This window comes from Sphingopyxis sp. J-6 (assembly GCF_046603995.1).
In the GTDB taxonomy this organism is placed as follows: Bacteria; Pseudomonadota; Alphaproteobacteria; order Sphingomonadales; family Sphingomonadaceae; genus Sphingopyxis.
On record NZ_CP145810.1, the window covers coordinates 1,354,145 to 1,409,487 of the forward strand.

Genomic DNA, 55,343 nt, shown 5'->3' on the forward strand with positions numbered 1-55,343 from the left:
TCGTAAGGGCAGTCGTCGGCTTTCGCGGCATAGAGCAGCGCCGCCATATTGGTCCCGGCGCCCGAGATCAGGACGGCGACGCGCGCCTTAGCCATTATGCGTGGCCGACCACGCTGCCATCGCACTCCATGTTTCCGACCCGCCCGATACGGTGCAGCCCTTCGCCCCTTCGGCGATGTGGCCGATCCGGAATACCGTTTCGTCAGCGGCTTCGAGCGCCGCAGTGACGTCCGCAGCGTCAGATTCGGCGACGACGACCGCCATGCCGATCCCGCAATTGAAGGTGCGCGCCATTTCCTCGGGCTCGATATTGCCCTGGGCCTGCAGGAAGGCCATCAGCCGCGGCTGCGCCCACGCATCGGCGTCGACATGCGCGTGCAAGGTTTTCGGCAGGATGCGCGGGATATTTTCGAGCAGCCCGCCGCCGGTGATATGCGCGAGCGCATGAATCTTGCCGGTCTTCACCAGCGGCAACAGGCTCTTCACATAGATGCGCGTCGGCGCCATCAGCGCGTCGATCAGCAGGATGTTCTGGTCGAACAGCGCGGGGCGGTCGAGTTTCCAGCCCTTGTCCGCGGCCAGCCGCCGCACGAGCGAAAAGCCGTTCGAATGGACGCCCGACGAAGCGAGGCCGAGGATCACGTCGCCTGCGGCAACCTTATCGGCGGTCAGCACCTGATCGCGCTCGACCGCGCCGACGCAGAAACCGGCAAGGTCGTAATCGCCGTCCGAATACATGCCCGGCATTTCGGCAGTTTCGCCGCCGATCAGCGCGCAGCCGGCCTGCTTGCAGCCCTCGGCGATGCTGGCGACAACTTCGGTCGCGACGTCGTTGTCGAGCTTGCCCGTCGCATAATAGTCGAGAAAGAAGAGCGGTTCGGCGCCCTGCACGATCAGGTCGTTGGCGCACATCGCGACGAGATCGATGCCGACGCCCTCGTGCTTGCCCGATTCGATGGCGAGTTTCAGCTTGGTGCCGACGCCGTCGTTCGCCGCGACGAGCAGCGGATCGTTGAACCCCGCCGCCTTAAGGTCGAAAAAGCCGCCGAAACCGCCGAGGTCGGCGTCGGCACCGGGACGGCGCGTCGCACGGGCGAGCGGAGCAATGGCACGGACCAGCGCGTTGCCGGTCTCGATCGATACGCCGGCCTCGGCATAAGTGTAGGAGGCGGGTTGGTTGTGCTTGGAATCCATGGCCAGCGCGACTAACGACTCTGGCCACGAAATGCCATGATTTCCTTGTCCGGCGTCGAGCTTTTGGGCAAAGCATAGAGAAGATATGATTTCGGTCGCTTTCCCCCGCTTCGCGCCCCGTTTCTCCTTCGACGCCGTGCGCCCGCGCGACTGGCGCTGGGCGGCGCTGTTCGGGCTGCTCTTTGCGATTCTGGTCGTCGGGGCGGTCGAAGGACAGATCAGCCGCGGCGATCGCGGCATTACCCCGATCAACAGCAGCGGCGACTTCCTCGCCAGCGGCATCCTTGTCGACGTCACCGGCGACAATGCCGAGGATGCGCGCGAAAAGGGCTGGCGCGAGGCGCAGCGCAAGGGCTGGGCGCAGCTCTATCGCAAATTGAACGGCAGCGATGGTCCGGCGCTCGGCGATTCGGTGCTCGACGGCATCGTCACCGCGATCGTCGTCGAGGACGAACAGATCGGTCCGCGCCGGTACGTCGCGCGGCTCGGTGTCCAGTTCGACCGCGTCCGCGCCGGACAGATTTTGGGCGTCAGCGGCCGGACGTTGCGCTCGCCGCCTTTGCTGGTCATCCCCGTCTATTCGGTCGACGGCATTCCGCAGGTGTTCGAACAGCGCAGCGCCTGGCAGCGCGCTTGGGCCGAATATAACACCGGACAAAGCGCGATCGACTATGTCCGCACGGCGGGCACCGGTGCCGATACGCTGCTGATCAACGCCGGCCAGACGGGACGCCGCGGCCGCGTCTGGTGGCGCGTCATTCTTGACCAATATGGCGCCGCCGACGTCCTCGTGCCGATGGCGCGGGTCGAATACAGCTATCCCGGCGGGCCGATAAAGGGCTATTTCACGGCGCGTTTCGGTCCCGACAACAAGCTGATTTCCAGCTTCACCATGACCGGACCCAATCCCACCGCGCTGCCCGACATGATGGAAAAGGCGGTCGCGCGCATGGACCGCATCTATATCGATGCGCTGGCGGCGGGCGTGCTCAAGACCGATACCTATCTCGTTCTCGAAAAGCCGGTCGAGAAGGAAGACTTGCCCGAAGAGGTGGCGACCGATGCCGACGTCCTGCCGACCGAAACCGATGCCAGCGTTCCGGCGACGGCGGCGGTCGGCGTGTCGAGCTTTACCGTCCAGTACAGCTCGCCCGACGTCGAATCGGTATCGGCGACCGAGCGCGCGATCGCGGGCATCGCGGGCGTCCAGTCGGCCTCGACCACCAGCCTTGCGCTGGGCGGCACGTCGGTGATGCGGGTCAGCTTCCGCGGCGACATCGCGGCGCTCAAGGCCGCACTCGCCGCACGCGGGTACAAGGTACAGGAAGGCGGCAACACGCTCAGGATCAGTCGCTGATGGCGCGCGCATCGGGACAGATTGCGCTCCCGCTCGACTGGAGTGCCGGCGGAGCGAACGACGGTCCGTTGATCGTCGGCACCAGCAACGCCGATGCCGTCCGCTACCTGCGCCATGTATCGACCTGGCCGGTACGGACCGCGGTTCTCGTCGGCCCTCGGGGATCGGGTCGCAGCCTGATCGGCCGACTGTTCGCGCGCGATACCGGCGGGCGCGTGATCGACGGGCACGACAGCGTTTCGGAAGAGGAGCTTTTCCACGCGTGGAATGCCGCGCAGGCTTCGGGGACGCCGCTGTTGGTCATCGCCGATGCGCCGCCCGCAGAATGGCAGATCGCCTTGCCCGATCTCGCTTCGCGCCTCGCGGCGGTGCCGGTACTGACGATCGGCGATCCCGACGATTGCCTCGCGCGCGACTTGATCGAGGCGCTGTTTGCGCAGCGCGGCATTGCCATCGCGCCCGAGGCGGCATCCTATATCGTGCCGCGCATGGAGCGCAGCTATGCGATGATCCATCGCATCGTTGCGGCGCTCGACGCCGCCTCGCTCGAACAGGGGCGGCGGGTCGGCGTTCGTCTTATTCGTGAAACATTACTGTCACAGGGGCTGATCGATCCCGATCTCCTCGAAAGGCAGGACAGCGATATATGTCGATAGCAAATGGCTCCCTTCGCGCCGACAATGACGCCCTGACGGAACCGCCGAGTTTCGGTCCCGAGCGCTTCTTCAATCGCGAACTGAGTTGGCTCGCCTTCAACCGCCGGGTGATGGAAGAAGCCCGCAATCCCGCGCATCCGCTGCTCGAACGCTTACGCTTCCTGTCGATTTCGGGCAGCAACCTCGACGAATTCTTCATGGTCCGCGTCGCCGGCCTCAAGGGCCAGCAACTGCAGGGCATCGACGACCCATCGGCCGACGGCCGCTCGCCGGGGCAGCAACTGGCCGAGATCGAGGCGGAGGTGAACCGCCTCGTCGACGAGCAGCAGAGCGAATGGCAATTGCTCCACCGCCTGCTCGCCGAACAGGGAATCGTCGTCCACGGCACCGGATCGGATGCCGATGCGCTACGCGCGCGTCTCCGCCAATATTTCCTCGACCAGATTTTCCCGATCCTGACGCCGCAGGTCCTCGACCCGGCGCATCCCTTTCCCTTCATTCCGAACCGCGGCCTCGGCATCATCTTCGACCTGCAGCGCAAGGCGACCGGCGATACGGTGCGCGAACTGGTTATGATCCCGGCTTCGCTGCCGCGCTTCGTTCCCGTTCCCGGCGAAACGACCGCGTTCGTGCCGATCGAATATCTGATCGAGATTTTCGGCGGCCTGCTGTTTCCGGGCTTCACCATCCGCTCGCTCGGCGTTTTCCGGATCATCCGCGACAGCGACATCGAACTGGAGGAAGAAGCGGAGGATCTCGTCCGCCTGTTCCGTACCGCGATCCGCCGCCGCCGCCGCGGCCGTGTCATCCTGCTCGAACTCGAAGCCGACATGCCGGGCGAGATTGCGGCGGTGCTCAATGCCGATATCCAGGGGCATGAAGCGATCGTCGCCAAGATCGGCGGTTTCATCGGGCTTGCCGCACTGTCCGCGCTGGTCGACGTCGATCGTCCCGACCTCAAGTTTCCGGCCTATTCGGCGCGCTTCCCCGAACGCATTCGCGAACATGGCGGCGACTGCTTCGCAGCGATCCGCAGCAAGGACATCCTTGTCCATCACCCGTACGAAAGCTTCGATGTCGTCCTGTCCTTCCTGCGACAGGCGGCGGCGGACCCCGATGTCGTCGCGATCAAGCAGACGCTCTACCGCGCCGGCAACCAGTCGCCGGTGATCCGCGCGCTGATCGAGGCGGCCGAGGCGGGCAAATCGGTCACCGCGGTCGTCGAACTCAAGGCGCGCTTCGACGAGGAGCAGAATCTGCTCTGGGCAAACCAGCTCGAACGCGCCGGCGTGCAGGTCGTCTATGGCTTCATCGAGTGGAAGACGCATGCGAAGATTTCGATGGTCGTGCGCCGCGAAGGGCAGGGCTATCGGACCTACTGCCACTTCGGGACCGGCAACTATCATCCGGTGACCGCGCGCATCTATACCGATTTGAGCTTCTTCACCGCCGACCCGCGCGCCGGGCGCGATGCCGCGCAGCTGTTCAATTACATCACCGGCTATGTCGAGCCCGAACGGCTCGAACTGATCACCATGTCGCCGCTCAACATGCGCGCGCATCTGTGCGATCTGATCGATGCCGAAATCGCGGCAGCGAAGGCCGGGCAGCCGTCGGGCGTCTGGGCGAAGATGAACAGCCTTGTCGATCCCGACATCATCGATCGCCTCTATGCCGCAAGCGCCGCCGGGGTGCCGATCGAACTGATCGTACGCGGTATCTGCTGTCTGCGGCCAGGGGTCGCGGGTTTGTCGGAAACGATCCGCGTCAAATCGGTGGTCGGCCGCTTCCTCGAACACAGCCGCGTGTGGGCTTTCGCGAATGGTGCGCCGCTGCCCCATCAGCGCGCCAAGCTCTATATTTCCAGTGCCGACTGGATGCCGCGCAACTTCGATCGCCGGGTCGAATATATGATCCCGATCGAAAACCCGACCGTCCACGACCAGATCCTCGACCAGGTGCTCGTCGCCAACCTCATCGACAATGAACAGAGCTGGGTGCTCCAGCCGGACGGTACCTATGCGCGGGTAAGTCCGGGCGATAAGCCCTTTAACCTCCACCATTATTTCATGACGAACCCTTCGCTGTCGGGTCGCGGCACCGCGCTGCACAAGCGCCACGACGTGCCGACGCTCGCCATCGATATGCGCGAAGATTGAGACGATAGATTTGGGTTTGCTGCGCTCCTCGAAACTGGCGGTCCACCGCTCGGCGGTCATCGATATCGGTTCCAACTCGGTCCGCCTCGTCGTGTATGAAGGGCCGCGCCGCGCGCCGGCGGTGATCTTCAACGAAAAGGTTGCGGCAGGGCTGGGCCGTGGTCTGTCGATCGACGGACGCATCGCCGACGAGGATGCCGCGCGCGGACTGACCGCCTTGCACCGCTACGCACTGCTCGCGCGTCATATGGAGGTCAAGGACCTGCAATGCGTCGCGACCGCGGCGGTGCGCGATGCGGCCAACGGCCCGGACTTCATCGCGAGGGCGGCCGAGGCGGGTCTCAAGATCCGCCTTCTGTCGGGTGAGGAAGAAGCCGAAGCCGCGGGGCACGGCGTGATTGCGGCGATCCCCGACGCCCATGGCATCGCGGTGGACCTTGGCGGCGGCAGCCTCGAACTGGCGGAGGTCGCGGGCGGCGAGGTCGGCCGACGGGCATCTTTCCCGCTTGGCGTGCTGCGTTTGCCCGCGCTGCGCAAGGATGGCGAACAGGCGTTCGAGCGCGCGGTGCGCAAGATGCTGAAAAGTGCCGGATGGCCGGCGCTGCTCACCGGTCTGCCGCTCTACCTCGTCGGCGGGTCATGGCGTGCGCTGGCGCGTCTCGACCTCGAACTGACGCACGATCCGCTTGCCGTGCTCGACCAGCACACGCTGCCGCGCGCGGCGCTCCGCCGGCTGGTGCGCGCGACGAGGCGGCTGAGTTTCGAGGAAATACGCGCAATCCCGGGCATGGCGTCGACCCGTGCGTCGACGCTGCCCGACGCCGCCGCGCTGCTGGCGGCGCTCGCCAATATCATCGACGTCCCCGAAATGACCGTTTCGTCGTCGGGGCTGCGCGAGGGCCTGCTCTACCAGACGCTTGACGCGGCGACGCAGGCGCAGGATCCGCTGATCGTCGCCGCGGAATTCGAAGGCCGTCGCCTCGCGCGCTTCGCCCCGCATGGCCCGGCGATCGCCGACTGGATCGCGCCGCTGTTCGCGAGCGAGGCGGTGGCAGACAGCCGTATCCGGCTCGCCGCCAGCCTGCTCAGCGACGTCGCCTGGTCGGCAAACCCCGATTTTCGTGCCGAACGCGGTACCGAGATCGGCCTGCACGGCAACTGGCGCGGCATCGACATACCGGGCCGGATCCTGCTGGCGCGGGCGCTCCACGCCGGGTTCGGCGGCGCCGATGGCGATTTCCCGGCGATGGGGGCGCTCGTCGAGGCAGAGCGCCTCGCGCGGGCGCGGCAATGGGGGCTTGCGATCCGCCTTGCCCAGCGGTTGACCGGCGGAGTCGAGGCGCCGCTGAAAGCCAGCGCGATCGCCCATATCGACGGGAAATTGCGGCTCAGCCTCGATCCGGGCTGGCATCACCTAGCCGGCGAGTCGGTCGAACGCCGGCTGCGCTCGCTTGCGCAGGCGCTCGATGCCAAGCCCGAACTGATATTGCGCTAAGCCGGTTTGCCTTCGCCTGCGTCGTCGATCGGGGCGGCAGCGGCGGCGTCGATTTCGCTCATCACCAGCTTGCCGTTCTTGACCGCAAAGCCCATCCGGCCTTCGACAAGGTCGAGCGCGGCGTGGCCGAAGACGTCGTAGCGCCAGCCCTGCATCATCGGGATATCGTCGCGGCGCCCGGCCGCAAGCGCCTCGAGGTCGTCGCTGCGCGCGATCAGCCGCGACGCGACATTGAGTTCGCGGGCGCGAATCTTGAGGAGCAGTTTGAGGAGGTCGGCGACGAGCACGCCTTCCTTGCCGAGCCCGGGGCCACGCGGCGCGCGATCGGGCATGTCGTCCTTGGGCAGCGGCTTGGCATTGTCGAGCGCGTCCATCAGCCGCGCCCCGATATCGTTCGACTTCCACGTCGCCGACAGCCCGCGCACGCGGCCGAGCCCGTCCTGATCCTTGGGCGGATGCGCGGCAAGATCGCCGAGCGTCTCGTCCTTGACGATGCGGCCGCGCGGCAGGTTCTTGGTCCGCGCCTCGCGCTCGCGCCACGCGGCGAGCGCTTTCAGGCGGCCGAGCACGTCGGGCTTGCGCGACGGCACCTTGATCCGCAGCCACGCTTTTTCGGGATCGACATTGTAATTGGCGGGGTCGGCGAGCTTTTCCATCTCTTCGTCGAGCCAGTGGCCGCGCGCGGTCTTGACCAGCTTTTTCAGCATCATCGGGAAAATCTCGGCAAGGTGCGTCACATCGCCGATCGCATAGTCGATCTGCCGTTTGTCGAGCGGGCGGCGGCTCCAGTCGGTGAAGCGCGCGCCCTTGTCGAGCACGATACCGAGCCACGCCTCGACGAGGTTCGAATAGCCGACCTGTTCGGCCTGCCCGAGCGCCATCTGCCCGATCTGCGTGTCGAAGATCGGGTGCGGCGTCTTGCCGGTCAGGTTGAAGATGATTTCGACATCCTGCCCGCCGGCGTGGAAGACCTTCAACACCTCCTCATTGTCGACGAGCAGGTCGAGCAGAGGTTTGAGGTCGATGCCGTTCGCCATCGGATCGATCGCCGCGGCATGTTCGCTGTTTGCGACCTGAATCAGGCAGAGTTCGGGCCAGAAGGTATTCTCGCGCATGAATTCGGTATCGACCGCGATGAAATCGCTGTCCTTGATGAGGCCGACGAATTCGGCGAGCGCGGTACTGGTTTCGATGAGCGGATGGACTTGCATGATGGGCCTATACAGCTAGTTGGGAAGGACGGGCAGGAAAAATTGCCCGCACTCTTCGGGTCGCGGATCCGCAACAGCGGACAGGGGAAAACGCGAAGGGGTCTTGGCGATGATGTGGATCGGTTGGGGGCTGGCGGCGCTCGGTTTTGCGCTGCTTTTCGGGCAATATATGGCGGGACAGGCCGATATTTTCGTATCGATCGCCAACCCGCGCCCGCTCGACGAGGAGCGGATGGTGGTGACGCTGAAGGGCTGGGGTTTTGCCAGCGCGGCGGCGCAGCCCTTCATCGCGTCCGAATCCGACCATGGTCTTTGCGATGCGCGCGTCTTTGCGACGCGGCGCCAGATGCTCGTCGCGCTCGCCAGTTTCGGTTTCTTTCGGCCGGTCACCGTCGCGTGGCGGGCGCACGCCGGCATCCAGCCGCTGGGAGACGCCTGATGCCGATCGTCCAGCTTGGCGATGAAGGTCGCTGGACCAACTATCATGGCACCGGCACCTGCGAGGCGGCGACGCGTTTCGGCTTGCGCAGCGGCGATGCCGTGCGCGGCCGCGACGAACTCGCGCTTACGGCGAAGGCGGTGCAGGATTGGCTGACGGCTGCGCAGGCGGCGGGGCGCCGCGTCCGTCCGCTCGGCGCCGGGTGGTCGCCGTCGAACGTCAATATCTGCTCGCAAAGCTGGCTGCTCCACACGCGGCGTTTCAATCGCTGCTTCCGGATCGGCGTCGGCGACGTCCGTCCCGGCGTCGATGCGGACGCGCTGATGCTCGTCGAGGCGGGTGCGCTGGTCGACGAGGTCTCCGACAAGCTTGAGGAACAGGGCCGCTCGCTCTGGACGAGCGGCGCCGGCAACGGGCAGACCTTTGCCGGCGCCTGCGCCACGGGAACGCACGGATCGATGATCGCGCGCGGCGGCATCCAGGACCATATCCGTGCGGTGCAGGTGGTGACGCCGGGCGGCGTCCATTGGGTCGAGCCAGCCGCAGGCGTGATGAGCGATGCCTTCATCGCCGCGACGGGTTCGACGCCGCTCCACGACGATGATCTGTTCGCCGCGCTCCAGCTTCCGGTCGGGGCGCTCGGCATCGTCACCGCGCTGGTCGTGGACAGCGTGCCGAAATTCCTCGTTCGCCCGATCCAGAACCTGCGCACCGTCGACCGCGCGGCGCTCGATTGGCTGGCGGCGGGCGACTTCCGACGCTTTTCGGCCGCCTATGCACTCGATCAGGACCCCGATTTCGTCCAGATGATCGTCAATCCGTACAAGCCGTTCAAACGCCCCGCGATGCTGCGGTTCCTCTACCGCGAGCCATGGCGCGACGATTATCCGCACGCAACGCCGGGCGAACTGGGGGCGGGCTATGACGCGCTCAGCCTGCTCGGGCGCTTGCTCGACGACTATCCCTGGGCGCGCGGCGCGCTGCTGCAATATGCGATGAAGCTGGGCTATGCGAGCGGCCCCGACGTCGACGACCCGCCGGTTTACGGGAACTGGGGCGAGGGGCTCGACACGCACCGGCCGCTCGCCGACCTGTTCAACGCGTCGGTCACCATCGACCGCGCCGATCTGGCGCGGGCGTTCGAGATGATATGCACCGTCTATGCGCGCCATGGCGGCTCGACCGTCGTGACGCTGCGCTTCATGGCGCGCGCCGAAGGACTGCTTGCGCCGGCGCGCTATTCGCACAATGCCGTGATCGATTTCGACGGGCCGCGCAGCGAACGCACGGCCGCGGCTTATGCGCGCGTCGTCGAGGTGCTCGATGCACAGGGGATCGGTTTCACGCGCCACTGGGCAAAAAGCTGCCGTCTCGATGCGGCGCGGGTCGCCGCCGACTATGGCGAGGATTTCCGCCGCTGGCGCGCCGCGCGCGACCGGTTGATGCCCGATCCCGGGCACCGCGCGCTGTTCGGCAGCGAGGTGCTCGACGGGCTCGGCCTGACCTGCTGAATCGACCGTCCACCCTTGACAAATGGCGCGCCGACCTGCCTTAGGCGCGGCCATATCGGTGCGTAGTTCCGCGCGCCTTCCCGGACATTGAAAGACAGAAGAATGCACGCCTATCGCACCCACACATGCGCAGACCTTCGCGCCGCCAACGTCGGTGAGGAAGTCCGTCTTTCGGGCTGGGTGCACCGGACGCGCGAACATGCGAATGTGCTCTTCGTCGATCTTCGCGACCATTATGGCATCACCCAGATCGTCGTAGAGACCGGTTCGGACCTCTATCCCACGGTCAACGCGTTGGGTCCCGAGTCCGTCCTGACCTTCACCGGCAAGGTTGCGGCGCGCTCGCCCGAGACGCTCAACCCGAAGCTGGCGACCGGCGAGATCGAAATCTATCCGACCGCGGTGACCGTGCAGTCGGCGGCCGAACGCCTGCCGCTGCCGGTGTTCGGCGAGACCGAATATCCCGAGGAAATCCGCCTCACCAACCGCTTCCTCGATCTCCGCCGCGAGCGCTTGCACAAGAATATCGTGCTGCGCTCGAACGTCATTTCGTCGCTGCGCCGCCGGATGATCGATCAGGGCTTCACCGAATTCCAGACCCCGATCCTGACCGCGAGCAGCCCCGAAGGCGCGCGCGACTATCTGGTGCCCAGCCGCGTCCACCCGGGCAAATTCTATGCGCTGCCGCAGGCGCCGCAGATGTTCAAGCAGCTACTGATGGTCGCGGGCTTCGACCGCTATTTCCAGATCGCGCCCTGCTTTCGCGACGAGGATGCGCGCGCCGACCGTTCGCCGGGCGAATTCTATCAACTCGATTTCGAGATGAGCTTCGTCACGCAGGACGATGTTTTCAACGCGATCGAACCCGTGCTGCACGGCGTGTTCGAGGAGTTTGCCGATTTCGACGGCAAGGGCCGCAGCGTGTCGCCGCTGCCGTTCCAGCGCATTCCGTACCGCGAATCGATGCTGAAATATGGCAGCGACAAGCCGGATCTCCGCAACCCGCTGCTCGTCCATGACGTCGGCACCTTCTTCAAGGGTTCGGGCTTCGGCCGCTTCGCGACGATGGTCGAAGAAGGGCAGGTCGTTCGTGCCGTGGCCGCGCCCGAAACGCACGAGAAGAGCCGCAAATTCTTCGACGAGATGAACAGCTGGGCGCAGTCGGAAGGCTTCCCGGGCCTCGGCTATGCGACGCAGAAGGACGGCGTGTTCGGCGGCCCGATCGCCAACAACCATGGCCAGGAGGGCATGAAGGCGATCGCCGACGCGATGGGTCTGGGCCCGAACGATGGCATCTTCTTCGCCGCGGGCGTCGAGGCAAAGGCTGCGAAGCTCGCCGGTCTTGCGCGGACGCGCGTTGCCGATCAACTCGACCTCATCGACAAGAGCCGCTTCGAATTCTGCTGGATCGTCGACTTCCCGATGTTCGAGGCCGATGAGGACACCGGCAAGATCGATTTCAGCCACAATCCCTTCTCGATGCCGCAGGGCGAGATGGACGCGCTGGTCAACAAGGATCCGCTCGATATCCTCGCCTACCAGTATGACATCGTCTGCAACGGCGTCGAACTGTCGTCGGGTGCGATTCGGAACCATCGTCCCGACATCATGTACAAGGCGTTCGAAATCGCCGGCTACAGCCAGCAGGACGTCGACACCAACTTTGCGGGCATGATCAACGCCTTCAAGTTCGGCGCCCCGCCGCACGGCGGTTCGGCACCGGGGGTCGACCGCATCGTGATGCTGCTCGCCGACGAGCCGAATATCCGTGAGGTGATCGTCTTCCCGATGACCCAGAAGGCCGAAGACCTGATGATGGGCGCCCCCGCCCCGGTCAGCGAAAAGCAGCTCAAGGAACTCAGCATCCGCCTCGTCGACGGCCCCAAGAGCTAGGGCGTGGACGGCGGGCCCCGCGAACACCGGCTGGATACGCCGGAAGGCGAAATCTGCTGGTTCGAGTGGGGCGAACCGTCGCCCGGCCGGGCGTCGCTGCTGCTCCTCCACGCGACCGGTTTTCACGCGCGGTTGTGGGATCGGGTCGTCGCGGCGCTGCCCGCCGGAACGCACGTTGTCGTACCCGACCATCTGGGGCACGGCCGCAGTGCCAAGCCCGCCTCGCTGTCCGACTGGGCGGTGACCTCGGACGCGCTGTTGCCGCTGGTTGATCTGTTTGCCGGAAGCCCGCTGGTGGGCTGTGGCCACAGCATGGGCGGCTATGTCCTGACCCGCCTCGCCGCGGGACGCCCGGCGGCATTCCGCCATCTCGTGCTCGTCGATCCGGTCATCATGGAGCCGGCGCTGTACGACGAGGCGGCGGGGCAGCCCATGCCCGATCCGGCCGGGCATCCCGTCGCGCGGCGCCGCGCCCGCTGGGACGGGTGGGAAGCGATGAACGCCCATTTTTCGCAGCGGCCGCCCTATACCCATTGGCAGCCTGAGGTGCTCGCCGATTATTGCCGCTTCGGCCTGTTGCCCGCCGCGGACGGCGAAGGCTTCGACCTGGCCTGCCCGCCAGCGCTCGAAGCGTCGGTCTATCTGAATGCGCTGCGGACCAGCCCCTATCGCTGGCTCGAAGACATGGCGGCACCGGTCAGCGTGATCCGCGCCCGGACGGGCGAACGGACAAGCGCGCTCGATTTCTCGGTCAGCCCGACCTGGCCCGGCCTTGGCGATGCCTTGGGCGCGGTGCGCGACGAACAATGGAGCGAGCATAGCCATTTCATCCCGATGGAGGCGCCCGGGCGCCTCGCTGCCTTGCTTGCCGACCTGCTCTGAAGACGGGGCCGCGCTTTGACAGCCGTACCGGGCTGCGATAGCCCGTCGCGGGGTTGATCGGGGGAAGGGGTATCATGGTCGATGCGCGCGCAGCCTTGGCGGCTGTTTGCCTGTGTCTCGCAGCGCCGGCGGGCGCCGAGGTGTTGACGATCGCGGCCGCCGAACCGGCGAATGCGGAGGCGAACGACCTCTATCGCCTTGCGGTCGAGCGGTTCGAAGGGCGCGACGGCGCTATGTTCGCGCAGGCGCTGGAGGCGGAGCTTGGCGCCGCCGAGTTCGACGGGCGTCCCTATTTCCGGATCGTTGCGCCCGAATCGGGGGCGCCGATCGATGCGCTGGTGACCGGCACGGTGCGCAGCAACGTCGAGGAGGTGCCCGTCACCGAAAAGCGCGACCGCTGCACCGAATATGACCCCGCCGACAAGAAGAAGTGCCTGAAAGAGGTGGAGGTCGAAATCCGCTGCCGCCGCCGTATCGCGACCGCCGCGACGACGGTACGGCTGGTCGCGATCGCCGACGGGTCGGTGCGCTATTCGCGGCCGCTGAACGCGCGCGACGAAATCACCTATTGCCCCGACCGCAGCGCATCGCGGACGGTCGAACAATTCGTCAATGCGACGCGCAAAAAGCAGGTCGAGGCGATCCGCGACGACCTTGCGCCGCGCCGCTATGTCCTCGACGTGCGTGTGGACGAGAATCGCAAGGGGCTGGCCAAGCCCGCAGCCGAAGCGTTCAAGGACGCGATCCGCCAGACCAAGAGCGACCAGGCCGGAGCCTGCGCGGCATGGACCGCGCTGACCCGCGAAGCGGTGCCGACCGCGGCGCTCGCCTTCAACCTTGGCCTTTGTTCCGAAATGCAGGGCGATTTCGATGCCGCAATCGACTGGTACGGCGAGGCACAGCGGCAGGGATTGCGCGGCGAGGCCATTCCGGCGGCGTTGACGCGGATCGAACGCCATCGGAAGGCGATCGCCGACTGGCAGGCGCGAAAGCAGCTTATGGGTTACAAGTAAGGAAATAGCGGGCCGTTGTACCAGAACACGACAATGGCGTTCGCCCCCTTGGTAAGCGCCGCATCTGTGGTCTAGGAAAGCCGCATGACCATTTCGCTTTCGGACCATGAATCGGGCGCCAAATATGACGGCGACTATGGCGACGACCTCAAGGCGCTGCAGGAACGTCTGGAACGTGTCCAGTCGGCGCATATCACCCATGGCCAGCGCAGCATCATCATGTTCGAGGGCTGGGATGCCGGCGGCAAGGGCGGCATCATCAAGCGGCTGACCGCGCTGCTCGATCCGCGCTATTTCGAGGTATGGCCGATTTCCGCGCCGACCGAAGAGGAAAAATCACGTCATTTCCTGTGGCGCTTCTGGAAACGGCTGCCCGGCAATCGCGAAATATCAATCTTCGACCGGAGCTGGTATGGGCGGGTTCTCGTCGAACGTGTCGAGGGCTTTGCGAGCGAAGCCGAGTGGCGCAAGGGCTATGACGAGATCAACGAGTTCGAGGCACAGCTCACCGGCAGCCGCACAAATCTCGTCAAGCTGTTCATCCACATCACGCAGGAAGAACAGGACAAGCGTTTCGCCGACCGGCTCGACGATCCGTGGAAGCGGTGGAAAACCGGCGCCGAAGATTATCGCAACCGGGCCAAGCGCAAGGATTATCTTGCCGCGATGGACGAGATGTTCGCGCAGACCGACACGCGCTGGGCGCCGTGGAAGGTGATCGACGGCAACAACAAGAAGGCGGCACGGATCGCGGCGCTGACCCATGTCGTCGAGGCGCTGGAAGCCGCGGTGCCGATGACGCCGCCCGATCTCGATCCGGCGGTGGTCAAGCTGGCGCATAAAGCCTTCGGTTACGCGGCAAAAGACTAGGTTTCTGGCCGCGCCCGGCTAGCAATCCCGGCGTCCAGCCGCTACATGGGGTTGATGAGCCGCGCCAAGAGATCCGATGACTGGGGTTTTCCCCGCTGGCGCCCCTATGGCTCGTCGCGCGAGGCGCAGAAGGTCCGGCTGTGCGACCGCCATGGCTGTGCCGAACCGGGCAACTGCCCCGCGCCCAAGTCGCCGAACAGCCCCGACCGCTGGTATTTCTGCGAGGCGCACGCCGCGGAATATAATCGCGGCTGGGACTATTTCGAAGGGTTGAGCGCCGAAGATGCCGCTGCACGCGCCGCCGACGAGGCGCGCGGCGCGCGCAGTTATGCCCGCGCCCAGCATTATGCATGGGGCGGGTCGGGCGACGGCAGCCGCAGCGCCGACGAAATGCGCGCGCTCGAACTGCTCGGGCTCGACCCCGACGCCGATTTCGACGCGACGAAAAAGGCGTGGCGCGCCTATGCCAAGGAATGCCACCCCGACGTCAAGCCGGGCGACGAAGAGGCAGCCAAGCGCTTTGCGGCGGGGCAGGCGGCGTTCGAGGTGCTTAAGCAAGCCGAAGAGCGAAAGAGCTGGAAGCCGGCCTAATCTGGAGCACCGAAATAGCGGGAAGGGCGGTGCTATGGGAATTGGCGGATACTCATCGAAAATTTGCGCCGTGCTTCTTTTGACACTCGCCCTAACAGCGTGCGGTTCCATTGGTAGTGAAGCTCTTGTTCCTTCCGATGATGATCTACCCGACCTTGAAGCTGCGGCCGCCGAGGGGGACGAAGATGCCTTGGTGAAGCTGGTGCTATTCTATGGCCGACGCGGTGATGAAGGGGCGACCAAGCGATGGCTTGAACGCTGCTTGGATTTCCAGATTGCCTTTTGTCTAGCAGATAGGGCTAGCGAAATTGCGGGCGACGCACAGAGGGAACGGAATGCCGTCAAGTCCTCTCAAATGAAAGCACAAGCAATCGAATACGCCGAAAAGGCAATAATTTATGAGAAGGATAAAAAGAAGAGAGAAGAATATCGACGTATGAAGCAAGACATTGAGGGTATTTGAGATGAGCAGGTCAGCCCTGCCTGCGCTCTAGCTCCCTGCCTTCGCGGGGATGACAAACGGGGGATGCTCGCTCGCTCCCCTGATAAAACTGCCTCTATTTATAGATGCACGCATCCAGCCCGTCGCGCTTCACGACGCCGATCCGCGCGCGGATCGTATTGCCGTAGCGGCGGGTGAAGCCCGAGGGGCTCACCGCTTCGCGTTTCTTGGGCAGGGGCAGGATGGCAGCGATCCGCGCGGCTTCTGCCGGGGTGAGCTTAGCCGCGCCATGTTTGAAATAGCGCTGCGCTCCAGCCTCGACGCCATAGGTCCCAAGACCCGTCTCGGCGACGTTCAGATACACCTCCATGATCCGGCGCTTGCCCCAGATTTTTTCGATCAGAAAGGTGAACCACACCTCGGGCACCTTGCGCACGTAACGCGTCCAGCCGCTGCCCTGCCACAGGAAGACATTCTTCGCGGTCTGCTGGCTGATCGTCGACCCGCCGCGCATCCGCTTGCCCTTCGCGTTGCGCTCGATCGCCTGCTCGATCGCATCGCGGTCGAAGCCGTCATGGCTGCAGAATTTGCCGTCCTCGGCCGCGATCGCCGCGGCGACCATGTTGCGATCGATGTTGGGCAGGCCGGTCCAGTCCTTGGTGATCCCGTTGCTGTCGGCCAGCATGGTGAAGGTCACCGGCGGCGGCACAACTGCATAGGCGAGCACCCACACGACCGAGGCGACAATGAACCAGAACAGCCATTTGAACGGCCGCAGATACCAGGGCAGCTTGCGCTTCTTCGCGCGGGAGGAGGTTGCCATGCGCGGCAGACTAGCCGCTTGCGGGCTGGAGGCAAGCGCTCGATCGATCGGCCGACTTCCTGGCCAAGATTGCGAAAAGGGAAGGCTGCATGCCCTTTCGTTCTGATCTGCTTCGTCGTGCTTGCTTGCGCTGCGCCCGCCGCAGCCAGCGGCAGGCGGGGGTCAATGTCAGCTTAATCGCGACAACCCCGGCGTCGAATTTTATTTCGGTTACGCGCGCCGGTTCCGAACACCGATGTGCCCGCTGCCGGCAAATGGATGGGTAGCCTATTCGGCCCCGCGCTGTCCGCACCATCACTGCGACGTTTTTTGCCCGTCCGAAAACCAGCTGGAAAGAATTGATCGCATCTTGCGTTTTGTATCATATTCGCAAAAATTGGGACTAAATTTCATATTGGGTAGATAGTCATCGCTCGACATATCCGAGTAATTTCTGTCAAATTCTATAACTGGACTCTTGAGTTCTTGAAGTTTTGGCATCGAATTTTCCGAATGCCAGTTAATATTTCTTTTCTCTGTATAAAATACTAGATCTTTTTCGCTCGGTGAGTTCCAAAGGCAGCAAGGGGATCCATCGGATATCTGATAGATCATATACCGGTCTGCCTCGACGCCTTGGGGGATATTCTGCAAATGACCTTTAAGGAAAATTGATCCAAGCGGGCCTTTGCACCCCGGTTCTTTATCGTTTTCGGCCAATCGACTATATTCATCGAGCGACAGCTCTCGTTTCCCGCAGACGTAAAATCGGTTCGATCCGACCCGGTCGACGACAAAGCGTTCGCTGCCCCATGTTGACTCGAACGCCACCAAATCCAGCGGGCAGTCTTTTAAATTCATCGGTTTGACAAGTTCGATCAGGGCAACGCCAACCGGAATGCCGATCATCAAAGCAGCGATGCCCCAGGACAGTAAGGCCACTCGTTTTTGGCGGCGGCGCCGCTGCCAAATGGCATCGAAAGAGACGCCGATCAGTCCCGCCGCGATCCTGGCAAAAATTCGCTCGCGAGATTCGGTGCCGGTTCGGGCATCGATCCACAGCGGTTCGGTCAAAAGGCCTTCAATGGCGGGAGGGAAAGCGGCGATGCCGCTTCCATCCCGGTGAAAGGCCGGATCGCCATTGACCAGAACAAGAAAAATCTGATCGCTGCGGCCGAGCTTTGAAAATTGCTCAATCTCCTGGTTTACCCAATGCGAAGCTGCAGCGTGGGGAGAGCATATGACGATCAGCGCGCGCGAATTTTCAAGGGCCGAACATATCGATTTGGTCAAGTCACTTGATGCGGAAAGTTCTTCAACATCTCTGAAGACGGGACGTAGCGGCCATTTGGAAGAGTTGATCAAATTTGGCCGGATTGCAGGAAATCTCAGGCTTTCAAGTTTTCGATGCAGCCATTTGGCGAATTTCTCGTCGCGCCGACTATAGCTGATGAACGCCGCATACTGAAATTCGTGAAACGGGCTCGCGTCATTTTCTGCGTCGTTTTCAGACAAGCGCCCCTCCGTCCCGTGTAGTCATGGTATGTGATTGTGTACCCCGCAACACGATTCAAGCAATATTCGACAGCTTCTTGCGGCGCAATCGACTCAAATCATTCTATCTTTCCGTTTCGCCTCGGCCCGGCCTCCCTGGCCCAGCCACGCCATCACGGCATCGGCGACCGGCAGTAGCGCGATGCGCTGGGTACCCGGGTCCATTTCCATATGAAAAATCCCCCTTCGGTCGGCCCGAAGGGGGGGCTGGTTTTTCTGCGCCCGCAATCAAATCGCCGGTTTTCCTGGCTCAGGCGCCCACCAGCCGGCGGTCGCCCGCGAGCTTGAGCATCGCCTTTTGCAGTTTTTCGAAGGCGCGCACTTCGATCTGGCGGACGCGTTCGCGGCTGACGTCATAGACCTGGCTCAGATCCTCGAGCGTTTTCGGATCGTCGGTCAGGCGGCGTTCGGTCAGGATGTGGCGTTCGCGCTCGTTCAGCGTTTCGAGCGCTTCGCTGAGCAGCGAATGGCGCACGTCGCGTTCCTGTGCTTCGGCGACGCGTTCGTCCTGCAATGGGCCTTCGTCGCCGAGCAGGTCCTGCCACTGGCTGTCGCCGTCCTCGCCCATCGGGACGTTCAGCGAGGTGTCGCCGCCCATCGCCATGCGGCGGTTCATACTGACCACCTCGTCCTCGGTCACGCCGAGGTCGGTTGCGATCTTTGCGACATGTTCGGGGCTCAGGTCGCCATCCTCGAACGCTTCGAGGTTGTTCTTCATCCGGCGGAGGTTGAAGAACAGCTTCTTCTGCGCCGCGGTGGTGCCCATCTTGACGAGGCTCCACGACCGCAGGATGAATTCCTGGATCGAGGCGCGGATCCACCACATCGCATAGGTGGCGAGGCGGAAGCCGCGTTCGGGGTCGAACTTCTTCACGCCCTGCATCAGGCCGATATTGCCTTCGCTGATCAATTCGCTGACCGGCAGGCCATAGCCGCGGTAACCCATCGCGATCTTCGCGACGAGGCGGAGGTGCGAGGTGACGAGCTGCGCGGCAGCTTCATTGTCGCCATGCTCCTGGAAACGCTTTGCGAGCATATATTCCTGCTCGGGCGTCAGCAGCGGAAATTTGCGGATTTCGGCCAGATAGCGGTTCAGGCTCGCCTCACCGCCGAGCGCGGGCACCGTGGCCGGAACATTGCTTTTATTAGCCATTGTTAGCGTCTTCCCTAATTTTTCAGAGGAGAAATATGCCGCGGTTGGGTCCGGCGGTCGAGATAGATTTTCATTCGAAACTTAAACGCGCAATGCATCGATCAGTTCCCGCATATCCGCAGGGATTTCGCTGTCGAGCGCGATCCTGTTACCGGTCACCGGATGAATAAAGCCCAAATGGGCCGCGTGCAATGCCTGCCGCGCGAAATTCCGGGCTTTCAGCACCTCGGACAGCGGCTTTTTCGCCCTTCCGTAGACCGGGTCGCCGACGAGCGAATGGCCGATATGCGCCATATGGACGCGGACCTGATGGGTGCGGCCGGTTTCCAGCCGGCATTCGACCAGGGTGGCACCTTTCAGCGGCTCGATCGACCGATAGTGGGTGATCGCATGCTTGCCGCGCCCGTCGGCAACCACCGCCATCTTCTTGCGGTTGGTGCTCGACCGGGCGAGTGCGGCATCGATCGTCCCGTTCGCGGGCATCGGGCGGCCGGTCGCAAGCGCAAGATAGCGGCGATCGATGCTGTGCGCGGCGAACTGCTTTGCCAGTCCTTCGTGCGCCTTGTCGTGCTTTGCGGCGACGATCAAACCGCTCGTGTCCTTGTCGATGCGGTGGACGATCCCCGGACGGGCAACGCCGCCGATTCCCGACAATTGCCCCGCGCAATGGTGGAGCAGCGCATTGACCATCGTGCCGTCGAGATTGCCCGCGGCGGGATGGACGACCATGCCGGCGGGCTTGTCGACGACGATCAGATGTTCGTCCTCGAATGCAATCACCAGGTTCATGTCCTGCGCGACATTGTGCGCGGGCGCGGCTGCGGGAACGCGAACTTCCAGCGTAGCGGGCGCCGCCGCCTTGGCCGACGGGTCCCACAGCACGTGGCCGCTCGCATCGGCAACGCGTCCGCCCTTGATCAGCGTCTTCAGCCGCTCGCGCGAAAGTTCGGGGAGCGCTTCGGCAAGCGCGCGATCCAGACGCAGTCCGGCTGCATTGTCGCCAAGCGCAACGGTCAGTATTTCGTCGTCCCCCAACATTGGTCGCGATGTGGGGCGGCGGTCTCGATTTTCAAGGGCCTGCAAGGCTTCCGGATGCATCCGTCATCCCGGCGAAGGCCGGGATCCCGCCCTCGCGTTGTTCGGCGCCGGTGAGATCCCGGCCTTCGCCGGGATGACGAGAAATGGGCGCATCGCCCTTGCCCTTAACCATATCCCTGCCGTAGGGAGCGTTCGCGAGCCGGAAATGTCCGGTCTGCGGGGAGCCCATTCATCCATGACCGACGATCGCGTCGATTTCGCCTCCATGCTGGCCTCGCGCCTGTGTCATGATTTGCTCAGCCCGGTGGGGGCGTTCGCCAACGGGCTGGAACTGCTCGCGGACGAAAAAGATCCCGAAATGCGGGCGCGCTGTATCGATTTGCTCGAACAGAGCGCGCGTACATCGGCAAACAAGCTCAAATTCTTCCGGCTGGCCTTCGGTTCGGCTGGCGGGTTCGGCGAGCGCGTACCCGCCGACGAGGCGAAGTCGGCGATCGAGGGGATCATCGGCGACCGCGCGATCGACCTCAACTGGATGATCGGGAGCGAACCGCTGCCCAAGCCGGCGGTCAAGATCATCCTCAACCTGTCGCTGATCCTCGTCGACGCGCTGGTGCGTGGCGGGCGGCTCGACGTCGGCTGCGAAACGCAGGGTGACGGAATCGAAATTGCCCTGCATGTCGAGGCCGAGCGCCTGTTCCTCGACGCCGATGTCGAACGGATCTTGCAGGAAGGCGAGGGGGCGACCGCGATGACGTCGCGCACCGCGCCTGCGGTGCTCGTCCAGGCGGTCGCGGCGCAGAACGGCGGGACCGTCATGCTCGCCCGCGAAACTGCGACATCGCTGCTGGTCGGGGCGGTGCTCAAGGGGCGCTGAGTCCGGCGATTTCGGCTCCACGATTTTCTGTCGCGGCGCTGCCGCACAAACGCTCCATTAACCATTGTCCGCCATGGTCGTGCCAAGGAATTTGGGGCGCGCCGTTACCGTCATGGACGATCTGCTGAACGACTTTTTGGCCGAAACGGCCGAAATTCTTGCCGAAGCCGGCGGGGCGCTGGTTGCGTGGGAAGCCGATCCGACCGATCGCGCCCAGCTCGACGCGATTTTTCGCCTCGTTCACACGATCAAGGGCAGCTCTGGCTTCCTGTCGCTGCCGCGCGTCACCGCGCTCTCGCACGCCGCCGAGGAAGCGCTCGATCAGGTTCGCCGCGACACGCGTGCCGCCGATACTGCGCTCGTTTCGGCGGTACTGGCCGTCGTCGACCGGTTGTCGGAGCTTTGCCGGGCTCTCGGTAGCGATGGCGTCGAACCGGCGGGCAACGATGCCGACGTCATCGAGCCGCTCGCGATGGCAGAGGTCGTGCCCGAAGCGCCGGTGGAAGTCGCCGGGATCACGCTTCGCCGCGAGGATGATTTCGCCGCCGAATTGCAGAGCTGGCGCTCGATCCGCGTTCCCCTGCCGTTGCTCGACACCGTGATGACGGGGGTCACCGACATCGTTCTCGCGCGCAACGAATTTGCCCGCATGCTCCGCGAATCGGGAGCCGATGCATCGCTCATCGCGTCTTTCGACCGCCTTTCGGACTCGATTGCCGGAATGCGCCAGTCGGTCAGCCAGATGCGGATGCAGCGGATCGACAAATTGTTCGCGCCGCTGCCGCGTGTCGTTCGCGATCTGGCGCAGGACCTTGGCAAGAAGATCAAATTCACCACCAGCGGCGGCGAGGTCGAACTCGACCGCGAGATGATGGAAAATATCCGCGACCCGCTGATCCACATCGTCCGCAACGCGATCGATCACGGGATCGAGCCGCTCGACGAACGCGTCGCGGCGGGCAAGGGGATCACCGCGACGATTTCGGTCGCGGCACGCCAGTCGGGCAACCAGATCGAAATTGCGGTGCGCGACGACGGCCGCGGCCTGTCCGCGGACATGCTGGTCCAGAAGGCGATCGCGGCGCGCATCGTCACCGCGACCGAGGCGCGCGCGCTGACGCCGAAAGACAGGCTCGAACTCATCTTCCGCCCGGGCTTTTCGACCGCGGCCAAGGTCACGGCGATTTCGGGCCGCGGCGTCGGCATGGACATCGTCAAGGCGAACCTCGAAAAAATCGGCGGCGTTGTCGAATTGCGTAACGACCAGGGGCGGGGCCTGACGATATTGCTGCGCGTCCCGATGACGTTGACGATCATCTCGGGCCTGATGGTGCGCGCGGCGGGACAATATTTCGCCATTCCGCGCGGCGCGGTGCGCGAAATCCTGCTCGAAACGAGCGATACCGTCCGCATCGATCGCGTCGGCGGCGGCGAACTGGCGACCGTGCGCGGCGAACAATTGCCGCTGCTGCGGCTCGAAGACGTCCTCGGCTGCACGCGCGACGAACAGGACGACGTCGACGATCGCGCGCTCGTCGTGATCCGGCCGGGGCAGGGGCAAAGCTATGCGCTCAGCGTCGCGGCGATCCACGACCATGAGGAACTGGTGATCAAGCCTGCGGCGCCGATGATCATGGCGACGGGCCTTTATGCTGGCACCACCTTGCCCGACAACGGGCGGCCGGTGCTGCTGCTCGATGTCCAGGGCATACTGGCCGCGTCGGGTATCGACGCGTCCGAAGAGGGACGCGGCGGCGGCGCCGAGGCAACAGCCGCCGATGAAGCGCAAAATGTGCGTCATGCCGCCCAGTTGCTGCTTTTCCGGGATATGAACGGGCGGACGCGCGGCGTCCATCTGTCGGCGATCGAACGCGTGGAAGAGGTTCCCGCAACCTCGATGTTCGAAAGCGCCGGGCGCACGCAGGTCCGGATCGGCGACGACATTTTCCCAGTCCACGCGACGACGCAAAGCGACATCGGCGAAACGCTCAAGCTCCTGCGGATTTACGACGGGCGCGCCGTCCTTTGCTATCCGATTGCATCGGTGATCGACATCGTCCGTCTGCCCGACGTCATCCAGCCGGCGGCGGCGCCGGGGCTCATCGCCGGCGTCATTCTTGTCGGCGATGAACCGGTCGAACTCATCGACCCGTTCTGGCTGATGGAACAATATGGCGCCGGCCGCACACCGTCGACGCTTCGCCAGCCGCTCTGCCGCCTTGCCGGCGACCAGGACGGGTGGGGCAGCAATTTCCTCGCGCCGATCCTGCTCAACGCGGGGTATCGCGTCGCGTCGGGCGACGAAGCCGGCGAAGCGCCCGATGTGCTGCTTTGCCTGTCCGACGAAGCCGATGCCTGCGCGCACCCCGGCGACGCGATCCCGATCATTCGCCTCCGCGCTTCGCGCTCCGCAAGCGGACCGGGCGACGAAACCGTCTATCGTTACGATCGCGCCGCTCTGCTCGACGCGCTGCGCAGCCGGGTCGGGGGAGGCCGGGCATGATGGAAAAACTCTATCTGATCGCGCGCATCGCCGACACCCGCGTCGCGCTGCGCAGCCAGTCGATCAATTCGGTGGTCACCGTCGGTGCGCCGGTCGAGGTGCCCGCCGCGCCGCCGCATGTTGCGGGGCTCTTTGCGCTGCGCAGCCGGGTCTTCACGCTGATCGATCCGCATGTGGTGGTCGGGCTCGCGCCGGTCGCAGTGGTGCCGGGGCAGCGGGTCATCGTCGTCGATGTCGCCGAGCATGGCTATGCGCTGCTCGCCGACGAGATCGAGGATGTCTGTTTCATCGACGCGCCGGAGACGCGGGTGGTGGGCAAGCTGCTGCCCGGTTGGGCGCGGGTGGCGGAAGCGGTGATCGAACATCGCGGCGCTTCGCTGCTGGTCGTCGATCCGTCGCATTTCGTCACCCTGCCGGTCCAGACGGCAGCGTGATTCATATCGTAATTAACCGGGTTGTTAACGGGCTGGACACCCCTTCGCCATAACGTGGCGGAAATCCCCGGGGGGTCGGAGGTCAATATGTCGAAATCGTGTCTGGTCGTCGATGATAGCAAGGTGATTCGCAAGGTCGCTCGCCATATCCTTGAAAGCATGTCTTTTGCGGTGGAGGAGGCGGCTGACGGGCAGGAGGCGCTGACCTTTTGCCGCGCGCATCGTCCCGACGTGATCCTGCTCGACTGGAACATGCCGGTGATGAGCGGCATGGAATTTCTGGGGGCGTTCAACGACCTCGACTATGGGCGCGCCGAACGGCCGCGCGTCGTTTTCTGCACCACCGAAAACAGCATCGACCATATCCGCGCCGCGATCGAAGCGGGCGCCGACGAATATGTGATGAAGCCGTTCGATCGCGAAACGCTGGAAGGAAAATTGCAGCTCGTCGGGGTCGCCTGACGCGCGGCATGGCGACGACGCGGAGCCTTCTTCCCGAAAACCCGCCGGCCGCCGACCTGCCGGCGACGCGCGCGGTTCGCGTGATGCTCGTCGACGACAGCCTCGTCGTGCGCAGCATCCTCGAACGCATCGTCGACCAGCACCCCGGGCTCAAGATCTGCGCCTCGGTCGCCTCGGCGCACGACGCGCTGGCCTTTCTCGCCTGCGAGCCGGTAGACGTCGTCATTCTCGATATCGAAATGCCGGGAATGAACGGCATCGACGCGCTGCCGCACATTATCGAGCGGGCGGACAATGCCCGCGTTCTGATCCTCTCGTCGAACTGCGTCGAGGGCGGCCCCGCCGCGATCGAGGCGCTGGCGCTCGGCGCGAGCGACACGCTCGCCAAGCCCGGGCGCGGCAGTTTTTCGGGGCGCTTCGCCGAAGTGTTGACCGAGCGTATCCTGTCGCTGGGGCAATTGCCGATGCCTGCCGTCGCGCAGGTGGCGCGGCGGGCGATGCCCCCGCCGGCTCCCGTCGCGGTCGACGCCATCCAGTCGATCGACTGCATCGCGGTCGCCGCGTCGACGGGCGGCATTCCGGCTTTCGCGACCTTCCTTGCGCATCTCGATCGCCGGATCACCGCGCCAATCCTGCTGACCCAGCATCTGCCCGATGCCTTCATGGAATTTTACGCGCGGCAGATTGCGACGATGACCGAGCGTCCGGTGCATGTCGCGGCGGCGGGCATGCCGATCGAGCGCGGCCATATCTATCTCGCACCCGGCGACGCGCATCTGACGGTGGTTGCCAGCGGCCGGCGCCGCGAGATTGTGCTCGATCGCCGCCAGACCGACAACGGCTGTTGCCCGTCGGCCGACCCGATGTTCGCCTCGGTCGCCGAAACCTATGGCGAGGGCGGGGTGGCCGTGGTCCTGAGCGGCATGGGACGCGACGGCGCGAGCGGCGCCGCTCGTTTGAAGGCTGCGGGCGGCACCGTCTTCGCGCAGGCGCCCGAAAGCTGCGTGATCTGGGGCATGCCCGGTGCGGTAGCGAAAGCGGGCGTCGCCGCGGCAACGCTCAACCCCGATGCGATTGCCCTGATGCTGGGCAGCTTCCTCGCCGGGCGGCGCGGGTCATGATGGGGAGCAGCGCCAGCGAATCGGCGTACCGCGTCCTGATGGGCGTGCTGGAATCGCGGACCGGCCAGACGCTGTCGCCGAACCGGATCTGGCGGATCGAAATGTCGTTGAAGCCGGTGATGCAGCGCCACGGCATTGCCGACCTCGACGCGCTGGTGGCGGCGCTCGTCACCTCGAACAGCCGCGGACTGCTCGACGACACGGTCGATGCGATGCTCAACAACGAAACCTATTTTTATCGCGAATATAGTGTCTTCGACGACATTGCTGCGACGGCGCTAGAACAGTTGCGCAAGGTCAACGCGGCGCAGCGGCGGATCACCATCTGGCACTGCGGCGTGTCAACCGGGCAGGAAGCCTATTCGATGGCGATGCTCCTTGCCGAGCAGGATGCCAGATGGGCGGGCTGGCAGGTCGATATCGTCGGCACCGATGTCAGCCGGCACGCGATTTCGCGGGCGCGGATCGGGCTGTACAGCCAGTTCGAAATCCAGCGCGGGCTACCCGTCCAGCGCATGGTGCGCTGGTTCGATCAGGCCGACGGCGGCTGGCTTGCCAAGGCCGAAATTCGCCGCCGCATCGATTTTTCGGTGCAGAACATGCTCACCGACCGGCCGCCGCTGAGCAGGCCGGCCGATCTCATCTTCTGCCGCAACCTGCTGCTCTATTTCTCGCTGTCGATGCGGCAGAAGGCTTTCGCGCGGCTGCGCGCCATGGCGGCGCCGCACAGCTTCCTCGTCCTCGGGGCGGGCGAGACCGTGCTCGGCCAGACCGACCAGTTCGTCGCCAGCCCGCGGCTGCGGGGCCTCTACGAGCCCGCCGACCAGCAGGCGCGGCGGGCGACTGCGGCCTGAGCTTGCAATTTGTCCGGCGCTGGCGCAATCGGGGCGGGGGCTGATTGAGGACGGGCAACGACACGCATGAGCGATTTCATCGAACGCTGGTCTCCCAATTTCGACGACCGCGCCCTGCCTGTCTCGATGATTGTGCTGCATTATACCGGTATGAAGACCGGCACCGAAGCCATTGATCGGCTTGCGGATGCCGAGGCCAAGGTGTCCGCGCACTATGTCGTCAGCGAAGACGGGCAGATCACCCATATGGTGCCCGAGGAGAAGCGCGCCTGGCATGCCGGGAAATCGCACTGGCGCGGGGTCAGCGACATTAATTCGGCGAGCGTGGGGATCGAGATCGTCAATCCCGGGCACGAATGGGGCTACACGCCCTTTCCCGATCCGCAGGTTGCCTCGGTCGTGCGCCTCGTCCACCTGATTAAGGACCGTCACGCGATCACCCGCGGCAACGTCGTCGGCCATTCGGACATTGCGCCGACGCGCAAGCAGGACCCGGGCGAGTTGTTCCCTTGGGAGGAGTTGGCGCGTCGCCGCCTCGCACTGCCGCGCCCGACCAAGAAGCTGACCGACCCTCTGTGGACCGACGCCGGCTTCCTGCTCGCGCTCGAACGCTTCGGCTATGACGTGACCGACGGGTTCGCCGCGACGGTCGCCTTCCAGCGCCGCTTCCGCCCCGAACTGATCGACGGGACGATCGACGGCGAGTGCCGCGCCATCCTGCTGGCGCTGCTGTTGCCGCAGCCAGAGGGCAATTGACTCGTCAAACCGGGCCGAAGGGCCTATAATCGTCCGCGCCAGAGGGTCGGGCGATCGCCGCCGCGCAAGCGGGGGAGGAAAGTCCGGGCTCCACGGAAACCACGGTGCCGGATAACGTCCGGCGGCTTCGGGCAACCGGAGTTAGGGAAAGTGCCACAGAGAGAAGACCGCCAACGGCTTCGGCCCGGCGAAAGGTGAAAGGGTGCGGTAAGAGCGCACCGCGCGGACGGTAACGGACGCGGCACGGCAAACCCCACCGGGAGCAAGGTCGAATAGGGATGGCACGGATTTATCCAGGGTCGGTTCCGGCCCCGCCGTCCGGGTTGACTGCTTGAGCGTTCGGGTAACCGTCCGCCTAGAGGAATGATCGCCTATCCCCCGTCAAAGGGGGTGGACAGAACCCGGCTTACAGACCCTCTGGCATTCTCTCCCGAAGTAAGGCGCGGAACCCCGCGCCGCAGGGCCGCGTATTAACCGGACCAGAAGGGAGACGAACCATGAAAGTCGTCGAGGATCATGTCGAAGTCACCGAGACCGAGGCGAGCAGCGGGGTCAAGGGACATAATGTCCGCTATGTGCTCGCCATTTCGCTGATCGCGGCGATTGTCGTGCTGTCGCTGGTCTGGATCGTCCCCGCGCTGCTGCAGCCTTAGCGACGGCCGCTATTTCGCCTTGGTAAAGGCGACGAGCTGTTCCTCGGGATCGGGCGTATCCGCCATATAGACGGGTTTCGACGGGCGTTTGAAGCGGGTGACGAATGCGTCCTCATAGCTGGCGTCCTCACCCTCGCCGGTGAGCTTCAGCGTCTTGGTCTCGACGTCGCCGGTGAGGAGGTTCCAGCTCATCTCATTGCCGTCATGGGCATAGGTACGGCTGTAGACGGTGGCGTCGAGCCCGATCAGGCGCAGCTTCGGCTCGACCTTGTCGGCGCGATAGCGGTAGGTCGCCGAAAGCGCGGTGGTGCCGCCGGTCAGATCCTTGATCGTGAGCACCCCATTGCTGATCGATAGCTCGGCCGGGCCCAGCGCGTCGGGTGCCAGCTTGAAATCGCCGCCGGGCTGATGCCCGAAATCGACCTCGCTGCGATAGCTGAGCACGACGTAGACATGGCGCTCGTCGGGGCTCGCGACGACAAACGCCGTGTCGGGATCGCCATCGCCGTTGAGATCGCCATCGACGCGGCCCTCGATCTCCTCGCCAAGCTCGAGCTGGTCGAGGAGGAACTGGTCGGTGACTGGCGCTAGAGGCGGGCGTGCCGGCGCGGTATGGGCCGTGCCTTGTAGAAGCAGTGCCGCCAGAAAGCTTGCTTTTTGCATTGCGGCTCTCCCCTTCAGCGCCAGCTTATCAGCGATTAACCGATCGTCCAGCTATTGCCAGTGACGCGGCACACAGAGCAGTTCCTGCTTTCCTGCAAATTTCGTTGGCTTATGCTGGTTGCAGATCGGCGCGGCGCGGGCTTGGTCGCCGGATATGCAATTGGCCTTAGATTTTCGGGATTTCGGAACTGCAACATTGATTGAAACCGGCAGAATTCAAGGAAAAGATCAGGATGAGCCGCTTTAGATGGATCTTCACGCTTGTCGTATCACCATTTATTGCGTCGTTCGTTGTTCGTCCGGCGTTGGCGCAGCAATCCTATCTCTTTTCCAACAGCGATCATCAGATCGAGGTAGGAGCCAAATTCGAATATGTCAGGATCGATGGTCTCGCATCCGATGTGCTAAACTGCAGCAACGAATACGAAGTCTGCCTGAGCGGGGTTATGGCGCTTGGCATCCCGAAGACGGGGTGCTCCGGAACGATCGATCTCATTCCGGCGAGCGCGAAGATGCAATATGCTTCACGTGACCACCATTCCGGCATTCAATGGATGTATCACGCCGATAACCACGATTTTGTCTATGAGATTGACTTCGACTATAATCTGAGGGCGATCTATCACGACTTTGGGCTTGGACACATACGTGACTTCATCGCGCTGAAGAATGGCCAAATCGATGATATCGCCGTCTATCGGCTCCCTGCATCTGCCGCCGTGCCGCCGCTGACGTGCGTCAAAGCCGGATAATTGACCCCGATCACTTCCCATTCCTTCGGTCCGGCGGGAAGCTGCACGGTCCGCAAATCGCCCACCGCCGCGCCGCGCAGCGCGCGGGCGAGGGGGCTGTTCCAGCCGATGCGGCCGTCGCCGGCCTCGGCCTCGTCGTCGCCGACCAGCGTAACGATGCGCCGTACGTCATCGTCGTCGGCGAGCTCGACGGTCGCGCCGAACCAGATACGGCTCTTGTCGGGCTGTGCCGCCGGATCGACGACGCGTGCCGCCTTCATTCGCCGGGCGAGAAAGGACAGCCGCCGGTCGATCTCGCGCAGCCTTTTGCGGCCGTAGATATAGTCGCCATTCTCGCTGCGGTCGCCGTTGCCCGCTGCCCAGCTGATCGTTTCCACCAGCTTCGGGCGTTCGGTGGCGAAGAGCGCGTCATATTCGGCGCGCAGCGCGGCGAAGCCCGCCGGCGAAATGATATTGGTCTTCTCCCCCGCCACCGGCGCTTATCCCGGCGTGCGTTTGCCGAGATAGAAGCTCAGCGGCGCCTGCGGCAGCGTCCGCCCGTCGCGCAGCGTGTCATAGACGACGGCATTTTCGAGCACGCGCTGGACATAGTTGCGCGTCTCGAAGATCGGGATCGCCTCGATCCAGTCGACCATCTCGATGCCGCCGCCGCGCGGGTCGCCGTTGGCGCGCAGCCATTTGTTCACATTGCCGGGGCCAGCGTTGTAAGCGGCGACCGCCAGCGGGTAGCTGCCGCCGAAGTAACTCAGCATCTGCTGGAAATAGGTCGACCCCAGCATCATGTTGTAATTGGTGTCGGTGGTGAGCGACCCGGCGTCATAGCTCAGCCCCAGCTTGCCCGCGACCTCGCGCGCCGTGCCCGGCATCAACTGCATCATCCCGCGGGCCCCGGCGTGGCTGATCGCCTGCCGGTCGAACTGGCTTTCCTGCCGGGTAATCGCGTGGATGAAGGTCCAGTTGCTTTCGTGGCCGGCCGGAACACGGACGGTCGGGAAGCCCGATACTTCGACGGCGTCGAGGCTGTTCGCCTGCGCGCTGCGGCCGATCATTACGCCCAGATCGGGGCGGCCGATCTGCGACGCCAGTTGGCCGGCGAGGACATGGTCGGCGGGCGAGGTTGCTTTTTGCGCCAGCGCGCGCAGGAACAGCGACTGTTCGCGCCACGCGCCGATCTCGCCCAGCGCGCGGGCGGCGCGGACAAGGCGGTCGTCGCCGAACGCCCGCTTTTCGTCGTCGCTCACCTGGATCGAGGGAACCGGCGTCGGCTTCGGTTGCGGCCGGTTCAGCCGTTCGAGCGACAATTGTCCGTAGAACTGGTCATAATGCTGGGCTGCATCGGCGAAGGCCGCATTGGCAGTCGCGGGATCGCCCGCCGCGAGCGCCGCGCGGCCCGCCCAGTAGAAGCCCTTCGTCCGCGTCTGGGCAGAGCGCGCCGCCTCGCCATAATTGCGGAACAGGCGTACCGCCTCGGCGGGGCGGCGGAGGTTCTTGTAGGCGAGCTGACCCGCCAGCCAGGCGAGCGAGGTATAATCGTCGCGGATGCCGAGCGGCGTTTCGCGGATCACCGTGCCGGGGGGCAGTGCATCGTCGAGTTGCCGCGCGATATTATAGGCGGTCTGCTTGTCGCCCGCGGCGTCGGCTTGCCGTGCGTTGGTGAGCAGGGTTTCCAGCCATTCCTCGGCATCGGTCGGCGCGCTGGCGAGCGCGCGCGGCGCCGCGAGCAGCGCGCGCGCCTCGCCGACCCGGCCGCCCTTGCGCAGCCAGGTCGCCTTGTCGGTGATATACCCCGCGTCGGTGCGGGTGAGCGACGGGTTCGCGCCCTCGACCGCCATCGCCTGCATCGCAGCATCGACAGCACCGCTGCGCATCGCGAGGCGCGCGGCAAAGATGTTGCGCTTCTCGGGCGACGTATAGGCAAGCTGGCGGCCCGCGGCGGCGGTGGCGCCGAGCCACAACAGGCGGTCCATTCGCGCATCGTGATCGGCGGGCGTCAGCGCGCCGGGGAAAAAGCTGAGCGCCCGGCTCGCTTCATAATCGTCGAGCGCGCCGCTCGTCCATGCGCGGCGAACGGCGGCATTGGCCTCGTCGCGGCGCCCCGTCGCATTGAGCGCGAGCGCCATGCGCAAGTGCCCGCTCGCGGTCTGCGGCGGATAGGCGGCGAAATAGGCGAGGGTGCGCGAGGGGTCGAAACTGTCGAGCGCGATCGCCTTTTCGGCGCGGCTGCGCATCTTGTCGGCGTCGGGCCAGCCCTTGTTGGCCATCAGGAAGCGTGAAAGCTGGTCGAAGGATGCGCCGGTGTTCGCCGTCAGCCGCCGCCATTCCATCACCGCGTCGCCGACCGAACTGGTTGCGGGCGGCGGACCCGAGGCCGACGCGAGCCCCATCTGGGCACGATACCAGGCCATTTGTTCTGGGGTAAGTTCGCTGGCGGTGGCAGCAGTGGGGACGAGCAGGGCCGCGGCGAGCGCGAGGCGGGAAATCCTGGGCAGCGAGATCATAGCGGCCATACTAATGCCAAACTCCTTGCGGGGCGCTGAATAGACGTCCATTAGGCGGCGCGCCTGAGATTCCTATCGGTCGCGGGCCTGTTTTTGTAAAGGAGCGGAGCATGTTCTCGGGTTCGATTCCCGCCTTGGTGACGCCATTTCGCGATGGAGCGTTCGACGCGCCGGCCTTCAAACGGCTGGTCGAGTGGCAGATCGACGAGGGAACGAGCGCGCTGGTCCCGTGCGGCACGACCGGCGAGAGCCCGACGCTCGGCTTCGACGAGCATTATCAGGTCATCGACGCCTGCGTCGAGGCGGCGGCGGGCCGCGTCCCGGTGATCGCCGGCTGCGGGTCGAACGACACCGCGACCGCGATGCGCCACATGCGCCACGCGCAGGCCGCCGGAGCCACCGCGGCGCTGGTCGTCGCGCCCTATTACAACCGCCCGACGCAGGAGGGCATGCTCGCGCATTTCAGGGCGCTTGCCGATGCGTCGGACCTGCCGATCGTCGTTTATAACGTCCCCGGCCGCACCGTCGCCGACATCAGCGCCGAGACGATGTGCAAGCTCGCCGAAATCCCCTCGGTCGTGGCGATCAAGGATGCGAGCGGCGACCTCGCCCGCGTGACGGTTCATCGCGCGGGCGCGGGGACGGACTTCTGTCAGCTTTCGGGCAACGACGACCTGTGGCTGCCGCACGCCGTCATGGGCGGCGTCGGCTGCATTTCGGTCACCGCCAATGTCGCGCCGCGGCTCTGCGCCGACTTCGCCGCGGCATGTGCCGCCGCCGACTGGGCGAAGGCGCTGGCGTTGCACGACCGGCTGTTCGATCTCCACAAGGCGATGTTCTCCGACGCGTCGCCGGGGCCAGCCAAATATGCGCTGTCGCGCATCCATGACTGGTTTTCGCCCGAAGTGCGCTTACCTATCATTCCGGCGTCGGACGCATCGCGTACCGCCGTCGATGCCGCGCTGTCGTCGGCAGGAGTGATCTGAGCTTTCGTCATGGCCCGTCCGCAGTCCGCCGCCGAATTCGACAAGAAGAAGGTCGTCGCCGAGAACCGGCGCGCGCGCTTCGACTATGCGATCGAACAGGTGTTCGAAGCGGGGATCGCGCTGCAGGGCACCGAGGTGAAGTCGCTGCGCTTCGGCGAAGGGACGATCGCCGAAAGCTATGCCGAGGTGACCGGCGGCGAAGTGTGGCTGATCAACGCCAACATCCCCGAATTCAGTCACGGCAACCGCTTCAATCATGAACCGAAGCGGCCGCGCAAGCTGCTGCTCAACTGGCGCGAGATCAACAAGCTGCACGCCGGCGTGATGCGGCAGGGGATGACGCTCGTCCCGCTCAGCGTCTATTTCAACAGCCGCGGCCGGGCGAAGGTCGAACTGGCGCTCGCCAAGGGCAAGAAGGCGCATGACAAGCGGGAGTCGATCAAGGAACGCGACTGGAAGCGCGACAAGCAAAGATTGATGAAGGAACGCGGATGAGCGGGCCGGGAAAGAAGCCGGGCGACAAGGCCGCGGTGATGAACTGGATCCGGCGCAACTCCCCGAACCGCGAGGAATTGCTGGAAAGCCGTTTCATCAAGCCGTTTGCCCACCGCGTCGCGCACAGCCATCTGTGGCGTTTCACGCGGACCTCGGTCCGCCGCGGCACCGCGCTCGGGCTGTTCGTCGGCATTTTTTTCCTGATCCCCGGTGTGCAGATACTGGGCGTCGCGCTGCTGGCGCTGCCGTTTCGCGCCAATATCCCGATCGGGGCGGCGATGACCTTCCTGTCGAATCCGGTCACGACCCCGCTGATTCTGGCGGCGTCGGTGTGGCTGGGCAGCGCGCTGTTCGGCATGCACACCAACGTGTCGAACCTCTATATCCTCTATGACGAAGGCGCTTCGCTGGTCGAATGGTGGCACTGGTTCACCGCCAACGCGGGAACGGCGCTGCTCGGCGGCCTTGCCGGGCTGTTCGTCATCTCGGTGGTTTCGGCGGTCGTCGGCTATGTCCTCGCCTCGGTGATTTGGGATAGCTGGATTCGCCTGCGCTGGCGGCAAAAGATTCGCCGTGCTCGCGACAAACGACTTGAGGCATCGACGAGCGACACGGCCGCCGGTTGAACCCCCGAAGGCGCGGCGTATAGCTGGTCTATCGCTGAAGACCGGTCTGCATGGGCGGGGCGGCCTTTCGAAATGTCTCGAAATCCGGGGAATAAAATGTCTCGTCTCAATGTCTCGTCGCGCCTGATGGCGACCGCTGCGCTTGGCGCAATCCTGACCGGCATCGTCCCGGCAACAAGCGCCTTTGCACAGGAAAGCGCGCCCGCCGCGTCTGCCGGCACGGATGCCGGCAAGCCCGAAATCGGCGATTTCGGTTTCGACACCAGCGGCATGGACAAGAGCGTCCAGCCCGGCGACGATTTCTACGCCTATGCCAACGGCACCTGGGCAAAGAACACCCAGATTCCGGCCGACAAGTCGAACTATGGCATGTTCACCGCGCTGGGTGACCTGTCGCAGAAGCGCACGCAGGAAATCCTTGAGGCAGCGAAAGGCGACCCGAACAGCATGATCGGCCGCGCCTATGCGTCGTACCTCGATTCGGCGGCGGTCGAGGCCAAGGGGCTGGCGCCGATCGAGCCGTGGCTGGCGAAGGTCCGCAGCGTCGACAAGCCCGGCCTCGCCGCGCTGCTCGCCGAAGCCGATCGCAACGGCATTCCGCATTTCTTCGGCGGCTATGTCGGGCAGGACGACAAGAATCCCGAAGTCTATATCTATTCGATGGGGCAGGGCGGCATCGGCATGCCCGATCGCGATTTCTACCTGAAGGACGGCGAACGCAACACGAAGCTGCAGACCGCTTATCTCGCGCATCTCCAGAATGTTCTGACGCTGGCGGGCGAGAAGGATGCCGCGGCGCGCGCCAAGGCGATCTATGATTTCGAAAAGCAGGTTGCGACCGTCCACTGGGACAAGAACGACAGCAGCGACGCGGTCAAGGTCTACAACAAGATGACGGTCGCCGAGCTGGCAAAGGCGGCGCCGGGCTTCGACTGGGCGACCTTCATCCGCGGCGTCGGGGTCAAGGAAGACACGCTGCTGGTCGCGCAGCCGAGCGCCTTCACCGGCGAGGCGAAGCTGCTCGCCGATGCGCCGATCGGCGTCATCCGCGACATATTGATCGTCCGCAGCCTCGACGGCTTCTCCGATGTGCTGCCCGATGCGGTCGCACAGGAAGCCTTTGCCTTTTATGGCACCGCGTTGTCGGGGACGCCGCAGATGCAGGAGCGCTGGAAGCGCGCGGTCGATTTCACGACGGGCAATATGGGCGAAGCGGTCGGCCAGGATTATGTCGCCAAATATTTCCCGCCCGAAACCAAGGCGGCGATGGACGTGCTGGTCAAGAATGTCCTCGCCGCGCTCGACACCCGCATCGGCAACCTGAGCTGGATGCAGCCCGAAACCAAGGTCAAGGCGAAGAAGAAGCTCGCGAATTTCACGACCAAGATCGGCTATCCCGACCAGTGGAAGAATTACAGTGCGCTGGAAATCAAGGCCGACGACCTGTTCGGCAACGCGCTCCGTTCGAACCAGTTCGCGCACGACGACAATATCAGCCGCCTTGGCGGCCCGATCCGTCGCTGGGAGTGGGGAATGACCCCGATGGAAGTGAACGCCTATGCCAATTTCGGCATGAACGAGATCGTCTTTCCCGCCGCGATCCTGCAGCCGCCCTTCTTCGATCCCAATGCCGACGCGGCGATCAACTATGGCGGCATCGGCGCCGTCATCGGTCACGAGATCAGCCACCATTTCGACGATCAGGGTGCGAAGTATGACGAGACCGGCAAGCTTGCCGACTGGTGGACGCCTGCCGACGTCGCGGCGTTCGAGGCGGCGGGCAAGGCGCTCGTCGCGCAATATGACGCCTATGAAGTGCTGCCCGGCGAACATCTCGACGGGACCTTCACGCTCGGCGAGAATATCGGCGACCTCGCCGGTCTGACCATCGCCTATGATGCCTACAAGAAGTCGCTGGGCGGCAAGGAAGCGCCGGTGATCGACGGGCTGAGCGGCGACCAGCGCTTCTTCCTTGGCTGGGCGCAGGTCTGGCGGCGCAACTATCGCGACCAGAATCTGTCGCAGCGGATCACCACCGATCCGCATTCGCCGTCGATTCAGCGGTCTTGGGTCTCGCGCAACCTTGACCCTTGGTATAAGGCCTATAACGTCAAGGAAGGCCAGAAGCTCTATCTGGCGCCGAAAGATCGCGTCCGCATCTGGTAACGCCAACAGGAAAGACTGTCATTGACCGCGCAAAGCCTGCCTGCCGCTGAGGAAGATTTCAGCAGGGAGGAGGGCCCGGGCGGTCCGTTGCTGGTCTCGCCGACCCTGTCGCGCATCGACTATGCGGTGCTTGGCGGGCTGGCGCTGCTCTCGGTCGCGCTGCTGTTCTGGGTCACCGGCAATGCGCCGCTCGCCGCCGGCTTCCTCGCCGGGCTGGCGATCGCGGTCGGCGGAGTGGTGCTGGCGCGGCGATTGTTCCCGGTCGCTGCGGCGGGCGAGGCCGCGCTTCCCGACTGGACGATGCTGCGCGCCGCGGTCAATCACGACGATGTCGCGATTGCGGTGACCGACCGCGCCGGCCGGCTGGTCTGCGCCAACGACCTGTTCGCGACCTGGTTCGGCGGCTTCATTACGCCGCCGGGATTGCCGGTCGACGGGCGCGGTCCCGAACTGCTCAAGAACGCCGGACGCGCGGCGTGGCGCGACGGCGAAGGCCGGGTCGACGATCTGGCGGTGGGGCCGCTGCAATTGCGCGCGCAGGTGACACGGACCGGGCAGGCCGAGGATTATCTCGTGTGGCGCTTCGCGGCGCTCGAACGGCTAGACCTCGTGTCCGAAATCGTCCGCCACCTCGACGGACCGGCGGGGCGGACGCTGGGGCAGGCGGGTGTCATGGCGGCGCTCGTCAGCGCCGAGGGGCGGCTGCGCGTCGCGAATCAGGCCTTCCTGCTGCGCGCATTGGGCGAAGGCGATGTTAGCCATTATGCCGGCCGCGATGTCGCGCCGATGCTGCGCCTCGACGATGGTGGCTCGCTCTATTTCGCGCGCGAAGGCGACCGCGCGACACCCGTGCGCATGCTCCAGATTCCGCTCGCGCCCGCCGACAGCCACACGCCGATGCTCCTCGCGATGCTCGACGAGGAAATGGGGCCGACCGATCGCGGGACGGCGCAGGGCTATGTCGAAACCTTGCTGTCGCTGCTGCCCTTCGGGCTCGCGATGGTCGATCGCGACGGACGCTTTCTCTATATGAACCGCGCCTTCCTGCGCGCGGCAGGGCTCGCCGAAGGGAAGATGCTGCGGTATCCCGGCGACCTGGTGGTGGGCGAGGATAAGGGACCGCTCGCCGACATGATCCGCCGTCACAGCAGCGGGCAGCAGGTTGGCGGCGACCTGTCGATCCGGCTGGCGGGGCAGAGTGACGAGCCGGTGTCGATGCGCGTTGTCGGCGTGCGCGGATTGGGCGAGGCGGCAGTGCTGCTGAGTCTGAAGGATTCGAGCGAGGAATCGCGGCTCAAGCGGCAGGTGGCACAAGCGTCGAAGATGCAGGCGGTGGGCCAGCTCGCCGGCGGCGTCGCGCACGATTTCAACAATATCCTCACTGCGGTGCTCGGTGCGTGCGACCTGATGCTGATGCGCCATACGCCCGGCGACAGCGATTATGACGATATCCAGCAAATCCGCAGCAACGCCAACCGTGCCGCTAGCCTGACGCGGCAGCTTCTGGCCTTTTCGCGTCAGCAGACATTGCGACCGCAAATTCTCCAGCTTCCCGACGTCATCTCCGAAGTCTCGCACCTGCTGAAGCGGCTGATCGGCGACACGGTGAAGCTGTCGGTCCATCATGGCCGGGGGCTCGGCGCGGTGCGCGCCGACCCCGGTCAGCTTGAGCAGGTGATCATCAACCTCGCCGTCAATGCGCGCGACGCGATGCCGGGCGGCGGCACGTTGACGATCGAAACCTATCCGGTCTCGGCAGCCGAAGCGCGGCAGATGGGCAGCGAGATCATGCCGCCCGCCGACTATAGCGCCTTGAAGGTCAGCGATACCGGCACCGGCATCGCCGCCGACGTGCTGCCGAAAATTTTCGAACCCTTTTTCACGACCAAGGATGTCGGCAAGGGAACCGGGCTCGGCCTGTCGACCGTCTATGGCATCATCAAGCAGTCGGCGGGTTTCATCTTCGCCGACAGCAAGCCGGGGCAGGGAACCAGCTTCACCATCTACCTCCCCGTCCACCGTGCCGAAGGCGACGCACCGGTCGTCGCCGCGCCGCCGCCCAAGCCGAAGAAAAGCCAGTGGGGAACCGGCACCATCCTGCTCGTCGAGGACGAGGATATGGTGCGTGCGGTTGCCGAGCGCGCGCTGGTCCGGGCGGGCTACACCGTCGTCACCGCGTCGCAGGGTGAGGAGGGGCTCGAACGCTTCGGTCAGATGGACAAGGTCGACCTGATCATCAGCGACGTCGTGATGCCAACGATGGACGGCCCCGCGATGGTTCGCGCCATGCGCGCGAAGCGTCCGGCGCTGCCGGTGCTCTTCATGTCGGGCTATGCCGAGGAACAATTGCGCCAGTCGATCGATATTGACGACGTGGCTTTCCTTCCCAAACCTTTTTCCGTCGCGCAGCTGACCGAAGCCGTGTCGGCGGCGCTCGACGAAGCGGCGCACCGGGTGTCCGATGCCGGATAATCGCCGCATATTGCTCGTCGAGGACGATGTGCTGATCGGGATGATGCTCGTCGACATGTTCGACGCGCTCGGTTTTCCCCAGCCCGAGCAGGCGACAAGCAATCAGGAGGCCCTGGCGATCATCGGCGCCGGGCCGATCGACGGCGCGCTCGTCGATATCAACCTTGGCGACGAAAAGGGCTGGCCGGTCGCAGATGCGCTTGCCGAACGCGGGATTCCCTTTGCCTTCACCACCGGCGGCGGCGACGTCATTCCGTCCGCGCACGCGCACCGGACACTGGTGACCAAGCCGTTCCGGATCAGCCAGATCGAGGCCATCCTCGATGAATTTTTCGCGGCTTAACTCGCCAGTCATTTTTCTTTTGTTCCACTCTTGTTCTATCAGAACAAATGACGTACACAGCTTCAACGTTGCGATGGTCGGGCCGTCGCTCTAGAGCTGGAAAGGGACGGCAAATGGCCGGACAATTGTCACTCGTGGAATCGGGGAAATCAGTGAACGGAACGGACAGGCAGAAGGCGCTCGACGCCGCGCTGGCGCAAATCGATCGCGCCTTCGGCAAGGGCTCGGTGATGAAGCTGGGCTCGAAAGAAGCGATGCAGGTCGAAGCGATTTCGACCGGTTCGCTCGGGCTCGACATCGCGCTCGGTGTCGGCGGCCTGCCGCGCGGTCGCGTCATCGAAATTTACGGCCCCGAAAGCTCGGGCAAGACGACGCTGGCGCTGCACACGCTCGCCGAAGCGCAAAAGACCGGTGGCACCGTCGCCTTCGTCGACGCCGAACATGCGCTCGACCCCGTCTATGCCCGCAAGCTCGGCGTCAACATCGACGAACTCATCGTTTCGCAGCCCGACACGGGTGAGCAGGCGCTCGAGATCGTCGACACGCTGGTGCGTTCGAACGCCATCGACGTGCTCGTCGTCGACTCGGTCGCGGCGCTCGTGCCGCGCGCCGAAATCGAGGGCGAGATGGGCGACAGCCACGTCGGCCTGCAGGCGCGCCTGATGTCGCAGTCGCTGCGCAAGCTCACCGGTTCGATCAGCCGCTCGCGCTGCATGGTGATCTTCATCAACCAGCTCCGCATGAAGATCGGCGTGATGTACGGCAATCCCGAAACGACGACCGGCGGCAATGCGCTGAAATTCTATGCCTCGGTCCGTCTCGACATCCGCCGCACCGGCCAGATCAAGAATGGCGACGAGATCGTCGGCAACACGACGCGCGTCAAGGTCGTCAAGAACAAGGTCGCGCCGCCGTTCAAGCAGGTCGAATTCGACATCATGTACGGGCAGGGCATTTCGAAGATCGGCGAGATTCTCGACATCGGGGTCAAGGCCGGACTGGTTGAGAAATCGGGCGCCTGGTTCAGCTATGACTCGATTCGTATCGGACAGGGCCGCGAGAATGCGAAGACCTTCCTGACCGAAAATCCCGAACTGCGCGAACGGCTCGAAGCCGCCATCCGCGGCCGCACCGACGCGGTGGCCGAAGAGATGATGGCCGGTCCCGACGATGAGGGCGACGACGATAATTGATGCGATTGCCATCCGGCCGGTTCGCCTTGCTCGAACCGGCCGGCCGACGGCGGCGGGCCACCAGCCCCTCAGACCTGCACTCCCCTCTCCCATGCAGGTCGGCCCGCCAGCCGTTGATGCTCTTTGCACCGCGTCGGTTTTGGGGCGGTGAGCAGCCACTTTATATCCAACCCTATATCCAACCCTCGTCATTCCCGCGAAAGCGGGAACTCAGAGCGTGCGTCGGCATACCCTACACTGGGTTCCCGCTTTCGCGGGAATGACGAAGTAGGGAACTTCCCCAGCCGGCGGTAAGGCGCCGAAGACATCACTCGCAGCAGAAGGCCCGACCTCCCGATCGCCGTGGCTTGCACGCTCTTCTCCAAAGGCTACAAGCGGCGCATGCCCGCGATCCGCCTCTTCGGCCTGCCCACCGACATCAACAGCAGTTTCGAACGCGGCGCGGCGGCCGGCCCGGCGGCGATCCGTACTGCGCTGCGTAGCGACCGCGGCAATCTGGCGAGCGAGCTGGGTTCCGAGATCGGCGTCGACATTGCTTTCGCCGACGACGGCGATCTGCCGCTCAGCGAAGACACGCCGCGCGACGACGCCGCGATCCGCCGCCATGTCGCGATGCTGCACGAGGACGGCGAGATCCCGCTCGCGCTCGGCGGCGACCATGCGGTGAGCTTTCCGCTCGTCGAGGCGGCGGCGAATTGCTTCGGACCGCTCAACATCCTGCATTTCGACGCGCACCCGGATCTTTACGACGATTTCGGCGGCAATCCGCGCAGTCACGCCTCGCCCTTCGCCCGCATTTGCGAGGCGGGCCACGCCGCGCGGCTGGTCCAGGTTGGCATTCGCACGCTCAACGGGCATTGCCGCGCGCAGGCTGAGCGCTTCGGGGTCGAGATCATTCCGATGGCCGGTTTCATGCCCGGCCACGTGCCCGTGCTCGGCGGTCCGCTCTATATCTCGATCGACCTCGACGGTCTCGACCCGTCGGCGGCGCCCGGCGTTGCGCATCCCGAGCCCGGCGGGCTGACGGTTCGCGAAATGCTGGCGGTGCTGCACCGGCAGACCGCACCGATCGTCGGCGCCGACATTGTCGAACTTCACCCCGGCCGCGATACCGGCGACGTCACCGCGATCGTCGGCGCCAAGCTGGTCCGCGAACTTGCAGCCCTGATCGACCGCAACGGCACCTATCGGCCCTGACATGAAATGAGGAGCGCATCATGACCCTGATCGTCCACCATCTGAACAACAGCCGCTCGCAACGCATCCTGTGGTTGCTCGAAGAAATCGGCGCCCCCTATGAGATCAAATTCTACGACCGCGACCAGACGACCAATCTCGCGCCGCCCGAACTGCTCGCGGTCCATCCGCTCGGCAAGTCGCCGCTGATCGAGGATGATGGCAGGGTGGTCATGGAATCGGGGGCGATCACCGAATATCTCTGCGAGCGGCACGGCGGCGGGCATCTCGTGCCCGAGCGCGGCAGCGACGACCATGTCAGCCACCTCGAATGGCTGCATTTCGCCGAGGGGTCGGCGATGACGCCGATCCTGCTGCGCATCTATACCGCGCGTCTTGGCGAGGCGGCGGCGCCGCTCGAACCGCGGATCGTGCAGCAACTCGACGCGCATTTCGCCTTCATGGAAAGCCGCATCGGCGACAACGGCCATTTCATCGGCGACAGCCTGTCGGCCGCCGACATCATGCTGAGCTTTCCGGCCGAAATTGCGGTGATGCAGGGGATGGCGCCGCGCTATCCCAAGCTCGCGGCCTTCGTGAACGCATGCCACGTTCGGCCGGCGTGGCAGCGCGCGCGCGAAAAGGGCGGCGCCTATTATGGCTATTGATCGCCGGTTTCTGGCGTGCATTGCGGCAACGCTGATCTGGACACCCGCCGCGCTCGCCGCGCCGCCGCTGCTCGCACCCGGGGTAGAGCGCGAAGTCGTGGCGGGCGAAGGCGTGAAGTTCGCGCCGACGGCGATCGACGAGGAGGGCGCGATCGACCGGTTCGCTGCCTATACGATGGCGCTTGCCAAGCGCGATTATGAGGCCGCCTATGCGATGCTGCGCCTGTCGTTCCAAGCGTCGAACCCGCGTCTCGAATGGGAGATGAACCTTCGCAAGCGACCCGCCTTGTGGGCGGACGGGCAGATTCGCCTGCTCCGGGTGAGCTGGTATCCAGATCCGGCCGGCCAGCCCGCCGGGCTTTACGCGGCCTTCGATTTCAGGGGCGACCGCAAGGACGGGACGATGGATTGCGGCTATGTCGTCGTCCATCGTTCGGCGCCAGGGTCCGATTTCACCGTCGTCCGCACCGATGCTTCCGAAGTACCGCCCGACCTGATCGAGGATGGCGTCCCGAAGGCCGACGTCCTGCGGCAACTGCCCTGTTATCTGGGCAAGGGCATTGCGACCGATTTCTGATATTGCGGAAATAAATTGGGTTGCGGGCGCGGGGGCGTTCGCGGGATAGGCACGGGACCGGCGCCTGCGCCGGACGGTGGGGGACTTATGACGATGATCGCACTCACGTTGCTCGCAGCGGCCGCGGCCGGCCAGCCCGAGATCAAGCTCGAGCCGGTCCCCGGCAAGGGTTTTTCGGCAACGGTGGCGATGATCGACGCCGATCAGTACGATCCGACGATCAAGCGTATCACGGCGTTGGCGAGCGAGCGCTGCGGCAAGCTGAAGGTACGGTTCGGGCGCTATTATTTCGACAACCAGATCGATGTCGACCGCGGCGTCACGGTGATCAAGGATTTTCGCCAGAGCTTTTCCTGCTACGATCCCGCGACCGATCCCTACAAGCCCGTGCCTGCCGACTGGAAGGCGAACGAGGCCGAAATCGGGGCGGCGACCAGGGTCGCGGCGGATTTCGTCTCCTATCTGGACAGCGGCAATGGCGCCGCGCTCGCGAAGCTCATGGACCCCGCGCTCGAAGCGACGACGGCGGAAATGAAGCGCTTCAGCGACGAAGCCAAGATGCATCAGACGGGCAAGGGCGAGTTTACCGTCCGGCTCGACGGCTGGCTCAACAACCCCGAAGATGCGGCCTATCCCGGCGCTTACGCCTATTTCGCGGTCATCAGCAGCCATCCCGGAATCGCCGGAACCTGCGGCGGCTTGCTGCTTTATCGGGTCAGCAGCGGTGTCTATACGATCTCGCAATATGATGTTCGCTACGTCTCGCAGGCGTTGATCGACGAGGCAGGTTATAGCGATGAAGAGCTCAACCGGCTTTGCCAGCGCTGACGAAAGGGACGCGCGGCGCGTATCCTGCTTGAGAAACGCGCCGCGCCGCACTAGATCGCGCGAATGACATCGACCAACGACATTCGCCGCTCTTTCCTCGACTATTTCGCGGGGGCGGGACATCATATCGAACCGTCGGCGCCGCTGGTGCCGTACAACGACCCGACGCTGATGTTCGTCAACGCGGGCATGGTGCCGTTCAAGAATGTCTTCACCGGCCTCGAAACCCGGCCGTACAAGACGGCGGTGTCGGCGCAGAAATGCGTGCGCGCGGGCGGCAAGCACAATGACCTCGACAATGTCGGTTATACGGCGCGCCACCATACCTTCTTTGAAATGCTGGGGAATTTTTCCTTCGGCGACTATTTCAAGGAGCAGGCGATCGAGCATGCCTGGACGCTGATTACCAAGACCTGGGGGCTCAAGCCGGAAAAGCTGACCGCGACCGTCTATCACACCGACGACGAGGCATATGATCTGTGGAAGCGGATCGCGGGCTTGCCCGAGGATCGCATCATCCGCATCCCGACCAGCGACAATTTCTGGTCGATGGGCGACACGGGGCCGTGCGGTCCCTGCAGCGAAATCTTCTATGATCATGGCGACCATATCTGGGGCGGCCCGCCGGGGTCGCCGGAGGAAGACGGCGACCGCTTTGTCGAGATCTGGAACCTCGTGTTCATGCAATATGAGCAGTTGCCGGGCGGCGAGCGCGTCGACCTGCCGCGGCCGAGCATCGACACCGGCATGGGACTGGAGCGTGTTGCCGCGGTGCTGCAGGGTGTCCACGACAATTATGACACCGATACCTTCAAGGCGCTGATCGCGGCGTCGGTCGACCTGACCGGCGTGCCGGCCGAGGGCGCCACGCAGGCCAGCCACCGCGTCATCGCCGATCACCTTCGCGCATCGAGCTTCCTCGTCGCCGACGGCGTGCTGCCGTCGAACGAAGGTCGCGGTTATGTGCTGCGCCGGATCATGCGCCGCGCGATGCGTCATGCGCATCTGCTCGGCGCGAAGGATCCGCTGATGCACCGGCTGCTGCCGTCGCTGACTGCCGAGATGGGCGCCGCCTATCCCGAGCTCATTCGCGCCCAGCCGCTGATCGCCGAGACGCTGGAGCGCGAGGAGACGAAGTTCCGCCAGACGCTCGACAAGGGGCTGCGTCTGCTCGACGAGGCGACGGTCGGCATGGGCAAGGGCGACACGCTGTCCGGCGAAGTCGCGTTCAAGCTCTACGACACCTATGGCTTTCCTTACGACCTGACCGAGGATGCGCTGCGCGCCAACGACATCGCGGTCGACCGTGCGGGCTTCGATGCCGCGATGGCGCAGCAGAAGGCGGCGGCGCGCGCGGCGTGGAAGGGCAGCGGCGAAAAGGCGTCGGACGAAATCTGGTTCGACCTTGCCGAGACGAACGGCAGCACCGAATTCACCGGCTATGGCTCAACCGTCGGCGAGGCGACGGTGATCGGGCTGGTCAAGGACGGCAAGCCGGTCGACGAAGCGAAGGCGGGCGAAGAGGTCGTCGTGCTGACCAACCAGACGCCTTTTTATGGCGAAAGCGGCGGCCAGATGGGCGACGCGGGCAGGATTGCCACGCTGGAGGGCGCAAAGGCTTCGGTCAGCGACACAGGCAAGCCGCTCGGCCGCCTGCACACGCATCAGGCAAAGCTGGAGGTCGGGACGCTGAAGGTCGGCGATACGGTGCAGCTCACCGTCGATGCCGGGCGCCGCGACCGCATCCGTGCCAACCACAGCGCGACGCACCTGTTGCACGCGGCCCTGCGGGGCCGGCTCGGCGGACATGTGACGCAGAAGGGCAGCCTTGTCGCCGAGGACCGCTTCCGCTTCGACTTCTCGCATCCCAAGGCACTGACCGCCGAAGAGATTGCCTTGGTCGAAGCCGATGTGAACGCGCAGATCCGCGGCAACGAAGCCGTGTCGACGCGGCTGATGACCCCCGACGATGCGATCGCGGCGGGTGCGATGGCGCTGTTCGGCGAGAAATATGGCGACGAGGTCCGCGTGCTCAGCATGGGCAAGGCCGACGATCACAGCTATTCGGTCGAACTTTGCGGCGGCACGCACGTCCGTGCGCTCGGCGATATTGCCCTGTTCAAGATCATCAGCGAAAGCGCGGTCTCTTCGGGGGTGCGGCGCATCGAAGCGCTGACCGGCGAAGCGGCGCGCGCCTGGCTAAACGGCCGCGACGAAGCGCTGAAGGCGGCGGCGGCGGCACTCAAGACCTCGCCCGACGAGGTTCCGGCGCGTGTCGCGGCGCTGGCCGAGCAACTCAAGAAGGCCGAGCGCGAGCTCGCCGATGCGAAGAAGGCACTGGCGCTTGGCGGCTCCGGCGGTGCTGGCGCGGCTGCCGGTCCGGCCGTCGAACAGGTTGGCGACACTGCCTTCCTCGCGCAGGTCGTCGACGGGCTCGATCCCAAGGAATTGCGCGGCGCGGTCGATGGGCTGAAGAAACAGGTCGGCAGCGGCGTCGCGATGCTCGTTGCGGTGAACGACGGGCGCGCTTCGGTTGCGGTCGGCGTCACCGAAGACACCACCGGCAAGCATAGCGCGGTCGATCTCGTGAAGGCCGCGGTCGCGGCGCTGGGCGGGCAGGGCGGCGGCGGCCGACCCGACATGGCGCAGGGCGGCGGACCCGACGGCGGCGCGGCCGATGCAGCGGTTGCTGCGGTCAAAGCGGCGCTGGCTTGAAACAGAGCAAGAAGACACGGCGCACCGATCATGCCGAACGGCTGATCAATGCGCCGCTGGTCGATGTCTTTGCGGCCTTCACCAGCGCCGAAAAGCTCGCGCGCTGGCTGCCGCCCGAGGGCGCTACCGGCGAATTCGAGCATTGCGACCTCAGCGAGGGCGGCGGCTTCCGGCTGCGCTTGACCTTCGACGATCCGGATGTCGAGACCAAGAGCGACGATGACAGCGATGTGGTTGCGGTCCATATCCCGGTACTCGACGATGGGCGGCTGATCGTCTGGGAGGTCGAGTTCGAGTCGGACGATCCGCGCTTTTCGGGGACGATGGCGATGCACTGGTATCTGTCGCGGAAAAGCGGCGGCACGCTGGTGACGATCGATGCGCATCATGTGCCGCCCGGAATTTCGGCGAAGGATCATGTCGAGGGCCTCAATTCGTCGCTCGCGAACCTCGCAGCGGTGGTCGAGGGTGGGGAGCGCGGCACTTGAGGGCGGTCGCGTCCGTGTTGCTCGGAATCGCCCTGTTGTCCGTGGCCGGTTGTAGCGAGGAAAGCGACCCGGCGGAGACCGGTCAGGGCGGCTGGCACATCCCGGCCGGGACCTATGGCAATGTCGAGGCCGGGCAGGGCGGCACCGATGTTCGCGGGTTCGAATTGACCCTCGATCGGGGCAGCAAGAGCGAAACGGTCGACTTCGTCGAGTGCGACGACCGCTGCGTCGATGTCGAGAGCCGGTCGCTGCGGCGCGGGTTGAACGGCATTTCCTTTACAGTCTATCGCAAGGGCCGGATGCTCGACGTGCTGGTGAATCCGGCGGGGAAGGATGCGGTAGAGCTGAGCCTCGACCAAGGGCAGGGGTTGGAAAGCCATCGCCTGCCGCGGATCGAACGCGAGGTCGCGCTGGCGATCGCGCGGGGCAAGGCGGACAGCGCGGCCGCGCCATCCGCCGATGCGCTCCTGGAGCCTAGATCTCCGCCCCCTTTGCCTTCCCCCACGCCCTAGCGGCGGTGTAGCCCAGATAACCGGTGCCGAAGAGCGCGTAGAGCGGTTCGGGAATGCCCGCGAGATAGGCGTTCATGCCGTCGGCGATGCCTTTTGCCATCTCGGGCCGCGCGGCGGCGATCAGGCCCATCGGGATCGCCCAGAGCAAGAGCGCGTACATCACATAGAGGAAGCTCGGCCGCGCGCGGCTGGTCCACGGGTCGGCGCTGCCGGCTTCGGCGACGATCGCGGTCATCCGGGTGCGGATCGCCTCCATCTCCTGGCTGCCTTCCATCTTCAGTAGTTCGAGCTTGGCGCGGTCGCGCGCGTCGGGGTCGGGAATGATCTTGTCGATCAGCTTGGCGATGGGGCCGATCAGGCCTTCGATGATGCTCATATGCGCGTTCCTTTTCATTCGTAACTTATCGAACTTGTTACCTCGGCATGTTTGAAATCAGTGGCTTGCGTCACCGATCCGGTTGGCGAGCCAGCCGTAGAGAAAGGCTTCCTGGCTCGGGCGGCGTTCGGCGAGCGCGATGTAGCGTTCGCCCTGCAGCGCCTCCATCGCGCGGAGGAGCACGGTCTCGCCGCCTTTGCCGCGCGCCTTCAGGAAGCCGTCGAGCGCCGCCAGGGTGCGCGGGCCGATGTCGCGATCGACCGCGATGTCGGGATAGTCGTGCGCGGCGCGGTTGAGTGCGTTGAGCGCGCGCTGGAGAAAGCCGGCCGCCGTGCCGGTGCCCATGTTGACCCCGGTGTCGAACAGTTCGGCGGCGATCTTCGGCGCGCGCAGCGCGACCCGGTCGAAGCCGGGGCGCAGCCAATAGAGGCGGCGATAGATCGATGCCGCTTCGGCGCGGGGAAGGTCGCGCATCGCCCCGTCATAACCCTGCGCGCGCGCGACCGCTTCGGTAATCCCCCAGCAGGTCGGGCCGCCGCGATCGGCGGGGTGGTTTACATATCGGCCTTCGCGGTCGATGACGGCATCGATCAGCGTGTCGACGTCGGAGGTCGAAGGATCGGGTTTCGGCATGATTCGCTCCTGTGGTTCGTACAAAGAAAGCAAGCGAACCATATTGGAATATTGTAGGAAAGGATTTTTGCCGATGCGGGCGCTTCAGGTGCGCGAATTGCTCCCCGATCATGCCGGCGCTGCGCTGGTCGACTTGCCGGTGCCCGAGCCAGGCCCGGGCGAAGTGCGGGTGCGGGTGCGCGCAGCGGCGGTGAATTTCCCCGACCTGCTGATGACCCGCGGCGCCTATCAGCTCAAACCCGACCTGCCCTTCGTCTCGGGGCTGGAATTTGCCGGCGAGGTCGATGCGATCGGTCCGGGCGTGACGGGATGGCGCGGCGGCGATGCGGTGGTCGGCGGCAACCGGTTCGGCGCGATGGCCGAATATTGCGTCGTTCCGGCGGGCGCGTTGCGCCGCAAGCCCGAGGCGCTGGGCTGGGAGGCGGCCGCCGCCTATCCGGCCGCCTATCTCACCGCCTGGGTCGCATTGGTCCGCTGTGCGCGGGTCGAGCCGGGCGAATGGGTGCTGGTCCATGGTGCGGCGGGCGGGGTCGGGCTCGCAACGGTCGATCTGGCGCGGACGCTGGGGGCGCGGGTGATCGCCGCGGCGAGCAGCGCCGGGAAGCGCGCCGCGCTGGCCGAGCTATACGCCCCCGAAGCCGTAATCGACGCGGCGCCGGGTTTTCGCGAAACGGTCAAGGACCTGACCGGCGGACGCGGCGCCGATGTGATCTTCGATCCGGTCGGCGGCGACGTCTTCGACGAATCGACGCGCTGCATCGCATTCGGCGGACGGTTGCTGGTGGTCGGCTTTACCTCGGGGCGCATCCCCGAAGTGTCGGTGAACATGCCGCTGATCAAGGGATTCTCGGTCGTCGGGGTGCGCGCGGGCGAATATGGGCGCCGCTTTCCCGAACGCGGCGCGGAGAATGTCGCGGCGATCGATGCGCTGGCGGCGGCGGGGAAAATCCGGCCGCACGTGCACGCCGCGCTCGACCTCGCCGATTGGCGCGAGGGCTTCGCGCTGCTCGAACGGCGCGAGGTGGTGGGCAAGGTCGTGCTGAAACCGTGACGAACCGAGCGGCGCCGCATGGCCTTGCGGCGCGCGAACTGGCATGTCGGCGGCGGGGCATCCCGGCAGCCTTGCCGATCATGACCAGAGGATTTTGCATGAAGAAATTGACGATGATCGCCGCTTCGCTCGGCCTGGCTTTTCCGGCCGCGGCCGGCGCCCAACCGGCGGACGATAACGGCCGCATCTTCGCGGCGATCGACACCAACGGCGACGGCAAGCTCGACAAGGTCGAAGTCACCAAGATGGCCGAAGCGCGCGCCAAGGAGCAGGGCGATCCGTCGCTGGCGGCACCCGAAAAGATCGATAGCTTCATCAAGCATATCGATGCCAATGGCGACGGCGCGATCGACCGGGGCGAGATCGAGACGGTCCGCAAGGCGCGCGCGCCAGCGCCGCCGTCGGAGGAGCTGCAGGACGCGAAGTGAACGGGGCAGGGCGGCGCCAGCTATGGGCGCCGCCTGTCCTATCCGCGCGGCTTTGAGCCGGGCTGGTCCGCGAGTTCGTTCAATATCGTCACCAGCTCGTCGTGCGCCGCCGAACCGGGCGCGCTCATTTCCGCGACCGAATGGGCCGCGGTCAGCCGGTTGAGCCGCGCCAGCAACCGGACCCGCCGGCGTCGCGTCAGCTTGGTGGCGGTCGTGTTCCAGCGGAAGAATATCCGGCGCAGCTCGCCGTGCCCGAACAGATTGTCGAGTTCGTGGATCGTCACATACAGCAGGAACAGCAGCATCAGCCAGACCTGGATGAACAGGAAACGGCCCCAGCTGAAATGGTCGACGAGATAGGGAAGGAAGCCGCCGACGGTGCCGTGCTCGATCACATAGTGGATCAGCGCTTCGGCGAGGCGGACCACGAAGACACAAAGCCAGTAGATCGCGCTTTTGAACAGGATCGGCTGGATCAGCGGCGCGCCGTCGAAGCGCGCCATGAAACGGAGGCTGTCGGTTACCAGCACCGCCTTGCCGACAAGCAGAGCCGCGACGGTCGCGGTCGCAAACCCCTTTACGTCGATGCCATGCTCGGCCAGCGCCAGCCGTGTCGTCCACAGGATGAGGTTGAAGCCGACAAAGAAGAACAGCGTCGGCGGCGCCATATGCCGCACGAGTTTCAGCCAGCCGAAGAAGATGCGTCCGATCAGCGATCGCCGCGCGGTGGCGGATGCCGAATTCACAGTTTGGCTCCGGGGCTGGGCATCCGCCTCCTGGAAAGGAAATATCCCATCGCATAGCCCCTGCTGTGTTCCCGTGACTGAACGGGACTGTCCCAAATCGGCCGGACGAGCTTGCCATCGCAAAGGGGCAGCGCGCAAGCGTTTCGCGCTTCTCAAGCTTGTCGTTTCAGGTAACCACCGCCCGTGCCGCGGTAGAGAATTGGTCGGGACGAGAGGATTCGAACCTCCGACCCCCACACCCCCAGTGTGATGCGCTACCAGGCTGCGCTACGTCCCGACCGGCCCTGTTGGGCAGGCGAGGCCCCTAGCGCGGCTTCGCGGGCGATGCAAGGCTCTCCTGAGAAAGTCGACGGGCGGCGGCGATACTTCCTCCGAGGCTTGACCTTCGCCTTGCGATCCCCATTTGCAGGACGCTTGCCGTTGGGGGAGGGCGCAGCGACGGTTGCGTGCACGCCCCCTGCGTGATAGGCGCCCCGCCATATTCTTGCGTGGCCGTTCCGTCCGGAACGCCCGTCGCATCGAACGGAAAGTCTTTCATCCATGTCGACGCAATTGCTTCTGACCCAGGCGGCCGGATCGGGCGGCGGGGCCGCCGGTTTGCTTATGTTGGTGCCCTATCTGCTGATCTTTGTCGTGTTCTGGTTCTTCCTGATTCGCCCGCAGCAACAGCGCGCGAAGGAACATCGCGCCAAGGTCGCGGCGGTCAAGCCGCGCGATCAGGTCGTGACCGGCGGCGGTATCGTCGGCAAGGTGACACGCGTCGACGATGATTTCGCCGATGTCGAAATCGCGCAGGGCGTGAAGATCAAGGTCGTGAAATCGACCCTCGCCGACGTTCTCCAGCCCGGCGGCAAGCCGGCCAACGACTGACGCGGCGCGGCCCGCTGCGGCGGGCCGGCCCAGGCCATCGGATCTACCCTATGCTAGATTTCCCGCGCTGGAAGACCATCGGCATCAGCATCATCCTGCTGCTCGGTATCCTGTTTTCGATTCCCAGCTTCGTGCCGGAAAAGACCTTCAACAACCTGCCGTCGATCGCGCAGACGAAGGTCAATCTGGGCCTCGACCTTGCCGGCGGCAGCCACCTGTTGCTCGAAGCCGACATCGCCGACCTGCGCAAGACGCAGCTTGCGAATATGGAAAAGACGGTGCGCGCGGCGATGCGCGGCGAGCGTGGTCCCGACGACGATATCGGAATCGGCGAACTGCGCGTCGCGAGCAATCAGATCAGTTTCCTCGTCCGCGACCAGACGCAGCTCGACGAAGCGCGCGACCGGCTGTTCAACGAGACGCAAGGTGCGGGACTGACGGGCCAGCGCGACTGGAACATCAACATCGTCGACGTGACGCGGATCGTGCTTACCCCGACAAGCGCCGGGCAGACGCAGGCGATCGCGCACGCGATGGACACGGCGCGCGACATCATCGACCGCCGCGTCAACGCGCTCGGCACGCGCGAGCCGACGATCATCCGCCAGGGCAACGACCGCATCGTCGTCCAGGTGCCGGGCCTGCAGGACCCCGCGGCGCTGAAGGAACTGATCGGCAAGACTGCGCGCCTCGAATTCCGCATGGTCGACGCCAACGCCGACCCGAACGAGGCCGCCGCCGGCCGCGTGCCGGTGGGCAGCGAAATCGTCCCCTATGCCGAAGGGGAAGGCAATGGCGCGGCCTTCGAGGTGCTTCGCCGTCAGGTGATGATCAGCGGCGAACAGCTGATCGACGCCAAGCAAAGCTATGATCCGCAGTCGAACCAGCCGGTCGTGTCGATCCGCTTCGATTCGGGCGGTTCGAACACCTTCGCGAAGGTCACCGCGCAGAGCGTCGGCAAAAGGTTCGCGATGGTGCTCGACGGCAAGGTGCTGTCGGCCCCATCGATCAACGAACCGATCCTCGGCGGCAGCGCCCAGATTTCGGGCAGCTTCAGCGTTGCGAGCGCGAACGCGCTGGCGATCTCGCTGCGCTCGGGCGCGCTTCCGGTGAAGATGGCGGTGGTCGAGGAACGGACCGTTACCCCCGAGCTCGGCGCCGACTCGATCCGCAAGGGCGCGATCGCGGGGATCATCGCTACGGTTTCGGTGCTGACGCTGATGCTCGTCGTCTATGGCCGCTTCGGCGTCTATGCGTGCATCGGTCTGGTCTTTAACGTCTTCCTGATCATCGCGATCATGGCGGCGTTCAACGCGACGCTGACATTGCCGGGTATCGCAGGCTTCGTGCTGACGATCGGCGCCGCGGTCGACGCGAACGTGCTGATCAACGAACGAATACGCGAAGAACTCGCGCGCGGGCGCAAGGTGTTTCAGGCGGTTGAGCTCGGCTATTCCGAGGCGAGCCGCGCGATTTTCGACGCCAACGTCACCAACGTCATCGCGGCGTCGCTGATGTTCTGGTTCGGGTCGGGCCCGATCAAGGGCTTCGCCGTCGTGCTGACCATCGGCATCGTCACCAGCGTCTTCACCGCCGTCACCGTCACGCGGATGTTCGTCGCCCATTGGCTGCGGACCAAGCGTCCGACGTCGATCAATATTTGAGGAAGGCGATATCATGCGCTTGCTGAAACTCGTCCCCGACAACACCAACATCGACTTTCTGCGCTGGCGAAAGCTCGCCTCGTTCATGAGCTTTTTCCTCGTCGCGGTGTCGATCGCACTCGTCGCGGTGAAGGGCCTGAACTTCGGCGTCGATTTCGTCGGCGGCCAGTCGGTCCGCGTCGAATTCACCCAGGAAATGCCGCCGATCGACGAAATTCGCGAGAAGGTCGGACATATCGGCCTCGGCGAAGCGACGATCCAGCAATTCGGGTCGGACAAGGCGGTATCGATCCGCACCGCGCTGCCCGAAGGCGACAAGACGGTCGCCGAACGCGCGGGGCAGCAACTCGTCGCCGGCATCCAGAAAGCCTTCCCGACCGCCAAGACAGGGTCGGTCGAAACCGTGTCGGGCAAGGTGTCCGAGGAACTGATCCGGACCGGCGCGCTCAGCCTCGGGCTCGCGATCATCGGCATTTCGATCTATATCTGGATCCGCTTCGAATGGCAGTTCGGCGTCGGCGCGCTCGGCCGCCTCTTCCACGAAGTGTCGTTGACCTTCGGGCTCTTCGCGGTGACGCAGATGCAGTTCGACCTCAACAGCGTCGCGGCGCTGCTGACCATCGTCGGCTATTCGCTCAACGATACCATCGTGGTGTATGACCGGATTCGCGAGAATCTGAAAAAATATCGCAAGATGGAAATCATTCCGCTGCTCAACCTCAGCATCAACGAGACGCTGTCGCGCACGGTAATGACCACCGTCGCGATGGTGCTCGCGCTCGGCATGCTGCTGATTTTCGGCCCCGACGTGATCTTCGGCTTCACCGCCGCGATGCTGTTCGGTGTCTTCATCGGCGGCTATTCGTCGGTGCTGATGTCGACCCCGGTGCTCGTGTGGCTGAAGGTCGGTCCGGGCAGCTTCGTGCCGCGCACCAGCGCCGGGATCGAAGGCGGCGAACGCATCGAACGCAAGGACGACGGCGCGGTCGTCTAACGGGCGGCGAGCTGGCGGAGATGCTCCGCCAGTTCGCGGCCGTTGCGGTCCCAGTCGAAACGTCCACCCAGGCTCGCCGCGACATCGGCCGGTGCTGGTGGCGTGGCAAGGATGCTCCGTACGGCGTTGGCAATCGCCGGCGGGGTGCGCTCGACAATGCGTCCCGCGACCGGAGACGTGACAAGTTCGGCGGCGCCGCCGGCGTCGCTGATCACGATCGGCGTGCCGCAGGCGAGTGCCTCGACCCACGCATTGGCAAGGCCTTCGCTGACCGAGGGCATGACCACGGCATCGGCGGCACGGTAAAGCTGCGGCAGCTCGGCATTGGCGATCGGTCCCATGAAATGGACCCGCTGCGCGACGCCGAGACGCGCGGCCAGCGCCCGGTAGCTTGCTTCTTCTTCGCCCGCGCCCGCGAGCCAGTAATGAACGTCGGGCAGCGTTGGCAGCGCCTCGATCACCAGCGCCTGCCCCTTGCGCGGGATCAGCGCGCCGACGGTCAGGATCGCGGGTTCGGAACCGATGCCGAGTGCGGCGCGCGCGGCGGTGCGGTCGCCGGGGTGGAAGCGCGCGGTATCGATGCCGGTGTAATGGACCGCGATCTTCGCCCGATCGATGCCGATCGTCGCCATGTCGCGTCGCATCGCGTCCGACACTGCGAGCAGGCCCGCTGCGCCATCCGCGGCAGCGAGCAGTTGCGGTGCGGTGGCGGGATCGTGGCCGAAATGGCTGATGTCGGCGCCGCGCGCCTTGATCGAGAAGGGGATACCGAGGGCGTCGGCAACGCGCATGGCGGCGGGGCCGTCGGGATAGAAAAATTGCGCATCGACGACGTCGAAACGGTTCGCCCGCGCGATCGGCATCACGGCGCGCGCGATCGCAGCGGGATTGAAGCGGGCACCGATGCGCGGAAGGAGGCGGAAGCGCGGGCGGTGGACGGTGAGGCCGTGCCAATCCTCGCGGCGCGGCAAAGTACGCAGCGACCGGTAGCGGGGATCGAGCGACAGCGGGAAGGGCGGCAGGCCGACCGGGGCGACGACCGTCAAATCGATCCCGGGCTGCGCTGCTAGCGCACGCAGGCTCTTCTCGACGAACAGCCCGAAATTGGGGCGCGCGGCGTCGGGGAAGAGCGTCGCGATGGACAGGACGCGTAAGGGTGTCATGCCAAGCCTGCGACCCGTTCGTCAGGACGCGGTCTCACAGCGTGCGGATCAGCCGCACCGCGACCGCCGCCCACGGCGGGTTGCTTACCACCTGTTGCCGCTGGCCGGTGCCGAGCGGCAGCAGATGCAGCTTTTCACCATCGACGTTGAGCAGCCGCGCGAAGAAGAAGCGGCCGGCGGGGCGGGGCACGAGCAGGTCGCGGTTGAGGGCATGGGCCCAGTCGCCCTCGATCCGCCGGCACCAGATTTCATCCCCCGAACGATAGTCGCCGATCGACGAGGTGACCCGGACGGCGACCATATCCTCCCCCGGCCGCGCGGTCAGCGCCTGCTCGACCCG

The 55,343-nt window shown here is 64.9% G+C and carries 55 protein-coding genes, 1 tRNA gene and 1 other RNA gene (2 of these 57 running past the window's edge); 41 read left to right on the forward strand and 16 right to left on the reverse strand.

What is annotated here, in order from left to right:
• Both purN and purM read right to left on the reverse strand, forming a co-directional pair.
• Positions 1–95 carry the 5' end (the start) of a phosphoribosylglycinamide formyltransferase gene (gene purN / locus V6U71_RS06520; protein WP_411341486.1) on the reverse strand. 856 nt of this gene lie to the left of the window's left edge, so 95 of the gene's 951 nt are visible here — the first part of the coding sequence; it begins with the start codon at positions 93–95; the stop codon falls past the left edge of the window.
• Positions 88–1,194 carry a phosphoribosylformylglycinamidine cyclo-ligase gene (gene purM / locus V6U71_RS06525; RefSeq protein ID WP_411341487.1) on the reverse strand — a complete coding sequence of 369 codons (1,107 nt, stop codon included), beginning with the start codon at positions 1,192–1,194 and terminating at the stop codon, positions 88–90. The genes purN and purM overlap by 8 nt, the downstream gene beginning before the upstream one ends.
• 85 nt (positions 1,195–1,279) lie before the next feature.
• Between purM and V6U71_RS06530 the strand changes: the two genes are divergently transcribed.
• The 4 genes from V6U71_RS06530 to V6U71_RS06545 are packed head-to-tail and all read left to right on the forward strand — an operon-like array spanning position 1,280 to position 6,861.
• Positions 1,280–2,551: a heavy-metal-associated domain-containing protein gene (locus tag V6U71_RS06530; RefSeq protein ID WP_411341488.1), complete on the forward strand. Its 1,272-nt coding sequence runs from the start codon at positions 1,280–1,282 to the stop codon at positions 2,549–2,551.
• On the forward strand, positions 2,551–3,207 hold the full coding sequence (locus tag V6U71_RS06535) for an HdaA/DnaA family protein (RefSeq protein ID WP_411341489.1): 657 nt from the start codon (positions 2,551–2,553) through the stop codon (positions 3,205–3,207). The genes V6U71_RS06530 and V6U71_RS06535 overlap by 1 nt, the downstream gene beginning before the upstream one ends.
• A complete protein-coding gene (locus V6U71_RS06540; protein WP_411341490.1) occupies positions 3,198–5,366 on the forward strand; it encodes an RNA degradosome polyphosphate kinase in 2,169 nt (722 codons plus the stop codon). The genes V6U71_RS06535 and V6U71_RS06540 overlap by 10 nt, the downstream gene beginning before the upstream one ends.
• A 10-nt stretch (positions 5,367–5,376) precedes the next feature.
• The gene (locus tag V6U71_RS06545; protein ID WP_411341491.1) at positions 5,377–6,861 is read left to right on the forward strand and encodes a Ppx/GppA family phosphatase; all 1,485 of its coding nucleotides are present in this window, start codon (positions 5,377–5,379) and stop codon (positions 6,859–6,861) included.
• Here V6U71_RS06545 and rnd read toward each other — a convergent pair.
• Positions 6,858–8,072 (reverse strand): ribonuclease D, encoded by a 1,215-nt coding sequence (gene rnd / locus V6U71_RS06550; RefSeq protein ID WP_411341492.1) that lies wholly within the window; start codon positions 8,070–8,072, stop codon positions 6,858–6,860. The genes V6U71_RS06545 and rnd overlap by 4 nt on opposite strands.
• Positions 8,073–8,181: 109 nt before the next feature.
• Between rnd and V6U71_RS06555 the strand changes: the two genes are divergently transcribed.
• From V6U71_RS06555 to V6U71_RS06590, 8 genes are all read left to right on the forward strand, one after another.
• Positions 8,182–8,511 carry a hypothetical protein gene (locus tag V6U71_RS06555; protein ID WP_411341493.1) on the forward strand — a complete coding sequence of 110 codons (330 nt, stop codon included), beginning with the start codon at positions 8,182–8,184 and terminating at the stop codon, positions 8,509–8,511.
• Positions 8,511–10,022: an FAD-binding protein gene (locus V6U71_RS06560; RefSeq protein ID WP_411341494.1), complete on the forward strand. Its 1,512-nt coding sequence runs from the start codon at positions 8,511–8,513 to the stop codon at positions 10,020–10,022. Before V6U71_RS06555 ends, V6U71_RS06560 begins: the two co-directional genes overlap by 1 nt.
• Positions 10,023–10,124: 102 nt before the next feature.
• Positions 10,125–11,915, forward strand: a complete 1,791-nt coding sequence (gene aspS / locus V6U71_RS06565) for an aspartate--tRNA ligase (RefSeq protein WP_411341495.1) — start codon at positions 10,125–10,127, stop codon at positions 11,913–11,915.
• Between the two features lie 3 nt (positions 11,916–11,918).
• Positions 11,919–12,797, forward strand: coding sequence for an alpha/beta fold hydrolase (locus V6U71_RS06570; RefSeq protein ID WP_411341496.1), 879 nt, complete (start codon positions 11,919–11,921; stop codon positions 12,795–12,797).
• A 74-nt stretch (positions 12,798–12,871) separates the two neighbouring features.
• Positions 12,872–13,810 carry a hypothetical protein gene (locus tag V6U71_RS06575; protein WP_411341497.1) on the forward strand — a complete coding sequence of 313 codons (939 nt, stop codon included), beginning with the start codon at positions 12,872–12,874 and terminating at the stop codon, positions 13,808–13,810.
• An 84-nt stretch (positions 13,811–13,894) separates the two neighbouring features.
• Positions 13,895–14,680, forward strand: a complete 786-nt coding sequence (locus V6U71_RS06580) for a polyphosphate kinase 2 family protein (RefSeq protein WP_411341498.1) — start codon at positions 13,895–13,897, stop codon at positions 14,678–14,680.
• Between the two features lie 54 nt (positions 14,681–14,734).
• Entirely contained in the window at positions 14,735–15,271 is a 537-nt protein-coding gene (locus tag V6U71_RS06585) for a J domain-containing protein (RefSeq protein ID WP_411341499.1), read from the forward strand.
• Between the two features lie 34 nt (positions 15,272–15,305).
• Positions 15,306–15,734, forward strand: coding sequence for a hypothetical protein (locus V6U71_RS06590; protein WP_411341500.1), 429 nt, complete (start codon positions 15,306–15,308; stop codon positions 15,732–15,734).
• 94 nt (positions 15,735–15,828) lie between these two features.
• Here V6U71_RS06590 and mtgA read toward each other — a convergent pair whose 3' ends face one another.
• From mtgA to V6U71_RS06610, 4 genes are all read right to left on the reverse strand, one after another.
• The gene (mtgA, locus tag V6U71_RS06595; RefSeq protein WP_411341501.1) at positions 15,829–16,536 is read right to left on the reverse strand and encodes a monofunctional biosynthetic peptidoglycan transglycosylase; all 708 of its coding nucleotides are present in this window, start codon (positions 16,534–16,536) and stop codon (positions 15,829–15,831) included.
• A gap of 294 nt (positions 16,537–16,830) precedes the next feature.
• Positions 16,831–18,030: a toll/interleukin-1 receptor domain-containing protein gene (locus V6U71_RS06600; RefSeq protein ID WP_411341502.1), complete on the reverse strand. Its 1,200-nt coding sequence runs from the start codon at positions 18,028–18,030 to the stop codon at positions 16,831–16,833.
• Between the two features lie 289 nt (positions 18,031–18,319).
• A complete protein-coding gene (gene rpoH / locus V6U71_RS06605; protein ID WP_411341503.1) occupies positions 18,320–19,222 on the reverse strand; it encodes an RNA polymerase sigma factor RpoH in 903 nt (300 codons plus the stop codon).
• An 81-nt stretch (positions 19,223–19,303) separates the two neighbouring features.
• Entirely contained in the window at positions 19,304–20,260 is a 957-nt protein-coding gene (locus V6U71_RS06610) for an RluA family pseudouridine synthase (RefSeq protein WP_411341504.1), read from the reverse strand.
• A 235-nt stretch (positions 20,261–20,495) separates the two neighbouring features.
• On the opposite strand from V6U71_RS06610, the gene V6U71_RS06615 reads away from it, so the two are divergent.
• From V6U71_RS06615 to V6U71_RS06655, 9 genes are all read left to right on the forward strand, one after another.
• Positions 20,496–21,137, forward strand: a complete 642-nt coding sequence (locus V6U71_RS06615; protein WP_054588316.1) for a histidine phosphotransferase family protein — start codon at positions 20,496–20,498, stop codon at positions 21,135–21,137.
• A 112-nt stretch (positions 21,138–21,249) separates the two neighbouring features.
• Entirely contained in the window at positions 21,250–23,640 is a 2,391-nt protein-coding gene (locus tag V6U71_RS06620) for a chemotaxis protein CheA (RefSeq protein WP_411341505.1), read from the forward strand.
• Positions 23,637–24,074: a chemotaxis protein CheW gene (locus tag V6U71_RS06625; RefSeq protein ID WP_411341506.1), complete on the forward strand. Its 438-nt coding sequence runs from the start codon at positions 23,637–23,639 to the stop codon at positions 24,072–24,074. The genes V6U71_RS06620 and V6U71_RS06625 overlap by 4 nt, the downstream gene beginning before the upstream one ends.
• 87 nt (positions 24,075–24,161) lie before the next feature.
• Complete coding sequence (locus V6U71_RS06630; protein ID WP_054588313.1) at positions 24,162–24,536, forward strand: response regulator; 375 nt, start codon at positions 24,162–24,164, stop codon at positions 24,534–24,536.
• An 8-nt stretch (positions 24,537–24,544) separates the two neighbouring features.
• The gene (gene cheB, locus V6U71_RS06635; protein WP_411341507.1) at positions 24,545–25,657 is read left to right on the forward strand and encodes a chemotaxis-specific protein-glutamate methyltransferase CheB; all 1,113 of its coding nucleotides are present in this window, start codon (positions 24,545–24,547) and stop codon (positions 25,655–25,657) included.
• Positions 25,654–26,511, forward strand: coding sequence for a CheR family methyltransferase (locus V6U71_RS06640; protein ID WP_411341508.1), 858 nt, complete (start codon positions 25,654–25,656; stop codon positions 26,509–26,511). Before cheB ends, V6U71_RS06640 begins: the two co-directional genes overlap by 4 nt.
• Positions 26,512–26,577: 66 nt before the next feature.
• Entirely contained in the window at positions 26,578–27,267 is a 690-nt protein-coding gene (locus V6U71_RS06645; protein WP_411341509.1) for an N-acetylmuramoyl-L-alanine amidase, read from the forward strand.
• Between the two features lie 38 nt (positions 27,268–27,305).
• An RNA gene (rnpB, locus tag V6U71_RS06650) (RNase P RNA component class A) lies at positions 27,306–27,692 on the forward strand.
• A gap of 72 nt (positions 27,693–27,764) precedes the next feature.
• Positions 27,765–27,920 (forward strand): hypothetical protein, encoded by a 156-nt coding sequence (locus tag V6U71_RS06655; protein ID WP_156344038.1) that lies wholly within the window; start codon positions 27,765–27,767, stop codon positions 27,918–27,920.
• A gap of 9 nt (positions 27,921–27,929) precedes the next feature.
• Here the strand turns inward: V6U71_RS06655 and V6U71_RS06660 are convergent, their stop codons facing one another.
• A complete protein-coding gene (locus V6U71_RS06660) occupies positions 27,930–28,583 on the reverse strand; it encodes a hypothetical protein (protein WP_411341510.1) in 654 nt (217 codons plus the stop codon).
• A 200-nt stretch (positions 28,584–28,783) separates the two neighbouring features.
• On the opposite strand from V6U71_RS06660, the gene V6U71_RS06665 reads away from it, so the two are divergent.
• Positions 28,784–29,335 (forward strand): hypothetical protein, encoded by a 552-nt coding sequence (locus V6U71_RS06665; RefSeq protein ID WP_411341511.1) that lies wholly within the window; start codon positions 28,784–28,786, stop codon positions 29,333–29,335.
• Here the strand turns inward: V6U71_RS06665 and greB are convergent.
• Positions 29,278–29,808 carry a transcription elongation factor GreB gene (greB, locus tag V6U71_RS06670; protein WP_411341512.1) on the reverse strand — a complete coding sequence of 177 codons (531 nt, stop codon included), beginning with the start codon at positions 29,806–29,808 and terminating at the stop codon, positions 29,278–29,280. The genes V6U71_RS06665 and greB overlap by 58 nt on opposite strands.
• Before the next feature lie 6 nt (positions 29,809–29,814).
• Positions 29,815–31,842 carry a lytic transglycosylase domain-containing protein gene (locus tag V6U71_RS06675; protein ID WP_411341513.1) on the reverse strand — a complete coding sequence of 676 codons (2,028 nt, stop codon included), beginning with the start codon at positions 31,840–31,842 and terminating at the stop codon, positions 29,815–29,817.
• A 101-nt stretch (positions 31,843–31,943) separates the two neighbouring features.
• Between V6U71_RS06675 and dapA the strand changes: the two genes are divergently transcribed.
• From dapA to V6U71_RS06745, 14 genes are all read left to right on the forward strand, one after another.
• Positions 31,944–32,819, forward strand: coding sequence for a 4-hydroxy-tetrahydrodipicolinate synthase (dapA, locus tag V6U71_RS06680; protein ID WP_411341514.1), 876 nt, complete (start codon positions 31,944–31,946; stop codon positions 32,817–32,819).
• Between the two features lie 9 nt (positions 32,820–32,828).
• On the forward strand, positions 32,829–33,314 hold the full coding sequence (smpB, locus tag V6U71_RS06685) for an SsrA-binding protein SmpB (protein WP_411341515.1): 486 nt from the start codon (positions 32,829–32,831) through the stop codon (positions 33,312–33,314).
• On the forward strand, positions 33,311–33,940 hold the full coding sequence (locus V6U71_RS06690; protein ID WP_411341516.1) for a DUF2062 domain-containing protein: 630 nt from the start codon (positions 33,311–33,313) through the stop codon (positions 33,938–33,940). Before smpB ends, V6U71_RS06690 begins: the two co-directional genes overlap by 4 nt.
• Before the next feature lie 126 nt (positions 33,941–34,066).
• Positions 34,067–36,106, forward strand: a complete 2,040-nt coding sequence (locus tag V6U71_RS06695; RefSeq protein WP_411342318.1) for a M13 family metallopeptidase — start codon at positions 34,067–34,069, stop codon at positions 36,104–36,106.
• An 87-nt stretch (positions 36,107–36,193) separates the two neighbouring features.
• The gene (locus V6U71_RS06700; protein WP_411342319.1) at positions 36,194–38,578 is read left to right on the forward strand and encodes a response regulator; all 2,385 of its coding nucleotides are present in this window, start codon (positions 36,194–36,196) and stop codon (positions 38,576–38,578) included.
• Positions 38,568–38,921 carry a response regulator gene (locus tag V6U71_RS06705; RefSeq protein ID WP_411341517.1) on the forward strand — a complete coding sequence of 118 codons (354 nt, stop codon included), beginning with the start codon at positions 38,568–38,570 and terminating at the stop codon, positions 38,919–38,921. The genes V6U71_RS06700 and V6U71_RS06705 overlap by 11 nt, the downstream gene beginning before the upstream one ends.
• A gap of 113 nt (positions 38,922–39,034) precedes the next feature.
• On the forward strand, positions 39,035–40,114 hold the full coding sequence (gene recA / locus V6U71_RS06710) for a recombinase RecA (protein WP_411341518.1): 1,080 nt from the start codon (positions 39,035–39,037) through the stop codon (positions 40,112–40,114).
• A 381-nt stretch (positions 40,115–40,495) separates the two neighbouring features.
• Positions 40,496–41,311 (forward strand): agmatinase, encoded by an 816-nt coding sequence (gene speB / locus V6U71_RS06715; protein WP_411341519.1) that lies wholly within the window; start codon positions 40,496–40,498, stop codon positions 41,309–41,311.
• Between the two features lie 20 nt (positions 41,312–41,331).
• Positions 41,332–41,958 carry a glutathione S-transferase family protein gene (locus V6U71_RS06720; protein WP_411341520.1) on the forward strand — a complete coding sequence of 209 codons (627 nt, stop codon included), beginning with the start codon at positions 41,332–41,334 and terminating at the stop codon, positions 41,956–41,958.
• A complete protein-coding gene (locus tag V6U71_RS06725) occupies positions 41,948–42,535 on the forward strand; it encodes a hypothetical protein (protein ID WP_411341521.1) in 588 nt (195 codons plus the stop codon). Before V6U71_RS06720 ends, V6U71_RS06725 begins: the two co-directional genes overlap by 11 nt.
• Before the next feature lie 93 nt (positions 42,536–42,628).
• A complete protein-coding gene (locus V6U71_RS06730; protein ID WP_411341522.1) occupies positions 42,629–43,363 on the forward strand; it encodes a hypothetical protein in 735 nt (244 codons plus the stop codon).
• A gap of 63 nt (positions 43,364–43,426) precedes the next feature.
• Complete coding sequence (alaS, locus tag V6U71_RS06735) at positions 43,427–46,078, forward strand: alanine--tRNA ligase (RefSeq protein WP_411341523.1); 2,652 nt, start codon at positions 43,427–43,429, stop codon at positions 46,076–46,078.
• Entirely contained in the window at positions 46,075–46,566 is a 492-nt protein-coding gene (locus V6U71_RS06740; RefSeq protein WP_411341524.1) for an SRPBCC family protein, read from the forward strand. The genes alaS and V6U71_RS06740 overlap by 4 nt, the downstream gene beginning before the upstream one ends.
• A complete protein-coding gene (locus V6U71_RS06745) occupies positions 46,563–47,078 on the forward strand; it encodes a hypothetical protein (protein WP_411341525.1) in 516 nt (171 codons plus the stop codon). The genes V6U71_RS06740 and V6U71_RS06745 overlap by 4 nt, the downstream gene beginning before the upstream one ends.
• Here the strand turns inward: V6U71_RS06745 and V6U71_RS06750 are convergent.
• A complete protein-coding gene (locus V6U71_RS06750; RefSeq protein ID WP_411341526.1) occupies positions 47,041–47,454 on the reverse strand; it encodes a holin family protein in 414 nt (137 codons plus the stop codon). The genes V6U71_RS06745 and V6U71_RS06750 overlap by 38 nt on opposite strands.
• 57 nt (positions 47,455–47,511) lie before the next feature.
• A complete protein-coding gene (locus V6U71_RS06755) occupies positions 47,512–48,087 on the reverse strand; it encodes a glycoside hydrolase family 108 protein (RefSeq protein ID WP_411341527.1) in 576 nt (191 codons plus the stop codon).
• Positions 48,088–48,160: 73 nt separating this feature from the next.
• Here V6U71_RS06755 and V6U71_RS06760 point away from each other — a divergent pair, with 73 nt between their 5' ends.
• Positions 48,161–49,138 (forward strand): NADPH:quinone oxidoreductase family protein, encoded by a 978-nt coding sequence (locus tag V6U71_RS06760; protein ID WP_411341528.1) that lies wholly within the window; start codon positions 48,161–48,163, stop codon positions 49,136–49,138.
• Positions 49,139–49,236: 98 nt separating this feature from the next.
• Positions 49,237–49,566 (forward strand): EF-hand domain-containing protein, encoded by a 330-nt coding sequence (locus tag V6U71_RS06765; RefSeq protein WP_411341529.1) that lies wholly within the window; start codon positions 49,237–49,239, stop codon positions 49,564–49,566.
• A 38-nt stretch (positions 49,567–49,604) separates the two neighbouring features.
• Here V6U71_RS06765 and V6U71_RS06770 read toward each other — a convergent pair whose 3' ends face one another.
• On the reverse strand, positions 49,605–50,312 hold the full coding sequence (locus tag V6U71_RS06770) for a hypothetical protein (RefSeq protein ID WP_411341530.1): 708 nt from the start codon (positions 50,310–50,312) through the stop codon (positions 49,605–49,607).
• Between the two features lie 200 nt (positions 50,313–50,512).
• Positions 50,513–50,589: transfer RNA gene (locus tag V6U71_RS06775), tRNA-Pro, on the reverse strand.
• 263 nt (positions 50,590–50,852) lie between these two features.
• Here V6U71_RS06775 and yajC point away from each other — a divergent pair.
• From yajC to secF, 3 genes are read left to right on the forward strand one after another with little or no spacing between them, the layout of a single operon-like run.
• On the forward strand, positions 50,853–51,182 hold the full coding sequence (yajC, locus tag V6U71_RS06780; protein WP_054588291.1) for a preprotein translocase subunit YajC: 330 nt from the start codon (positions 50,853–50,855) through the stop codon (positions 51,180–51,182).
• Between the two features lie 50 nt (positions 51,183–51,232).
• On the forward strand, positions 51,233–52,846 hold the full coding sequence (secD, locus tag V6U71_RS06785) for a protein translocase subunit SecD (protein ID WP_411341531.1): 1,614 nt from the start codon (positions 51,233–51,235) through the stop codon (positions 52,844–52,846).
• A 13-nt stretch (positions 52,847–52,859) separates the two neighbouring features.
• A complete protein-coding gene (gene secF, locus V6U71_RS06790) occupies positions 52,860–53,840 on the forward strand; it encodes a protein translocase subunit SecF (RefSeq protein ID WP_054728379.1) in 981 nt (326 codons plus the stop codon).
• On the opposite strand, the gene V6U71_RS06795 is transcribed toward secF, so the two are convergent.
• Both V6U71_RS06795 and V6U71_RS06800 read right to left on the reverse strand, forming a co-directional pair.
• Positions 53,837–55,003 carry a glycosyltransferase gene (locus V6U71_RS06795; protein ID WP_411341532.1) on the reverse strand — a complete coding sequence of 389 codons (1,167 nt, stop codon included), beginning with the start codon at positions 55,001–55,003 and terminating at the stop codon, positions 53,837–53,839. The two genes, secF and V6U71_RS06795, sit on opposite strands and share 4 nt — an antisense overlap.
• A 34-nt stretch (positions 55,004–55,037) precedes the next feature.
• Positions 55,038–55,343 carry the 3' portion of a helix-turn-helix domain-containing protein gene (locus tag V6U71_RS06800; protein WP_054588287.1) on the reverse strand. The gene runs 255 nt beyond the window's last position, so only the last 306 of its 561 coding nucleotides appear in the window; its start codon lies off the right edge, out of view — the gene reads right to left on this strand; its stop codon occupies positions 55,038–55,040.

What these genes read in the sequence shown, in the direction of transcription:
- purM (WP_411341487.1), bottom strand. Translation starts at nt 1,194, where the DNA reads ATGGATTCCAAGCACAACCAACCCGCCTCCTACACTTATGCCGAGGCC.
- V6U71_RS06530 (WP_411341488.1), top strand. Translation starts at nt 1,280, where the DNA reads ATGATTTCGGTCGCTTTCCCCCGCTTCGCGCCCCGTTTCTCCTTCGAC.
- V6U71_RS06535 (WP_411341489.1), top strand. Translation starts at nt 2,551, where the DNA reads ATGGCGCGCGCATCGGGACAGATTGCGCTCCCGCTCGACTGGAGTGCC.
- V6U71_RS06540 (WP_411341490.1), top strand. Translation starts at nt 3,198, where the DNA reads ATGTCGATAGCAAATGGCTCCCTTCGCGCCGACAATGACGCCCTGACG.
- rnd (WP_411341492.1), bottom strand. Translation starts at nt 8,072, where the DNA reads ATGCAAGTCCATCCGCTCATCGAAACCAGTACCGCGCTCGCCGAATTC.
- V6U71_RS06555 (WP_411341493.1), top strand. Translation starts at nt 8,182, where the DNA reads ATGATGTGGATCGGTTGGGGGCTGGCGGCGCTCGGTTTTGCGCTGCTT.
- V6U71_RS06560 (WP_411341494.1), top strand. Translation starts at nt 8,511, where the DNA reads ATGCCGATCGTCCAGCTTGGCGATGAAGGTCGCTGGACCAACTATCAT.
- aspS (WP_411341495.1), top strand. Translation starts at nt 10,125, where the DNA reads ATGCACGCCTATCGCACCCACACATGCGCAGACCTTCGCGCCGCCAAC.
- V6U71_RS06575 (WP_411341497.1), top strand. Translation starts at nt 12,872, where the DNA reads ATGGTCGATGCGCGCGCAGCCTTGGCGGCTGTTTGCCTGTGTCTCGCA.
- V6U71_RS06580 (WP_411341498.1), top strand. Translation starts at nt 13,895, where the DNA reads ATGACCATTTCGCTTTCGGACCATGAATCGGGCGCCAAATATGACGGC.
- V6U71_RS06585 (WP_411341499.1), top strand. Translation starts at nt 14,735, where the DNA reads ATGAGCCGCGCCAAGAGATCCGATGACTGGGGTTTTCCCCGCTGGCGC.
- V6U71_RS06590 (WP_411341500.1), top strand. Translation starts at nt 15,306, where the DNA reads ATGGGAATTGGCGGATACTCATCGAAAATTTGCGCCGTGCTTCTTTTG.
- mtgA (WP_411341501.1), bottom strand. Translation starts at nt 16,536, where the DNA reads ATGGCAACCTCCTCCCGCGCGAAGAAGCGCAAGCTGCCCTGGTATCTG.
- rpoH (WP_411341503.1), bottom strand. Translation starts at nt 19,222, where the DNA reads ATGGCTAATAAAAGCAATGTTCCGGCCACGGTGCCCGCGCTCGGCGGT.
- V6U71_RS06610 (WP_411341504.1), bottom strand. Translation starts at nt 20,260, where the DNA reads ATGTTGGGGGACGACGAAATACTGACCGTTGCGCTTGGCGACAATGCA.
- V6U71_RS06615 (WP_054588316.1), top strand. Translation starts at nt 20,496, where the DNA reads ATGACCGACGATCGCGTCGATTTCGCCTCCATGCTGGCCTCGCGCCTG.
- V6U71_RS06620 (WP_411341505.1), top strand. Translation starts at nt 21,250, where the DNA reads ATGGACGATCTGCTGAACGACTTTTTGGCCGAAACGGCCGAAATTCTT.
- V6U71_RS06625 (WP_411341506.1), top strand. Translation starts at nt 23,637, where the DNA reads ATGATGGAAAAACTCTATCTGATCGCGCGCATCGCCGACACCCGCGTC.
- V6U71_RS06630 (WP_054588313.1), top strand. Translation starts at nt 24,162, where the DNA reads ATGTCGAAATCGTGTCTGGTCGTCGATGATAGCAAGGTGATTCGCAAG.
- cheB (WP_411341507.1), top strand. Translation starts at nt 24,545, where the DNA reads ATGGCGACGACGCGGAGCCTTCTTCCCGAAAACCCGCCGGCCGCCGAC.
- V6U71_RS06640 (WP_411341508.1), top strand. Translation starts at nt 25,654, where the DNA reads ATGATGGGGAGCAGCGCCAGCGAATCGGCGTACCGCGTCCTGATGGGC.
- V6U71_RS06645 (WP_411341509.1), top strand. Translation starts at nt 26,578, where the DNA reads ATGAGCGATTTCATCGAACGCTGGTCTCCCAATTTCGACGACCGCGCC.
- V6U71_RS06655 (WP_156344038.1), top strand. Translation starts at nt 27,765, where the DNA reads ATGAAAGTCGTCGAGGATCATGTCGAAGTCACCGAGACCGAGGCGAGC.
- V6U71_RS06660 (WP_411341510.1), bottom strand. Translation starts at nt 28,583, where the DNA reads ATGCAAAAAGCAAGCTTTCTGGCGGCACTGCTTCTACAAGGCACGGCC.
- V6U71_RS06675 (WP_411341513.1), bottom strand. Translation starts at nt 31,842, where the DNA reads ATGGCCGCTATGATCTCGCTGCCCAGGATTTCCCGCCTCGCGCTCGCC.
- dapA (WP_411341514.1), top strand. Translation starts at nt 31,944, where the DNA reads ATGTTCTCGGGTTCGATTCCCGCCTTGGTGACGCCATTTCGCGATGGA.
- smpB (WP_411341515.1), top strand. Translation starts at nt 32,829, where the DNA reads ATGGCCCGTCCGCAGTCCGCCGCCGAATTCGACAAGAAGAAGGTCGTC.
- V6U71_RS06690 (WP_411341516.1), top strand. Translation starts at nt 33,311, where the DNA reads ATGAGCGGGCCGGGAAAGAAGCCGGGCGACAAGGCCGCGGTGATGAAC.
- V6U71_RS06695 (WP_411342318.1), top strand. Translation starts at nt 34,067, where the DNA reads ATGGCGACCGCTGCGCTTGGCGCAATCCTGACCGGCATCGTCCCGGCA.
- V6U71_RS06705 (WP_411341517.1), top strand. Translation starts at nt 38,568, where the DNA reads ATGCCGGATAATCGCCGCATATTGCTCGTCGAGGACGATGTGCTGATC.
- recA (WP_411341518.1), top strand. Translation starts at nt 39,035, where the DNA reads ATGGCCGGACAATTGTCACTCGTGGAATCGGGGAAATCAGTGAACGGA.
- speB (WP_411341519.1), top strand. Translation starts at nt 40,496, where the DNA reads ATGCCCGCGATCCGCCTCTTCGGCCTGCCCACCGACATCAACAGCAGT.
- V6U71_RS06720 (WP_411341520.1), top strand. Translation starts at nt 41,332, where the DNA reads ATGACCCTGATCGTCCACCATCTGAACAACAGCCGCTCGCAACGCATC.
- V6U71_RS06725 (WP_411341521.1), top strand. Translation starts at nt 41,948, where the DNA reads ATGGCTATTGATCGCCGGTTTCTGGCGTGCATTGCGGCAACGCTGATC.
- V6U71_RS06730 (WP_411341522.1), top strand. Translation starts at nt 42,629, where the DNA reads ATGATCGCACTCACGTTGCTCGCAGCGGCCGCGGCCGGCCAGCCCGAG.
- alaS (WP_411341523.1), top strand. Translation starts at nt 43,427, where the DNA reads ATGACATCGACCAACGACATTCGCCGCTCTTTCCTCGACTATTTCGCG.
- V6U71_RS06750 (WP_411341526.1), bottom strand. Translation starts at nt 47,454, where the DNA reads ATGAGCATCATCGAAGGCCTGATCGGCCCCATCGCCAAGCTGATCGAC.
- V6U71_RS06755 (WP_411341527.1), bottom strand. Translation starts at nt 48,087, where the DNA reads ATGCCGAAACCCGATCCTTCGACCTCCGACGTCGACACGCTGATCGAT.
- V6U71_RS06760 (WP_411341528.1), top strand. Translation starts at nt 48,161, where the DNA reads ATGCGGGCGCTTCAGGTGCGCGAATTGCTCCCCGATCATGCCGGCGCT.
- V6U71_RS06765 (WP_411341529.1), top strand. Translation starts at nt 49,237, where the DNA reads ATGAAGAAATTGACGATGATCGCCGCTTCGCTCGGCCTGGCTTTTCCG.
- yajC (WP_054588291.1), top strand. Translation starts at nt 50,853, where the DNA reads ATGTCGACGCAATTGCTTCTGACCCAGGCGGCCGGATCGGGCGGCGGG.
- secD (WP_411341531.1), top strand. Translation starts at nt 51,233, where the DNA reads ATGCTAGATTTCCCGCGCTGGAAGACCATCGGCATCAGCATCATCCTG.
- secF (WP_054728379.1), top strand. Translation starts at nt 52,860, where the DNA reads ATGCGCTTGCTGAAACTCGTCCCCGACAACACCAACATCGACTTTCTG.
- V6U71_RS06795 (WP_411341532.1), bottom strand. Translation starts at nt 55,003, where the DNA reads ATGACACCCTTACGCGTCCTGTCCATCGCGACGCTCTTCCCCGACGCC.